Annotated in this window: 56 protein-coding genes (2 of these 56 running past the window's edge); 17 read left to right on the forward strand and 39 right to left on the reverse strand. The window is 60.5% G+C overall.

Annotated features, from left to right (window positions below):
* Positions 1-880 carry the end of an aconitate hydratase gene (can, locus tag HW450_RS00805; protein ID WP_182386158.1) on the forward strand. 1,931 nt of this gene lie to the left of the window's left edge, so only the last 880 of its 2,811 coding nucleotides appear in the window; the start codon falls outside the window, past its left edge; it ends in the stop codon at positions 878-880.
* Positions 881-975: 95 nt separating this feature from the next.
* Positions 976-1,539 (forward strand): TetR/AcrR family transcriptional regulator, encoded by a 564-nt coding sequence (locus HW450_RS00810; protein WP_182386159.1) that lies wholly within the window; start codon positions 976-978, stop codon positions 1,537-1,539.
* Here the strand turns inward: HW450_RS00810 and HW450_RS00815 are convergent.
* Complete coding sequence (locus HW450_RS00815) at positions 1,522-2,013, reverse strand: DUF1990 domain-containing protein (RefSeq protein ID WP_182386160.1); 492 nt, start codon at positions 2,011-2,013, stop codon at positions 1,522-1,524. The two genes, HW450_RS00810 and HW450_RS00815, sit on opposite strands and share 18 nt — an antisense overlap.
* A 24-nt stretch (positions 2,014-2,037) precedes the next feature.
* On the opposite strand from HW450_RS00815, the gene HW450_RS00820 reads away from it, so the two are divergent.
* The gene (locus HW450_RS00820) at positions 2,038-2,793 is read left to right on the forward strand and encodes a glutamine amidotransferase (protein WP_182386161.1); all 756 of its coding nucleotides are present in this window, start codon (positions 2,038-2,040) and stop codon (positions 2,791-2,793) included.
* Here HW450_RS00820 and HW450_RS00825 read toward each other — a convergent pair.
* On the reverse strand, positions 2,744-2,968 hold the full coding sequence (locus HW450_RS00825) for a PLDc N-terminal domain-containing protein (RefSeq protein ID WP_182386162.1): 225 nt from the start codon (positions 2,966-2,968) through the stop codon (positions 2,744-2,746). The two genes, HW450_RS00820 and HW450_RS00825, sit on opposite strands and share 50 nt — an antisense overlap.
* Positions 2,969-3,001: 33 nt before the next feature.
* Between HW450_RS00825 and HW450_RS00830 the strand changes: the two genes are divergently transcribed.
* The 3 genes from HW450_RS00830 (at position 3,002) to HW450_RS00840 (ending at position 5,285) form a co-directional block, all read left to right on the forward strand.
* The gene (locus tag HW450_RS00830) at positions 3,002-3,271 is read left to right on the forward strand and encodes an ACT domain-containing protein (RefSeq protein WP_182386163.1); all 270 of its coding nucleotides are present in this window, start codon (positions 3,002-3,004) and stop codon (positions 3,269-3,271) included.
* Positions 3,272-3,279: 8 nt separating this feature from the next.
* Positions 3,280-4,647, forward strand: a complete 1,368-nt coding sequence (locus tag HW450_RS00835) for a PFL family protein (protein ID WP_182386164.1) — start codon at positions 3,280-3,282, stop codon at positions 4,645-4,647.
* Between the two features lie 278 nt (positions 4,648-4,925).
* A complete protein-coding gene (locus HW450_RS00840) occupies positions 4,926-5,285 on the forward strand; it encodes a hypothetical protein (RefSeq protein ID WP_182386165.1) in 360 nt (119 codons plus the stop codon).
* Positions 5,286-5,334: 49 nt separating this feature from the next.
* On the opposite strand, the gene HW450_RS00845 is transcribed toward HW450_RS00840, so the two are convergent.
* Positions 5,335-6,963, reverse strand: a complete 1,629-nt coding sequence (locus tag HW450_RS00845; RefSeq protein ID WP_182386166.1) for an ABC-F family ATP-binding cassette domain-containing protein — start codon at positions 6,961-6,963, stop codon at positions 5,335-5,337.
* Positions 6,964-7,412: 449 nt separating this feature from the next.
* On the opposite strand from HW450_RS00845, the gene HW450_RS00850 reads away from it, so the two are divergent.
* Together HW450_RS00850 and HW450_RS00855 are read left to right on the forward strand one after the other, a co-directional pair.
* A complete protein-coding gene (locus tag HW450_RS00850) occupies positions 7,413-8,261 on the forward strand; it encodes a hypothetical protein (protein ID WP_182386167.1) in 849 nt (282 codons plus the stop codon).
* A 53-nt stretch (positions 8,262-8,314) separates the two neighbouring features.
* On the forward strand, positions 8,315-9,286 hold the full coding sequence (locus tag HW450_RS00855) for a lycopene cyclase family protein (protein ID WP_182386168.1): 972 nt from the start codon (positions 8,315-8,317) through the stop codon (positions 9,284-9,286).
* On the opposite strand, the gene HW450_RS00860 is transcribed toward HW450_RS00855, so the two are convergent.
* The 7 genes from HW450_RS00860 to HW450_RS00890 are packed head-to-tail and all read right to left on the reverse strand — an operon-like array spanning position 9,283 to position 15,474.
* On the reverse strand, positions 9,283-9,666 hold the full coding sequence (locus HW450_RS00860; protein WP_182386169.1) for a metal-sulfur cluster assembly factor: 384 nt from the start codon (positions 9,664-9,666) through the stop codon (positions 9,283-9,285). The two genes, HW450_RS00855 and HW450_RS00860, sit on opposite strands and share 4 nt — an antisense overlap.
* On the reverse strand, positions 9,667-10,119 hold the full coding sequence (gene sufU / locus HW450_RS00865) for a Fe-S cluster assembly sulfur transfer protein SufU (protein WP_182386170.1): 453 nt from the start codon (positions 10,117-10,119) through the stop codon (positions 9,667-9,669).
* Positions 10,120-11,385, reverse strand: a complete 1,266-nt coding sequence (locus tag HW450_RS00870; RefSeq protein ID WP_182386171.1) for a cysteine desulfurase — start codon at positions 11,383-11,385, stop codon at positions 10,120-10,122.
* Positions 11,385-12,140, reverse strand: a complete 756-nt coding sequence (gene sufC, locus HW450_RS00875) for a Fe-S cluster assembly ATPase SufC (RefSeq protein WP_182386172.1) — start codon at positions 12,138-12,140, stop codon at positions 11,385-11,387. The genes HW450_RS00870 and sufC overlap by 1 nt, the downstream gene beginning before the upstream one ends.
* Before the next feature lie 19 nt (positions 12,141-12,159).
* Entirely contained in the window at positions 12,160-13,332 is a 1,173-nt protein-coding gene (gene sufD / locus HW450_RS00880) for a Fe-S cluster assembly protein SufD (RefSeq protein WP_182386173.1), read from the reverse strand.
* The gene (sufB, locus tag HW450_RS00885; RefSeq protein ID WP_182386174.1) at positions 13,332-14,777 is read right to left on the reverse strand and encodes a Fe-S cluster assembly protein SufB; all 1,446 of its coding nucleotides are present in this window, start codon (positions 14,775-14,777) and stop codon (positions 13,332-13,334) included. The genes sufD and sufB overlap by 1 nt, the downstream gene beginning before the upstream one ends.
* Positions 14,758-15,474, reverse strand: coding sequence for a helix-turn-helix transcriptional regulator (locus HW450_RS00890; protein WP_182386175.1), 717 nt, complete (start codon positions 15,472-15,474; stop codon positions 14,758-14,760). Before HW450_RS00890 ends, sufB begins: the two co-directional genes overlap by 20 nt.
* Before the next feature lie 158 nt (positions 15,475-15,632).
* Here HW450_RS00890 and mptB point away from each other — a divergent pair, with 158 nt between their 5' ends.
* From mptB to HW450_RS00910, 4 genes are all read left to right on the forward strand, one after another.
* A complete protein-coding gene (gene mptB, locus HW450_RS00895; protein ID WP_232843285.1) occupies positions 15,633-17,291 on the forward strand; it encodes a polyprenol phosphomannose-dependent alpha 1,6 mannosyltransferase MptB in 1,659 nt (552 codons plus the stop codon).
* A gap of 6 nt (positions 17,292-17,297) precedes the next feature.
* Entirely contained in the window at positions 17,298-18,236 is a 939-nt protein-coding gene (locus HW450_RS00900; RefSeq protein WP_232843286.1) for an ABC transporter ATP-binding protein, read from the forward strand.
* A gap of 6 nt (positions 18,237-18,242) precedes the next feature.
* Positions 18,243-19,013 carry an ABC transporter permease gene (locus tag HW450_RS00905; protein ID WP_182386176.1) on the forward strand — a complete coding sequence of 257 codons (771 nt, stop codon included), beginning with the start codon at positions 18,243-18,245 and terminating at the stop codon, positions 19,011-19,013.
* A gap of 113 nt (positions 19,014-19,126) precedes the next feature.
* Complete coding sequence (locus tag HW450_RS00910) at positions 19,127-20,002, forward strand: COX15/CtaA family protein (protein ID WP_182386177.1); 876 nt, start codon at positions 19,127-19,129, stop codon at positions 20,000-20,002.
* Between the two features lie 370 nt (positions 20,003-20,372).
* On the opposite strand, the gene HW450_RS00915 is transcribed toward HW450_RS00910, so the two are convergent.
* The 3 genes from HW450_RS00915 to HW450_RS00925 all read right to left on the reverse strand — a co-directional run bounded on the left by HW450_RS00915 (position 20,373) and on the right by HW450_RS00925 (position 23,244).
* A complete protein-coding gene (locus tag HW450_RS00915) occupies positions 20,373-21,425 on the reverse strand; it encodes a DDE-type integrase/transposase/recombinase (RefSeq protein ID WP_182386178.1) in 1,053 nt (350 codons plus the stop codon).
* A gap of 158 nt (positions 21,426-21,583) precedes the next feature.
* Positions 21,584-22,039: a hypothetical protein gene (locus HW450_RS00920; protein ID WP_182386179.1), complete on the reverse strand. Its 456-nt coding sequence runs from the start codon at positions 22,037-22,039 to the stop codon at positions 21,584-21,586.
* Positions 22,040-22,332: 293 nt separating this feature from the next.
* Positions 22,333-23,244 carry a heme o synthase gene (locus tag HW450_RS00925; RefSeq protein WP_182386180.1) on the reverse strand — a complete coding sequence of 304 codons (912 nt, stop codon included), beginning with the start codon at positions 23,242-23,244 and terminating at the stop codon, positions 22,333-22,335.
* A 280-nt stretch (positions 23,245-23,524) separates the two neighbouring features.
* On the opposite strand from HW450_RS00925, the gene tkt reads away from it, so the two are divergent.
* The 5 genes from tkt to pgl are packed head-to-tail and all read left to right on the forward strand — an operon-like array spanning position 23,525 to position 29,989.
* The gene (gene tkt / locus HW450_RS00930; RefSeq protein ID WP_182386181.1) at positions 23,525-25,615 is read left to right on the forward strand and encodes a transketolase; all 2,091 of its coding nucleotides are present in this window, start codon (positions 23,525-23,527) and stop codon (positions 25,613-25,615) included.
* A 3-nt stretch (positions 25,616-25,618) separates the two neighbouring features.
* Complete coding sequence (tal, locus tag HW450_RS00935) at positions 25,619-26,701, forward strand: transaldolase (RefSeq protein WP_182386182.1); 1,083 nt, start codon at positions 25,619-25,621, stop codon at positions 26,699-26,701.
* 52 nt (positions 26,702-26,753) lie between these two features.
* A complete protein-coding gene (gene zwf, locus HW450_RS00940; protein WP_182386183.1) occupies positions 26,754-28,283 on the forward strand; it encodes a glucose-6-phosphate dehydrogenase in 1,530 nt (509 codons plus the stop codon).
* An 18-nt stretch (positions 28,284-28,301) separates the two neighbouring features.
* A complete protein-coding gene (locus tag HW450_RS00945; RefSeq protein WP_182386184.1) occupies positions 28,302-29,252 on the forward strand; it encodes a glucose-6-phosphate dehydrogenase assembly protein OpcA in 951 nt (316 codons plus the stop codon).
* A complete protein-coding gene (gene pgl, locus HW450_RS00950) occupies positions 29,249-29,989 on the forward strand; it encodes a 6-phosphogluconolactonase (RefSeq protein WP_182386185.1) in 741 nt (246 codons plus the stop codon). The genes HW450_RS00945 and pgl overlap by 4 nt, the downstream gene beginning before the upstream one ends.
* Before the next feature lie 119 nt (positions 29,990-30,108).
* On the opposite strand, the gene secG is transcribed toward pgl, so the two are convergent.
* The 26 genes from secG to carA all read right to left on the reverse strand — a co-directional run.
* Positions 30,109-30,342: a preprotein translocase subunit SecG gene (gene secG / locus HW450_RS00955; RefSeq protein ID WP_182386186.1), complete on the reverse strand. Its 234-nt coding sequence runs from the start codon at positions 30,340-30,342 to the stop codon at positions 30,109-30,111.
* An 88-nt stretch (positions 30,343-30,430) separates the two neighbouring features.
* Positions 30,431-31,204 (reverse strand): triose-phosphate isomerase, encoded by a 774-nt coding sequence (gene tpiA / locus HW450_RS00960; RefSeq protein ID WP_182386187.1) that lies wholly within the window; start codon positions 31,202-31,204, stop codon positions 30,431-30,433.
* 15 nt (positions 31,205-31,219) lie between these two features.
* Positions 31,220-32,425, reverse strand: a complete 1,206-nt coding sequence (locus HW450_RS00965) for a phosphoglycerate kinase (RefSeq protein WP_182386188.1) — start codon at positions 32,423-32,425, stop codon at positions 31,220-31,222.
* Between the two features lie 91 nt (positions 32,426-32,516).
* The gene (gap, locus tag HW450_RS00970) at positions 32,517-33,521 is read right to left on the reverse strand and encodes a type I glyceraldehyde-3-phosphate dehydrogenase (protein WP_182386189.1); all 1,005 of its coding nucleotides are present in this window, start codon (positions 33,519-33,521) and stop codon (positions 32,517-32,519) included.
* 332 nt (positions 33,522-33,853) lie between these two features.
* Positions 33,854-34,837 (reverse strand): DNA-binding protein WhiA, encoded by a 984-nt coding sequence (gene whiA, locus HW450_RS00975; protein WP_182386190.1) that lies wholly within the window; start codon positions 34,835-34,837, stop codon positions 33,854-33,856.
* Positions 34,838-34,876: 39 nt separating this feature from the next.
* Complete coding sequence (locus tag HW450_RS00980) at positions 34,877-35,869, reverse strand: gluconeogenesis factor YvcK family protein (RefSeq protein WP_407926254.1); 993 nt, start codon at positions 35,867-35,869, stop codon at positions 34,877-34,879.
* 35 nt (positions 35,870-35,904) lie between these two features.
* Positions 35,905-36,855, reverse strand: a complete 951-nt coding sequence (gene rapZ, locus HW450_RS00985; RefSeq protein WP_182386191.1) for an RNase adapter RapZ — start codon at positions 36,853-36,855, stop codon at positions 35,905-35,907.
* Positions 36,856-36,883: 28 nt separating this feature from the next.
* Positions 36,884-38,830: an excinuclease ABC subunit UvrC gene (gene uvrC / locus HW450_RS00990; protein WP_182386192.1), complete on the reverse strand. Its 1,947-nt coding sequence runs from the start codon at positions 38,828-38,830 to the stop codon at positions 36,884-36,886.
* A 3-nt stretch (positions 38,831-38,833) separates the two neighbouring features.
* Positions 38,834-39,343 carry a PH domain-containing protein gene (locus HW450_RS00995; RefSeq protein WP_331251775.1) on the reverse strand — a complete coding sequence of 170 codons (510 nt, stop codon included), beginning with the start codon at positions 39,341-39,343 and terminating at the stop codon, positions 38,834-38,836.
* Positions 39,344-39,378: 35 nt separating this feature from the next.
* Positions 39,379-39,858, reverse strand: coding sequence for a 6,7-dimethyl-8-ribityllumazine synthase (ribH, locus tag HW450_RS01000; protein ID WP_182386194.1), 480 nt, complete (start codon positions 39,856-39,858; stop codon positions 39,379-39,381).
* On the reverse strand, positions 39,851-41,128 hold the full coding sequence (locus HW450_RS01005; RefSeq protein ID WP_182386195.1) for a bifunctional 3,4-dihydroxy-2-butanone-4-phosphate synthase/GTP cyclohydrolase II: 1,278 nt from the start codon (positions 41,126-41,128) through the stop codon (positions 39,851-39,853). The genes ribH and HW450_RS01005 overlap by 8 nt, the downstream gene beginning before the upstream one ends.
* Positions 41,129-41,187: 59 nt before the next feature.
* Positions 41,188-41,781 (reverse strand): riboflavin synthase, encoded by a 594-nt coding sequence (locus HW450_RS01010; RefSeq protein WP_182386196.1) that lies wholly within the window; start codon positions 41,779-41,781, stop codon positions 41,188-41,190.
* A 12-nt stretch (positions 41,782-41,793) separates the two neighbouring features.
* A complete protein-coding gene (gene ribD, locus HW450_RS01015; protein WP_182386197.1) occupies positions 41,794-42,804 on the reverse strand; it encodes a bifunctional diaminohydroxyphosphoribosylaminopyrimidine deaminase/5-amino-6-(5-phosphoribosylamino)uracil reductase RibD in 1,011 nt (336 codons plus the stop codon).
* Positions 42,804-43,472, reverse strand: a complete 669-nt coding sequence (gene rpe / locus HW450_RS01020) for a ribulose-phosphate 3-epimerase (RefSeq protein WP_182386198.1) — start codon at positions 43,470-43,472, stop codon at positions 42,804-42,806. The genes ribD and rpe overlap by 1 nt, the downstream gene beginning before the upstream one ends.
* A gap of 4 nt (positions 43,473-43,476) precedes the next feature.
* Positions 43,477-44,937 (reverse strand): RsmB/NOP family class I SAM-dependent RNA methyltransferase, encoded by a 1,461-nt coding sequence (locus HW450_RS01025; RefSeq protein WP_182386199.1) that lies wholly within the window; start codon positions 44,935-44,937, stop codon positions 43,477-43,479.
* Positions 44,934-45,872, reverse strand: a complete 939-nt coding sequence (gene fmt, locus HW450_RS01030) for a methionyl-tRNA formyltransferase (RefSeq protein ID WP_182386200.1) — start codon at positions 45,870-45,872, stop codon at positions 44,934-44,936. Before fmt ends, HW450_RS01025 begins: the two co-directional genes overlap by 4 nt.
* Positions 45,869-46,378, reverse strand: coding sequence for a peptide deformylase (def, locus tag HW450_RS01035; protein WP_182386201.1), 510 nt, complete (start codon positions 46,376-46,378; stop codon positions 45,869-45,871). Before def ends, fmt begins: the two co-directional genes overlap by 4 nt.
* Before the next feature lie 51 nt (positions 46,379-46,429).
* Positions 46,430-48,436: a primosomal protein N' gene (locus HW450_RS01040; RefSeq protein WP_182386202.1), complete on the reverse strand. Its 2,007-nt coding sequence runs from the start codon at positions 48,434-48,436 to the stop codon at positions 46,430-46,432.
* 11 nt (positions 48,437-48,447) lie between these two features.
* The gene (gene metK / locus HW450_RS01045; protein WP_232843287.1) at positions 48,448-49,671 is read right to left on the reverse strand and encodes a methionine adenosyltransferase; all 1,224 of its coding nucleotides are present in this window, start codon (positions 49,669-49,671) and stop codon (positions 48,448-48,450) included.
* A 58-nt stretch (positions 49,672-49,729) separates the two neighbouring features.
* Positions 49,730-50,971: a bifunctional phosphopantothenoylcysteine decarboxylase/phosphopantothenate--cysteine ligase CoaBC gene (coaBC, locus tag HW450_RS01050; RefSeq protein ID WP_182386203.1), complete on the reverse strand. Its 1,242-nt coding sequence runs from the start codon at positions 50,969-50,971 to the stop codon at positions 49,730-49,732.
* Positions 50,972-51,650: 679 nt separating this feature from the next.
* The gene (gene rpoZ / locus HW450_RS01055) at positions 51,651-51,938 is read right to left on the reverse strand and encodes a DNA-directed RNA polymerase subunit omega (RefSeq protein ID WP_182386204.1); all 288 of its coding nucleotides are present in this window, start codon (positions 51,936-51,938) and stop codon (positions 51,651-51,653) included.
* 90 nt (positions 51,939-52,028) lie between these two features.
* Positions 52,029-52,604, reverse strand: coding sequence for a guanylate kinase (gene gmk / locus HW450_RS01060; protein WP_182386205.1), 576 nt, complete (start codon positions 52,602-52,604; stop codon positions 52,029-52,031).
* A gap of 5 nt (positions 52,605-52,609) precedes the next feature.
* Positions 52,610-52,936: an integration host factor, actinobacterial type gene (gene mihF, locus HW450_RS01065; RefSeq protein ID WP_182386206.1), complete on the reverse strand. Its 327-nt coding sequence runs from the start codon at positions 52,934-52,936 to the stop codon at positions 52,610-52,612.
* Between the two features lie 226 nt (positions 52,937-53,162).
* Entirely contained in the window at positions 53,163-54,002 is an 840-nt protein-coding gene (gene pyrF, locus HW450_RS01070) for an orotidine-5'-phosphate decarboxylase (protein ID WP_182386207.1), read from the reverse strand.
* Positions 54,003-57,344 (reverse strand): carbamoyl-phosphate synthase large subunit, encoded by a 3,342-nt coding sequence (gene carB / locus HW450_RS01075; protein WP_182386208.1) that lies wholly within the window; start codon positions 57,342-57,344, stop codon positions 54,003-54,005.
* A 27-nt stretch (positions 57,345-57,371) separates the two neighbouring features.
* Positions 57,372-57,671, reverse strand: the 3' end of a protein-coding gene (carA, locus tag HW450_RS01080) for a glutamine-hydrolyzing carbamoyl-phosphate synthase small subunit (RefSeq protein WP_182386209.1). 828 nt of this gene lie beyond the right edge of the window; only the last 300 of its 1,128 coding nucleotides appear in the window; its start codon lies off the right edge, out of view; its stop codon occupies positions 57,372-57,374.

The raw sequence follows: 57,671 nt of genomic DNA on the forward strand, positions 1-57,671 counted from the left end.
TGAGCTGTACGAAGCTGATTACGCCGACGTATTCAAGGGAGACGAGCAGTGGCAGAACCTCCCAACCCCAGAGGGCAAGACCTTCGAGTGGGATGAGAACTCCACCTACATCCGCAAGGCTCCGTACTTCGACGGCATGGAGCTTGAGCCAGCTCCTGTCAAGGACATTAAGGGCGCACGCGTCCTGGCTAAGCTGGGCGACTCGGTCACCACTGACCACATCTCCCCTGCTTCCTCCATCAAGCCGGGCACCCCAGCTGCTCAGTACCTGGATGCCAATGGCGTTGAGCGCAAGGACTACAACTCCCTCGGTTCCCGTCGTGGTAACCACGAGGTCATGATGCGTGGTACCTTCGCCAACATCCGCCTCCAGAACCAGCTGGTGGACATCGCTGGTGGCTACACCCGCGACTTCACCAAGGGCGGCGAGCAGGCCTTCATCTTCGACGCCTGCGAGAACTACAAGGCTGCTGGCATCCCACTGGTCGTTCTGGCTGGTAAGGAATACGGCACCGGTTCTTCCCGTGACTGGGCTGCTAAGGGCACCAACCTGCTAGGCGTGAAGGCCGTCATCACCGAGTCCTTCGAGCGTATTCACCGCTCCAACCTGATCGGCATGGGCGTTATCCCACTGCAGTTCCCAGCTGGTGAATCCCACGCTTCCCTGGGCCTGGACGGCACCGAGACCTTCGACATCGAGGGCATCGAGGAGCTGAACAACGGTGTGACCCCTAAGACCGTGAAGGTCACCGCAACCAAGGAGTCCGGCGACAAGGTCGAATTCGATGCAGTTGTGCGCATCGACACCCCGGGTGAAGCCGATTACTACCGTAACGGTGGCATCCTGCAGTTCGTGCTGCGCAACATGATCAAGGGCTAATTGCCACTGTGATCATCTCGACTGGGGCTGACTAGTTCCCGCTAGCGGCGGGCGGTCAGCCCCAGTTGTCTTTCACACCTCTACAAGGAGAACCCATGCCTAGAGTGAGTGACGCGGACCTCAATGAGCGGCGCCGTGAGATCCTCGTGGGGGCCCGCAAATGTTTTGCCGAGCATGGCTACGAAGGAGCCACTGTCCGGTTGCTGGAGGAAGCGACGGGGAAATCCCGCGGCGCGATCTTCCACCACTTTGCGGATAAGGAAACCTTATTCCTCGAAATCGGCCGCCAGGATGCGCTCCAGATGGCTGAGACCGTAGCGGAGGAAGGCTTGGTGCAGGTAATGCGGGATATGCTCGCAGACCCGGACCGTTTCGAATGGCTCTCCACCCGCTTGGAGATCACTCGCCTTCTGCGTACCGACGCCGCGTTCCGTGATCGCTGGCAGCAACAGCAAGCCGTGCTTGACGACGCCGTCCGCCGACGCTTGAAAGCTAACGCCGACGCGGGAACGATGCGAACCGACGTGGACCCGGAAGTGCTGTACCTGTTCCTGGAGACGATGTTCGATGGTCTCACAGCGAAATTAGCCTCTGGCGCAGAAACAGCCCAGTTCAGCCCAGTGCTGGACTTAGTGGAGGCTTCAGTCCGACGTGACTAGCGCGCCTAAGTAGCGGCGGGCCATGATCCGCTGTCCTAGGCGCGCCACTGGGCCACCTATTTTGGTGACCCAGGACTGTGGCCGGGAAAAGGCTGCGCATTCTGCCCACACGGCATCTGCTTCCATCCAGACGCGGAAGGACTCTTCCCCACTTTCCCAGTGGCCCGGCATGGTGCCATAGGAAGCGCACGCAGATTCGGCCGTTTGCTCGGCGTGGACTATAAAACAGCGATGTTTGATGGGGCCGAGATGGAGGGTGACGGTGTGGTCGTCGATAAGCGGCCTCAGCCCTGCGTGGCGTTGCATCTCCCACGCCATGAGGCGCCCGCACGCCGTTTCGAAAGCGGCTTTTCCTGTACCAATGCGGCTCCTGATACGGAAGCAGTGCCAACCCGCAGCCTCTAATAGACCCTGATGGGTGGAGAGGTTTCGAGAAATTCCGATGTATTTCTGCGGATATGTGACAGGAGCCATAGCAACCATACTAGACTAAGTGGTATGTCTAAGTTTTTGTTGGTGTCCATCCGCCATGGTGCAGAGGTTCTTGCTGCGGAATATCGCGATTTCCTGGTAAGTTCCGGTTTGCGGCCGACTGAACTGGACCAAGTTGTCCTGGATTCAGAAACCGCTCGCATCGGTGATGTGAGCCAGTACGCCGGGGTGTTCCTAGGCGGCAGCCCTTTCAATGTCACCGACGCTCAGCCCACGGCTGAGCAGCTGTGGGTGCAGCAGGAAGCCCTCACGATGGTCGATGCCGACATTCCAGCGTTCTACGCGTGCTTCGGATCCAGCCTCCTCGCCCACTTCCGTGGCGGCGTTGTTGGCGACCGTTACTCCGAGACCGCTGGATCGTCGGTGGTTGAGCTCACCCAGGAAGGAACAATGGATCCGCTCCTGCAGGGCGTGCCATCACGTTTTAATGCGCTGACCGGTCATGCGGAAAGCGTGGAAGAGCTGGTAACCGGGGCAACGTTGCTGGCAACGGGGCCAACGTGCCCCGTGCAGATGTTCCGGATCAACGACACCACCTGGGCGACCCAATTCCACCCGGAGCTGGATGCACAAGGGCTAGCCACCCGGATGCAGGAATACCTCCACAATGGGTATTTCGCGCCGGAAGAATACGACGAGATCGTCGCGCATATTTCTTCGGTGGACGTTGCGCCGGTGCGACAGATCATGCGAAACTTCGTGTCCTACGCCACTATTTTTTCCGACCCCACACTGCGTATGCCAGCGGCCCAAAGAAGTTAATAAAACTCAGCCCGAACCACAGCCACTTTGAGCCCCGGGTCTTGCTGCGGGGAGTGTGGTAGATGAAGTGCCAGACGATGAGTTTTTCGAGGATTTCGTAGGCCCCGAGCCCGATAATCCAGCCTTTAGCCGAAGGATCGAGATCAGACCACTGTAGTTTGTCGTTTCTGCTCATGAGGACAATCTTAGTCGCGCTAAAGTGAGAGTCATGTACGCAATTATCTCTGTTACCGGCCCTGACCACTCGGGCATCATCGCAGCAGTCGCCACCGAACTGGCTGCCCTGGACGTCAACATCCAGAACGTCTCCCAAACGATTATGGAAGGCTACTTCACCATGATCCTGCACGTTGCTTTCGATGAGTCGAAACTCGACATCGTTACCGTGCAGGACCGGATGTCTGCTGTGGGTGAGAAGGAAAACCTCGCTATTCGGGTCCAATCCGAAGCGCTGTTTACCGCCACCAACGAGATTTAGGGGCTGTCATGAGTTTTGCGCAGCGAAGCCAAGCCATTTGGGACACCATCGAGATGATCCAGGAATACCGCCTGGACATTCGTACCGTGACAATGGGCATTAGCCTCCTCGACTGTGTCCGCGGGTCCATGGCGGAAACCTGTGATGCTGTTTATGATCGTCTCACCACTCAGGCTAAGGACCTGGTCAGCACGTGCGAGGGCATCGAACGTGAGCTGGGTATCCCGATTGTGAACCGGCGCATCTCGGTCACCCCGATTGCCTTGCTGGCCGCTTCTGTTCAGGGCAACCCGGTTGAGCTGGCCCAGGCACTGGATCGCGCGGCGAAGGAAACCGGCGTGAACTTCGTCGGCGGTTATTCTGCACTGGTGGAAAAGGGGATGTCCTCCGGCGATCGCCGTCTGATCGAATCTATCCCGGAGGCCCTCACCATCACCGAGGCCGTGTGCTCCTCCGTGAACGTGGGCACCTCCCGGGCGGGCCTGAATATGGATGCAGTCGCCCAGATGGGGCAGGTGATCAAGGACGCCGCGACGTTGACCAAGGATCGCAGCGCCATCGCCTGCGCCAAGCTGGTGGTCTTCGCTAATTCCGTGGGTGACAACCCGTTCATGGCGGGTGCCTTCCACGGCATCGAAGAGCCGGACTGCGTCGTGTCCGTCGGCGTGTCCGGTCCTGGCGTGGTGGCCCGCGCGCTGGAGCGCATGCCTCACGACGCCTCCCTCAACGCGATCGCAGAAGAGATTAAGAAGGCGGCGTTTAAGATCACCCGTGCCGGTCAGTTGGTCGGCAACATGGCGAGCGAGCGCCTAGGCGTCCCGTTCGGCATCGTCGACCTCTCGCTGGCACCGACCGCCGAAATTGGCGACTCTGTGGCGAACATCCTGGAGGCGATGGGGCTGGATCAGGTTGGCACGCATGGCACCACCGCTGCGCTCGCGCTGCTTAACGACGCCGTAAAGAAGGGTGGCATGATGGCCTGCTCTCGCGTCGGTGGCTTGTCCGGTTCCTTCATCCCGGTCTCCGAGGACAAGGGCATGATTGACGCTGTACGCGCTGGTTCGATCTCCATCGACAAGCTCGAAGCGATGACCGCTATCTGCTCCGTCGGCCTCGACATGGTCGCCATCCCAGGCGACACCTCCGCCGAGCTCATTGCCGGCATGATCGCGGACGAGGCCGCCATCGGCATCATGAACCATAAGACCACCGCAGTCCGCGTCATCCCAGTTCCGGGCACCGAACCTGGCGACGAAGTCAACTTCGGTGGTCTGCTCGGCTATGCACCGGTGATCCCGGTCAACAAGGTGGGCAACTCTTCCTTTATCGCCCGTGGCGGATTCATTCCGGCGCCGGTGCATGGGTTTAGGAACTAGCGGTTCTGATGTAACTAGCTAGGCTTGTCGCCGGCTTCATGTTCTAGGCCACACTGTTTGGGTATTTACTGCGGTGTGGCCAATGTTAACTTTCGAAACAAAGTACCCCCGTATGGAAAGCAATCTGTGCAGGTGGAATGGTTAGAACTAGCCCTCCCCCCACAATTCTATTCTCCAAAAAACACTACAGTCAGCTGCTAGGCTAGCTCAATATTATTCATCCAGCAGTGAAAAAGAAGATTCCTTGGTAATTGGTTTTTGGAGAAAAAGGATTTCATATGGAAGTGCTCATTTTGGTGCATATTTCATTAATCGTGATGGCGTTTTACCTGCTGCACATCACGAATAAGGCAGCAAATGGAGAGTCGCTGCCTGGGAGTCCTGGGTTGCGAACGTCTGCTACCACCGCGGGTATTGATCAGTGGAAAACCGGGCATTCTGCAGCGAAACCTGTGGTTAAGTTGAATGTTTTTCTTCAGGTGGTAACAAACATAATCGCCGTTATTCTCGAACTAATTCATGTTAACCCGATATTAGCGCTCAACATCCCCGTGATTTGTCTCGTCGCCGTTTGTGGCTATGCGGTTTTCGTAGCTGATAAAGCTGTGTGCAGCCGTCGAAATACTGGCTCGATCTAGCCAAAAGCTACCCCCGCCATCACCAATCAGAACCCCAAATTCGACACCCCTAAGCTAGCTCCACCAGCTCCATATAGTCCTCCGACCACAGATCCTCGGTGCCATCAGGCAAGACAATCACGCGCTCCGGCTCCAAAGCCTTGACGGCGCCGGGGTCGTGAGTGACGAGGACGACGGCGCCGGTGTACGTGCGCAGGGCATCGAGCACTTGTTCTCGGGATTGTGGGTCGAGGTTGTTGGTCGGCTCGTCGAGAAGCAGAACGTTGGCGCGGGAGGACACCAGCGACGCAAGCGCGAGGCGGGTCTTCTCACCACCTGACAAGGTTCCTGCTGGCTGGTCGAGCTGTTCGCCGCTGAACATAAAGGCGCCCAGCAGGGACCGCAGGTCCTGCTCCCCTGCATCCGGGCAGGCTTCGATGGTATTTTGCCAAACGCTTTTGGAAGGGTCGATGGTGTCGTGTTCCTGGGCGAAGTAGCCGATCTTGAGGCCGTGGCCAGTGACGATGCCGCCTTCGCCGTCGGTACGTTCCACTCCGGCGAGTAACTTGAGCAGGGTGGTCTTACCTGCACCATTGAAGCCGAGCACGACCACACGCGAGCCCTTGTCAATTGCGAGGTTCACCCCGGCAAAGACTTCCAAGGATCCGTACATCTTGGTAAGTCCCTTGGCGTTCAAAGGGGTTTTGCCACATGGCGCCGGTTCCGGGAACTGAATGTGCGCTACCCGATCCGCGACGCGCAGTTCGTCCGTGGTGGCCACCATCTTTTCCGCACGCGCCAGCATCTGCTTCGCCGCGGCGGCCTTCGTGGCCTTGGCGCCGAGCTTGGCGGCCTGCTGCTTGAGCGCCGCAGCCTTCTTTTCTGCATTGGCGCGTTCGCGTCGGCGGCGCTGTTCATCGGTGGCGCGGGCGTCCAGGTATTTCTTCCAGCCCATGTTGTACACATCAGCTTCCCCTCGGACGGCGTCGAGGAACCAAATCTTGTTGCAGACGGCTTCCAGCAGTTTGACGTCGTGAGAGATCATGATGAGGCCGCCCTCGTGCTTTTTCAGGAACTCACGCAGCCAGGTAATGGAGTCGGCGTCGAGATGGTTGGTTGGTTCGTCGAGAAGCAGCGTGACCTTCGAGCGGCCGGAACCGGCTGTGGCTGCGAACAGGATCTGAGCGAGTTCTACGCGCCGACGCTGACCGCCGGAGAGCGTTTTCAGCGGCTGGTCCAAGATTCGTGCGGGCAAGCCGAGGGCGTCGCAAATGCGGGCGGCCTCGGAGTCGGCTTCGTAGCCCCCGAGCGAATAGTACTGCTCTTCCAGGCGGGAGTACTTGTTTACGGCGCGGTTGCGTTCCGCGTCGGTACCGCTTTCGATGATTTCCTGCTGGCGTTCCATTGACACCTTAATCCGGTCGAGGCCCCGGGCTGAGAGCACCCGGTCGCGGGCGGTTTGCTCGATGTTTCCTTCGCGGGAGTCCTGTGGCAGATAGCCAATTTCACCGGAGCGGATCACTTTGCCACCGTACGGTTCGCTCTCGCCTGCGAGGATGCGCATGGTTGTGGTTTTGCCGGCACCGTTGCGGCCAACGAGGCCGATGCGGTCCCCCGGTTGGACACGGAGGTGTTGGCCAGGGGCGTTGAGGAGGGTGCGGGCGCCGACGTGCACTTCGAAATCTTCGGTGACAATCACAGCAGGACAGTATAGCCGGGTGCCCATTGTCCTTAGTCGTCAGCGGGGCTCAGCTATGTGTTGCATCAGAAAATAGCTGTGCTGGGAACTCTTGCTGTCCCCCAGATGACTGTACCCGGCGGGCGGAAACTTTCGGTGGAGTCCTGCAGTGATAGCTAGCTCAGCAGTGGACTGCGATGTTAGTGCAACTGCTTTCGGAAAACACCTGGTACATAGGTGCTTTGACAGGTTATATCGGATCTTTTTATGTCCTCGAGGTAGGAATTTACTTAGAAAAGTTCCCAAGAAGATAAAGAAGTTTTGCGTTTGAAAGCTGTTTAATTTAACCGCTATCGTCCTGTGTCAGGTTGGTCACAAGGCCAGCCATTCGCACGATCGTGCCAGCACCTGGCGTGATCGATCTGTCTTAAGAAACTGGAGCAAAAGTGAAGACGGCATCTTCTCGGAACATGGTACGCGTTACCCGGACTACCTGCGTCGCTCTGGCAGGAGTCTTGTTTGGCAGCAGCACACTTGCAGGTGCGGCTGAAACCGCACCCGGCACTGCTGTAGCGCCCATGCACTGCTACCTCACCACCACACCTAAGGATGATGCTCACCCAGCAGCTGGTGTGTACCGCGGTGACAATGGGGTCTCGGTTCAGGCCCGCTCGTGGGGACCGGATTGGGTGGAGCTTGGTGACTCCGCTTCGCACCAGATCCGAATTGATGACATCGTCATTCCAAAGTCGCTGCGTAACGGTGCCAACCAGTTGCAAGTGACCGAGCTGAGCAATCTGCGACTCGATATCAGCGTTCCACTGACCTTGAAAGTAGACTCGGCTGAATTCAGCGAACAAACCAAGGCGAAAATCTCGCTCACCGAGGTTCACGGCATGGAAGCCGTCACCATCGATACCAGTGATCTTGCGCTGCAGGAGACGGCGGATAGCTTCGTGGCATCAGTGCCGGATGTGGTGGTGAAGTCTCACGCGGTGCGCAAAGGCACCTCCCACTTCTTCATCCGTCCTGGGATGCTCAACTTTGACACCCGCATGATGGACTACTCCGTCAGCTACCCACTGCAGTTCAACATTGTTGCTACCGGGGAAACCGGCGACAGCGTTGCAGCAAAACTGGCCTGTGCGGGAATGGAAGATACCGTGGCTGCCGATGGTCCAACGGCAACTCAGCCGGATATGCCGGCGCCGCGTCAGATTGACAGTATGCCCGGCTCCCCCGAGCCACGCGCCCCGCACGAGCCAGCCGAAACGCCGGCAGCAAAGCAGGATCTCCTCTCCGGTGGCCTGAGCTCCTAACCACGGTTTCGCCCCTGGTGACATCCGCCGTAGGCCGGTATAGCGTGTGAGGTATGAGCACCTTCGACATGATCATCCTTGGCCTCGGCCCGGCAGGCGCCTACCTGGGGCATCGGGCTACCGCGCGGGGACTGAAAGTGCTCGGCATCGATCCGGCCGCGCAGTGGACCGCCACGTATGGCGGTTGGGTGGACGAACTTGCCGACGCTCCCCTGTTTTGGCGCGGATTTCCCAGCGTGCGCTTTGGCGGCCTGGGCTACCAGCTGGACCGGGAGTACGGGATCATTGATAACTCGTGGCGGGAGCGTCTCCTGAACTTCGAGGTGCTGCAGGAGTCCGCGGAGATCACCTCGGCGTACTCGGTGCGGGTGGCCGGGGTGGAATATCAGACGCAGATGCTTATCGACGCCCGTGGCGCCACGCCACAACCGCCCTACCAACAAGCATTCGGTGTGTTCCTGGACAGCGGCCCCGTGACCTGGATGGACTTCCATGGCGAGACTTTCCAGTACAGCTTCCCCACTCCCCGCGGACACTTGGTGGAGGAAACCCTCCTGGTCACTGCCACCGAGCGGCCGTGGGAGCAACTGGCAAGCACACTGCCTCAGCAGCAGAATACGGGGGAAGAAAAAGTGCTCATCCCGATGGGACCGCAGCACTATGATAGTCCCGCTCTGCCCTATGGTGCGAGGGCCGGGTTTATTAATCCTGTCTGTGGCTTCAGCCTGGGGACGTCGATAAGCCTGGCGGACGCCACCTTGGACGCCCTGTGGCGCGGCGGGCCGCTACCGTGGCGCACTCGGACATTCCGCGCTGACGTGGCGCTCGCGCGCCGCCTACAGCGGGTTCTTCTCAAACTTGAGCCCGCGCAGGTGCAGCACCTGCTGAAAGCGCTGCTGCTATCGCCGTTTCACGCCCGCTTTCTAAAGTTGGGTGACCTGCCCGGCACACTCACCGGGATGGCCTGGGTGTTCGCCCGCGTGCCGCTGTCTACGAAAGCAGCGATCCTGCGGGCGCTGATTTAAACCGAAAATCCCAGGGCGCGTAGCTGGTCGCGGCCGTCTTCGGTGATCATGTGTGGTCCCCACGCGGGCATCCATACCCAGTTCAAGGTCAGCTTTTCGGCGGTGCCGGAACCGACCACGGCCTGCTCGGCCTGCTCTTCAATCACGTCGGTGAGCGGGCAGGCCGGTGAGGTGAGCGTCATGTTCACCACGGCGTGCGTGCCGTCGACCATGTAAATGTCGTACACCAAACCCAGGTCAACGACGTTGATACCCAGCTCGGGGTCGATCACGTCGCGCATGTACTCTTCAACATCGGACGCCTTGGCCAGGTCTGCCTCGGTTTGCTCCGGTTTTGGTGGTACCGGATCCTTTTCCTCAGTTACGTTCTCTTCCGACATCTAGTCTTTCTTTCCTTCCAAAGCTTCAGCGGTCGCTGCCTGGAACGCTTTCCAGCCCAGCAGGGCGCATTTCACGCGGGCCGGATATTTCGCAACGCCAGCAAAGGCGACGCCGTCACCGATGACCTCTGGGTCGCCCTCAATATGGCCTCGGGACGTGACCATCTCTTCAAAAGCAGCCAGGGTCTCCATTGCCTCTGCCACAGGACGACCGACGATCTCCTCAGCCATCACGGACGTGGAAGCCTGGCTGATGGAACAGCCTTCCGCTTCGTAAGAGATGTCCTCCACCGTGGTGCCGTCGGCTGACAAATGGACGCGGAGCGTCAGCTCATCGCCGCAGGAGGTATTCACGTGGTGAACCTCGGCCTCGTATGGCTCCCGGAGTCCGGCGTGCTGCGGGTTCTTGTAGTGGTCGAGAATGACCTCTTGGTACATCTGTTCCAGTTTCATCTATGCCACTCCAAAGAACTCTTGGGCGTGCTTGATCGCAGCCACGAGGCGGTCAACTTCCTCACGCGTGTTGTACAGGTAGAACGAGGCACGTGCCGACGCCTGAACCGACTTCGCCCGGTGGATCGGCCACGCACAGTGGTGGCCCACACGGATGCACACGCCTTGGTCGTCGAGGACCTGACCCAAATCGTGCGGGTGAATACCCTCCACAGCGAAGGAAATCGCGCTGCCACGATTCTCCGCCGTCGCGGGACCCAGCAGCGACAACCCAGGGATGCGCTGCAGCTGTTCCAGGGCGTATTCCACCAGGTCATGCTCGTGCGCGGCGATGTTTTCCATGCCGATCTCATTGAGAAAATCGACGGCAGCACCCAGCCCGACCACCTGAGAGGTCATCTGGGTACCGGCCTCGAAGCGCTGCGGCGGCGGCGCGTAGGTGGACCCTTCCATCTTCACCAGCTCGATCATGGAGCCACCGGTGAGGAATGGCGGCAGCTGCTGCAGCAGCTCCAGTCGCCCATAGAGCGCACCGACTCCGGACGGACCACACATCTTATGCCCGGAAAACGCGGCGAAATCCACGCCCAGCTCACGGAAATTCACTGGCATGTGTGGCACCGACTGGCACGCATCCAACACCGTCAGCGCCCCAACGGCCTGGGCACGAAGCACCATCTCCGGCACATCAGCGATCGCACCGGTCACGTTGGATTGGTGGGTGAAGGCAACCACTTTCACCGTCTCATCCAGCTCCAGAGAGTCCAGGTCAATCCGGCCGTCGTCCGTGGTGCCGTACCACTTGAGCGTGGCGCCGGTCCGACGGCACAGCTCCTGCCACGGCACCAGGTTCGCGTGATGCTCTAGCTCCGTGACGACAACCGTGTCGCCCGCCTTGACCTGCAGCTCGCCTGCGCGATCATCGCCTAGAACATAGGCCACCAGGTTCAGGGCCTCGGTGGCGTTCTTGGTGAACTCCAGCTCATCCGGGTGCGCACCAACAAACGCGGCGATAGCGTTACGGGCACCTTCGTAGGCGTCGGTTGCCTCCTCTGCCAGAGAGTAGGCGCCACGGTGCACGGGGGCATTGGTGTGCAGCACGAACTGCTCTTCTACTCGCCACACCCGCTCGGGCCGTTGCGAGGTGGCCCCGGAGTCAAGGTACGTCAGTGGCTGATCACCGCGTACCTTTCGGTGGAGAATAGGAAACTCCGACCGGATCGCGTCAACATTGAGCGATCCGTCGGAATGAACGAGACAAGCCATTACAGGTACTGGTCGTAGCCGTTTGCCTCGAGCTCATCAGCAAGCTCAGGGCCACCAGTGGTGATGATCTGGCCGTTGGCAAACACGTGAACGTAGTCAGGCTTGACGTAATTCAGAATGCGCTTGTAGTGGGTAATCATCAGCACGCCACCGTTTTCGCGCTCCTGGTAACGGTTGATGCCTTCGGAGACCACGCGCAGGGCGTCGACGTCCAGACCGGAGTCAGTCTCGTCCAGCACAGCAAACTTTGGCTTCAGCAGACCCAGCTGCAGCACCTCGTGGCGCTTCTTCTCGCCTCCGGAGAAGCCCTCGTTCACGCTCCGCTCGGAGAACTCTTTGGAAATAGATAGCTCTTCCTGAGCCGTCTTTACTTCCTTCACCCAGTCACGCAGCTTTGGGGCTTCGCCACGCACTGCGGTTGCTGCGGTGCGCAGGAAGTTGGCCATGGACACGCCAGGAACCTCAACTGGGTACTGCATAGCCAGGAACAGGCCGGCGCGGGCGCGCTCGTCTACCTCAAGGTCGAGGATGTTTACGCCATCGAGGAGGACTTCACCGCCGGTGACCTCGTAGCGAGGGTGCCCGGAGAGGGTGTACGCCAAGGTGGACTTACCGGAACCGTTCGGACCCATAATCGCGTGGGTTTCGCCGGACTTGATGGTCAGGTTCACCCCGTTAAGGATCTGCTTTGGCTCGCCAGAGTCATCGGTAGGGAGAACTTGCGCGGTGAGGTTGCGGATTTCGAGAGTGCTCAATGTAGTTTTCCTTCGTTATTTAAAGTTCGGTGCCGTCAAGTTCTTCGGTGATCTTGGACTCAAGGAGTTCGCGGGTGGTAGCCCCCGGAATACGGTTGATTACTTCCGAGAAAAAGCCCCGCACAATGAGGCGGCGGGCATCTTCGGCGTTGATGCCGCGAGAGAGCAGGTAGAACAGCTGCTCGTCGTCGAAGCGTCCGACGGTGGCTGCATGGCCAGCGCCGGCAATCTCGCCGGTTTCGATTTCCAGGTTCGGAACAGCGTCCGCACGAGCACCCTCAGTGAGAACCAGGTTGCGGTTTGCCTCGTAGGTTTCCGTGCCTTGTGCATTTGCACGGATGAGCACGTCGCCCACCCAGGCGGTGCGGGCCTCGGTGCGTTCGGAGCTTGCGTCGCCCTGAAGCGCGCCCTTGTAGAGCACGTTTGACCGGCAGTTTGGCTGTGCATGGTCTACGAGGAGGCGCTGTTCGAAGAACTGGCCGTCATCGGCGAAGTACACGCCGAGCATTTCTGCGTCACCACCCGGAGCGGTGAACTTCACCTGTGGCACCAGGCGGACCAAGGATCCACCGAACACGGCTGCGGCGTGGCGGAAGGTGGCATCGCGCCCGAGAGCTGCGCGTTCGTGCGCCAGGTGGACGGCGTCATCGTTCCAGTCCTCGTGAACAACCACAGACAGGCGAGCGTTGTCGCCAACGATGAACTCGTGGTTGTCGCTGTGGGTTCCGGAACCAACGAAGTGCAGGTTCACCAGCGCTTCCGCGCCACTTTCGGCGATGATGGTGATCGCGCCAAATGAGGTGACATCGTCGCCCCGGCCGGTGACGGTGATCTCCACCGCGTCGGAGTTCACGCTGTCCTGGGCAAAGGTGACGATGGTGGCTTCAGCCATTGCGGACCATGCTTGAGCCGAGGTGCGGTCTACCGGTGCGCCAGCTTGGCCGAGCCGCGGATCATCCTTGGAAACAGTCTCGACGGTGACCCCAGTGGCGGTGTCCGGTACGGTCACCTGGATGTCTGGGGTGGTGGCCGTCGTAAAGCTGCCGTCGTGCAGACCCCGAAGGCGACGCAGTGGTACGAAGCGCCACACTTCGTCACGGCCGTGGGGAACCTCGAAATCCTCAACGTTGAAGGAGGTAAACAGGTCGCCCTTGTTGTTGTGGTAAGTAGCGTTCTTCACAGGGGCGGTCATTAACCCACAGATCCTTCCATTTGCAGTTCAATCAGGCGGTTGAGCTCCAGCGCGTACTCCATTGGGAGCTCCTTGGCGATCGGCTCCACGAAGCCACGGACGATCATCGCCATCGCCTCGTCCTCGCCAATACCACGGGACATCAGGTAGAACAGCTGGTCCTCAGACACCTGTGACACCTTCGCCTCATGTCCGAGAGAGACGTGGTCATTGCGGATGTCGTTGTAAGGATAGGTGTCCGAACGAGAGATATTGTCCACCAGCAACGCATCACATTCGACGTTCGACGTGGAGTGGTGGGCGTCCTTGTTGACCTGCACCAGGCCACGGTAAGCGGCGCGGCCACCGCCGCGGGCGACAGACTTGGACACGATGTTGGAGGACGTGTACGGCGCCATGTGCACCATCTTTGCGCCGGTGTCCTGGAACTGGCCTTCGCCCGCCATAGCGACGGAGAGCACCTCACCCTTAGCGTATGGTCCGGTCATCCACACTGCCGGGTACTTCATGGTTACCTTGGAACCGATGTTGCCATCGACCCACTCCATAGTGGCGCCCTCTTCACACTTGGTGCGCTTGGTCACCAGGTTGTAGACGTTGTTGGACCAGTTCTGGATGGTGGTGTAGCGGCAGCGGCCACCCTTCTTCACGATGATCTCCACCACCGCGGAGTGCAGGGAATCGGACTTGTAAATCGGCGCGGTACAGCCCTCCACGTAGTGGACGTAAGCATCCTCGTCCACGATGATCAGGGTGCGCTCGAACTGGCCCATGTTTTCCGTGTTGATACGGAAGTAAGCCTGCAACGGGATGTCCACGTGGACGCCCTTCGGCACGTAGATGAAGGAACCACCAGACCACACGGCGGTGTTGAGTGCGGAGAACTTGTTGTCACCGGCAGGGATGACGGTGCCGAAGTACTCCTTGAACAGCTCCTCGTGCTCGCGCAGTGCGGTGTCGGTGTCGACGAAGATGACACCCTTTTCTTCCAGGTCCTGACGGATCTGGTGGTAGACCACCTCGGACTCGTACTGCGCAGCCACACCGGCGACCAGGCGCTGCTTCTCGGCCTCTGGAATACCCAGCTTGTCGTAGGTGTTCTTGATGTCTTCCGGCAGGTCGTCCCAGGTGGTGGCCTGCTGTTCGGTGGAGCGGACGAAGTATTTGATGTTGTCGAAGTCGATGCCGGAAAGGTCGGCACCCCAGGTTGGCATGGGCTTCTTTTCGAAGATGTCCAGGGACTTCAGTCGGCGTTCGAGCATCCATTCGGGTTCGCTCTTCATGCGGGAAATGTCTGCCACGACCTCGCGGGACAGACCGCGCTTGGCGGAAGCGCCGGCTACGTCTGGGTCATGCCAGCCGAATTGGTATGCACCGATGGAATCGATGATCTCTTCGTCAGTGAGCTGGGGTTTGACGTCGCGGTCATGAGTTGCCTGCGTCATTAGCCGCTCCTTCCTTTGTTACACGTGGTGCCTTAGGTGAGTTGTTAATAGGTGTCAGTGGAATGTTAGTAGTACAGATGCCGTGGCCATCCACAATGGTCGCCAATGGCTGCACGTGCTGCCCGAGCAGTTCCGCGATCGCGCGGTGTTCGGCCTCGCATAGTTCAGGAAATTCCGAGGCCACGTGCGATATTGGGCAGTGGTGCTGGCACAGTTGCACTCCGCCACCGGCCTCGCTGGTCGACGCGGCGTAGCCACTTTTGGCGAACGCAGCGACGATCTGCTCGGTGGTTTGTTTGACGGAATCCTCCGATGCGTCCGCGGGGGTGATGCCGGCGACGATCTTTTCGATGCGTTTGCGGGCAAAGGCCCGGACGGCTTCTTCCCCACCGGTCTCCCGGAGTGCTTCGAGCGCCGAGGCTGCGAGAGTGTCGTAGTCGTGACCGAACTGGCTTCGTCCCCGATCTGTGAGAACGAAGGACTTTGCCGGACGGCCTCGGCCCCGCTGTGCACTGCTGCGAGCGGGAGCGACTTCCGCGAGGCCCTCGGCTTCCAGAATGTCCAGGTGCCGGCGGACTCCGGCGGCTGAAATTCCGAGGTGCTGGCCGAGGAACGAGGCGCTGCACGGGCCGCTGCGCAGCAGCGTGACCATGATTTCGCTCCTGGTGCGCCCATCGGCGTTATCTGAATGCGTCATCGTAGGTTGTCACCTCCGCTCGTGTACTGTACTGGCGCTAACGTCCAACATTGCTATTAGACAACATAAGTGTTCCGTAATTCGTGCGCTTTGTCCAGCTCTACACCAGCGACACGCCGAACCCGTGCTTAGCAAGCCCTCTAGTAGGATGTGGGAACGTGACCGTATCCAGCAACACCCGCCCTCTGACCTGGCTAAAGGATGCCCTGCCACGGCTTGGGGCACCCGGTTCGCGCTCTGCTGAGCTTCACGACGACCACAGCCTGGAAGCCCGGGACCTCAACTATTTCGAGCTGCGCCGCTTCGTCGCGCTGCGCTGGATTGGCACTCTCGGCGCCTTCATGATGGGAATTGGCGCGCTCGGGGCTGGGGCATTTCCGGTGGTGGGCAACCCATATCCACAGTTCCCGGCTGGCGCTGTCATGGCCAGGATGCTCACGACCTCGTCGATCGTCACGTTGCTGGGCGTCGGGTGCTTGGTGCTCGCGTGGGTGCTCATGGCTCCCTTCGTCAGTACTACCTTGGCGAATCCGTTTTCCTTGCGGCCAGGAAACGCCGCTCGCGTGTCCCTGCCGATGTTGCGCCGCACTTTTATTGCTTGGGTTTTCCCGATCGCGCTCACCGCTCCGCTATTTACCCAGGACATTTACTCCTACCTCGCCCAAGGCGCCATAGTGGCCAGCGGGATGGATCCGTATTCCGGCGGGCCCGTTGATCTGTTGGGGCCGGATCACGTGCTTGCGCGGAGCGTGCCATTCATTTGGGCGCACTCCCCGTCCCCGTATGGCCCGGTGGCTCTTGCGATAGCCTCCGCAATTAGCACTGTCACGAACAACAGCATCTTATTCGGGGTGCTCGGGCACCGACTCGTGTCCGTAATCGGTCTGGTGTGCGCAGCGTGGGCCTTGGTCAAGCTCGCACAGCGCTGCCAGGTGTCCAAACAAACCGCGCTCTGGTTGGGCGCGCTCAACCCGCTTTCCTTGTTGCACCTGATCGGTGGCATCCATAACGAGGCTATTTTGCTCGGGTTCTTGCTGGCGGGCCTTGAGTTCGGGCTGCGGGGCGTCGATAAGCGTGGCGTACCCGGCTGGGCCCTGTTCGCCTTCGGTAGCGCTCTCATTACCTGCGCGGGTCTGGTGAAAGTCACTGGGTTTATCGCGTTGGGTTTCCTGGGGATGGCGTTGGCGCGCGCTCTGCAGCAGCGGGGCAGTCGGCCGTTCGTTGCTTTGGGCGTTGCTGTCGTGGCGCCAGCTACCGTCCTGGTGGCGGTCACCGCGCTTGTCACCGCCATTTCCGGGATCGGCCTGGGGTGGATCACCGGGCAAGGCGGTGCGGCCACGATCCGCAGCTGGATGTCGGTGACCACCGACGTCGGCATTATCGCTGGGGTGATCGGCAACTGGCTCCAGATCGGTGACCACACGGAACGGATGCTCTCCGTGACCCGCGCGGTAGGGCTCGCGGTGGCCGGCGCGTTTATGCTTCGTATGCTGCTCGCCACCTGGTGGGGGCGCATCCACCCTGTCGGCGGTCTGGGGGTGTCCTTGTTCGTGATGGTGGTGCTCTTCCCCGTCGTGCACCCCTGGTACCTGCTGTGGGCGATCCTGCCTCTCGCCGCGTGGGCGAACCGCCCGCTGTTTCGTGTGCTGGCGGCCGGATATTCTGCGATCATGAGCTTTTTCGTCCTTCCTCGTGGACTGAGGCTCCCAGCTGATACCGTGCTCAGCATCTACGTGGGAGCTGCGCTGCTGTTCATCGTGTTGCTCCTCGCTTTTGGGTGGCTTTTCCAAAAACGCGGAATCATTGGCCTAAACTGAGTGCTTGTGACTGCCCAAGAATCTGCGCTTTCGCTGCGCAACGTGACCAAAAAGTTCGGCACGCACACCGCCGTCAATGATCTTTCCTTCGAGGTTCCCGCGGCCTCCGTCGTTGCCCTCCTCGGTCCCAATGGTGCGGGCAAAACCACGACGATTGAAATGTGCGAGGGTTTCCAACGTCCGGACAGCGGGACTATTTCGGTGCTGGGCCTAAACCCGGTGACGCAGGCCGGCCAGGTCCGCCGCCGAATCGGGATCATGCTGCAAGGTGGGGGCGCGTATCCAGGAATCCGGGTGGGCGAAATGATGCGGCTGGTGGCGTCGTATAGCGCGCGCCCCCTCGACTCCGATTGGCTGCTGGACCTTGTTGGGCTGGCCGAGCACCGTCGCACCGCCTATCGACGTCTCTCCGGCGGGCAGCAGCAGCGACTCTCGCTGGCGCTTGCCCTGGTCGGCCGTCCGGAGCTGGTGTTCTTGGACGAACCGACCGCCGGGATGGACGCCCAATCGCGACTACTGGTGTGGGATCTGATCAACCAGCTGCGGGCCGACGGCGTGACCACCGTCCTCACTACTCACCTGATGGACGAGGCGGAGGCACTAGCCGACAACGTGGTCATCATTGACCAAGGCAGCGTGGTTGCCAGTGGCACTCCCGCGCAGCTGATGAAGGCGCGCGACGCGGAGATTATGCGGATCCACGTGGATACCGTGGACGCGCTGGACGTCGATGTACTGCAGCGAGAGCTCGTTTCCTTCGGCGCGCAGGTAGAGGCCGTGAAACCGCACTCTTATCGTCTCCTCGGCGAGGTAACCCCTGCGCTGCTCGCTGCGCTGACCGCCGAGGCCGCGCGGCAGGGCGTGCTGATTCGATCAATCGGGGTCGATGCCGGATCCCTAGAAGAAGTCTTTTTGGACCTCACCGGACGGGACATGCGGAGGTAAATTGACATGACCAAGAACCACACCTTTAGCGATGGCACCTTCACCCCGGACCCGCGCCACGCCAGCGTGCCGGTGATGATCGCGGCGCAGGCTCGCATCGAGGCCACACTATTCCTTCGCCACGGCGAGCAGCAGCTGCTGTCTCTGATCATCCCCGCTGCCTTGCTCATTGGGCTGTCGCTTACCGACGTCCTGGGCCTGGACTCCCCCGTCCACACCGTGTTCCCGTTCACGCTCGCCATTGCGGGCATGAGCGTCGGATTCACTGGCCAAGCCATCGCGGTAGCTTTCGACCGGCGCTACGGTGCCCTAAAACGGATCGGGGCCTCAGGGGTGCCTTCGTGGACTATCATCCTCGGAAAAGTGGTGGCCGTGGTGGGCGTATCGATCGTCCAAACACTTATTCTGGGTGCCATTGCGCTGGCTATCGGCTGGACGATGCCCCTGAGCGGGATCCTTCCGGCCGCGGTTGTGATGTTGTTCGGTGTGGGCACGTTCACCGCTGTCGGCCTGCTGCTCGGTGGTACCTGCAGCTCTGAGGTGGTTCTCGCTGTGGCCAACACCCTGTGGTTCCTGCTGCTCGGTTCAGCCGCCTACTTCGTGTTGCGGGCCAGCGGGCCGATTCCGACCGCCGCGCTTATCATCCCTTCAGTGTCCTTCGCCGATGCGCTGCAGCAGGCGCTAACCGGCAGCATCGCGTGGCTGAATCTGCTGTTGTTAAGTTTCTGGGCGATCGCGGGTATGGCGGCTGCCACCAAGCTGTTCCGATTCAGCTAACCCAAATGTGGTGAGAGTTACGCGGTGGCTCCCTGATCCGATGGGCGGTTTTCCAGCCACACCAGATAAGATAAGCAAGCGTGTATACTCCCTTGCCAAAAGATAACAAGCCGATGAAAACCCAGCTCGCACTGGCACTTGCGGTTCTCATCGGACAGATCTCTATCACCGTCACTGGCGCAATTGTCCGCGTGACCGGTTCCGGCCTCGGCTGCGATACCTGGCCGAACTGCCACCCCGGCTCACTGGTTCCAGTGCAAGGTGCAGCTCCAGCGCTCCACCAGGCTATCGAATTTGGTAACCGTGGCTTGGCCATCATCCTGGGCCTCATCACCGTCGCCCTCCTGGTCGCTGTCTACGCCGGCAAACGCCACTCACTGATCAAACTTCACGCCTGGTACCAGGTAATCGGTGTGGTCATCCAGGGCGTGATCGGGGGTATTTCTGTGCACCTCGACCTGAAGTGGTGGGCAGTTGCCCTGCACTTCCTGCCATCGATGATCCTCATCTGGCTGGCCGTGCTCCTGTACGAGCACGTTAAGGCACCAGACGAGGGGGTGGACGAGTGGCACTACCCACGCCCACTGCGCCTCCTCGCCGTCGGCTCCGCCGTCGCTCTAGCTGGCGTTCTCACCACTGGAACCATGGTCACCGGCGCTGGCGTCCACTCCGGTGATGCCGGGGACGGCATGGAAGGTCGCCTCGAAGTGGACATCGCTGAAATGGCGCACATTCACGCCCACTTCATGTACCTCTACCTCGGTCTCACTATCGGCCTGGTGGTCGCTCTTCTCACTGTGAAGGCTTCCCAGAAGGCTATGAAGTTCGGCTACCTCCTCATCGCGTTTATCGTGGTGCAAGCAGCCGTGGGAATCATCCAGTACTGGTTCGGTATCCCGCGGTGGACCGTTCCACTCCACGTCGGTCTTTCTGGTGTTGTGACCGCGTACACTGCCCTGCTCTACGCAGCGGGACGCGTTCGTTCCTAAGCGAGGGGGAAATCGAGCGTACCGATGGGATTTTTCGGCCGTGAAACGTCCCATCCGTACGCTCGATTTGTTACTTAACCTGTTTTCAGAGTCAAGTGTGTCTCTGATTCGTGTTTTCCAGAGCGTAGGAGCCCTAAAACCTGTGTTTATTCCAGTCGGTGTCCTTCGATACCGCTTTTTGCGCTTGTGGTGGGGTGTGGCGGTGAACAAAACCGACCCTCCTGCCCAGAGGGTGCTGGGCCAGAACCAGGATTCAACGCTGCACCGTCCATGCCCAGTGGCGGGTTAGAGAGCTGATGTTGGCATGGCTGGAAGCAATCGAGAATAAAGCAAGCTGGGAAACAGGCCGACCAGTCCTGTTGTGACAACGCTAGCCCAGCCGAGTGCCAACACAGCATCGGATTCGATCGTTGTCAACTAGTTGTGAATCATTGAGGGTAAATGGGGGGTAGGTAGTAGTGGCTGTTAGGTCATCACTGTGTCGAATATTGTTTGGGTTGTGTGACTTTCGGGGGTATTGGTGATGTTGAACCTCACTTCTGTTGGTGGGGTGGGTGTGATCGGTGGCTTGTGCCTGTAGCGGGCGGGGTTGTTGTTGAAAAGTTTTTCTTTGGTGGCTTTCCGGTTTCTGCCAGACTGGTGCCCATGTACCGGTCAACACGTCATGCGGGGTGAAATACGCCAACCCGGAATGGACACGGGCAGTGTTATAGAACTTCACCCAGTCAGTCACCCATGCGGCTGCTTGGTCGATATCGTCGAAGACGTCTGGGTAGGTCAGATCGTTTTTCATCGTGGAAAACGATGATTCCATGTGAGCATTGTCATCGCTGACCCGTGGACGGGTAAAGGATTGAGTAATCCCGTGGGAGGCAAACAACTCTTTCAACACGTGTGATTTCATGGTCCGCCCGTTATCAGAATGGACGGATTCTACTGTGTGCCCGTGCTCATGGGCGAGGGTGATCACATCGTTAAACAGTGCTTTGGCTGTGGTAGCGCACGGGGATTCAGCCAGGATAAACCCAACAATGGCTCTGGAGTACAAATCCAGTGCCATATGCAACGCCACTGACTGCCCACGGTAAAGCAACGGCAGAATCGTAATATCCCACACGATGACTTGGAAGGGGCGGGTAGCATGCAGCTGCGGTGGGCGGGATGTGCTCTGGCCACGACGGACACGTCGTGACGGTTGTTGCGGTGCCCCTGCCAGACGGCCAGGACAAGCAAACGGGTCTCTAGCGATCCGGTAATACGATGACAACGATGCCACCACCTGACCTGTATCTAACGCTTCGTGATACGCCTGGAGTACTGTTTTACTGCAACCATCAGACAGTTGGGTGACAATCGTCGCTTTTTCTTCAGGTATCAAGGCCACGTCACCACGGCGTTGATCATAAGGGGTGGGGTTATCCACCGTTCGGTATCCAGGGTGAAGGCGTTGATACCGACTCGAAGACGCCAACCCCGTCAACCGGGAGACCTCCCGGTGACTAAAACCAGCATCTACTAGTTCCTGATACAGGCGTAGCTCATTGTCAACGAAAGAATCGAACTCTTCCTGCTGGTCGTCGGTTAGTTGTTTCCCGCCTCGCCGCGTGCCCCGCCAAGGTCGTGCAAGACGGTGATAGCTTTTCCCAACGCATCAGCCGCCTTGTCCAATTTGATGATCTCTGCGTCTTTATCAGCTAATTTCGCCTCGTATGCTGCGACAAGTTCTGCGTGTTTCTGCTCCTGTTGAGCTAACGCTTCAGCGTGTTGGGCATGTTGGTCATCTAGAAGCTTTTTCAGCCGTGTGATCTCAGCGACATCATCAGTAGTCATCTTTCCAGTCTTGCGTGGAATCAACCCGTTGTCGAGATCACCATCAGCACACGCAGCTACCCACGACCGGAGCGTATCTCCTGAAATACCGAGACGCTGAGCAAACGGGCCTTTCTGACCCCACGGCAAACCGGCATACTTCAACGCAATCTCACGCCGCTGCTCGGGGGTAAACCGGCTAGCCGAGTAATGAACTTTCGTACTCATGAATCCTCCTTAAAAGGCGTTTCACAAGTAGTCTGACAATTAACGTAGCCACAAAACCCGGGAAGCGTTCCCCGGGTTTCGGTGATTTTTTAGGCTGCACATCTGCTATCTCACTATTCTGGGGCCGAGATCCGGGGAATGCTTCCCGGGTTTTAGTAAGAAACTTCAGGGGCCGTGGCCGAAGCCCCAGCGGGTGAAGTAGCAACGCAAAATGCTGACCAGACACGCTTTTGTCCCCTAACCCCAAAAGCCGGACCTGGTTCAACGCCAGGCCCGGCTTTTTATTTGTTGAGCTAGAACAAGCTGCCGATCGTCTGCAGGCCCAGGAGGGCGTCGACGGACAGCGCCACGAACAGTGCGGCCAGGTAGTTGTTGGAGAGGATGAACAGTGCTAGCGGCTTGGTCTCCTCACCTCGGGATACCTTGCCGTGCAGGCGGGTAGCCATGACGATGAACCACAGGCCAGCAAGCAGCGCGGCAGCGGCGTAGAGCCAGCCGGCTGCGGGAACCAGCAGCAACGATACGATCACAGTGCCCCAGGTGTACCAGAGGATTTGGCGGGTTACCTCATGGGCAGGCTTGACGACGGGCAACATCGGGACCCCGGCGGCCTTGTAGTCTTCTCGGTACTTCATCGCCAGCGCCCAGGTGTGCGGTGGCGTCCAGAAGAAGATGACGAGGAAGAGCACGAGTGGTTGCCACCACTCATAGGCGGTGCCAGCAGGGAGATTGTCCTTGATCACTGCCCAGCCGACCATCACGGGCATACAGCCGGCGGCGCCACCCCAGACGATGTTCATCGGAGTGGAGCGCTTGAGCCACTTGGTATAGACGAAGATGTAGAAAGCGATGGTGGCCATCACAAAGACCGCGGCCAGCAGTGAATGGCAAAGCAGCCACAGCCACAGGAAGCTCACGACGGTGAGCGTCCACGCAAAGATGGTGGCGGCGCGGTTGGAAACCGTCGCCTTCGCGAGTGGTCGTTTCCGGGTGCGGCCCATCAGCTTGTCAATGTCCGAGTCCGCAACCATGTTGAAGGTGTTGGCTGCCGCGGCACCCATCCAGCCACCGACGACCGTCAGCAGGATGAGCAGGGCGTGGTTTTCACCTCGGTCAGCCTGCAGCATTGCAGGAATAGTGGCAACCAAAAGGAGTTCAATCACTTTGGGCTTTGTCAGAGCGATATAAGCCTTGATTGTCTCCAAGGGACTTCCTCCAGCAGTGTATTTGTTTAAGTATGTGTAGTCGCATGTCGACGCTACGCCAGTTGTGGACATGAACGCCACTAGAATTAGTCGTGTCGCAACTATAAAAAGTTCCCGGGGGTAGAAATGTCAACTGGAACATGGTAGCCCCATCCCACCAGTTCTGACGAATCGTCTTACCCCTCCGGCACTTTTCACTAAACTAGTCCTCGTTATCTGTACGCGACACGTAACAGTCGTCGTGCACCCTTGTCACCGACCCGAAAGTCGAGGAAAAACCGTGGCACTGTCGCCTGAACTCCAAGCTCTCACCGCGCGAAACTACCCATCTGACTGGACTGATCTGGATACCAAGGCGATTGATACCACCCGCATCCTCGCTGCCGACGCCGTGCAGAAGGTGGGCTCCGGTCACCCAGGTACCGCCATGAGTCTGGCCCCACTGGCGTACACCCTCTACCAGCGTGTGCTCAACCACAACCCTAATGACGCCGAGTGGGTGGGCCGAGACCGCTTCGTGCTTTCCTGCGGTCACACCTCACTCACCCAATACATCCAGCTGTACCTGGCAGGGTTCGGCCTGGAAATGGATGACTTAAAGGCCCTGCGCACTTGGGACGCCCTTACCCCAGGCCACCCGGAGTACGGCCACACCAAGGGCGTGGAGATCACCACCGGTCCACTCGGACAGGGCCTGGCCTCCGCCGTCGGCATGGCGATGGCAGCCCGCCGCGAACGTGGCCTGCTCGAACCTGAGGCTGCCCCTGGTGAGTCCATCTGGGATCACTTCATTTACGTCATCGCCTCCGACGGCGATGTTCAGGAAGGCGTCACCTCGGAAGCCTGCTCCCTCGCCGGCACCCAGCAGCTGGGTAACCTGATCGTGTTCTGGGATGACAATCGCATCTCCATCGAGGACGACACCAACATCGCGTTCACCGAAGATGTGTGCGCCCGCTACCGCGCCTACGGCTGGCAGGTGCTGGAGATCGAGGGTGGCGAAGACGTTTCGGCGATCCTCGATGCCGTCGAGAAGGCTAAGGCAGAGACGCAGCGCCCGACCTTCATCCGGGTGCGCACCATCATCGGCTACCCTGCCCCCACCATGATGAATACCGGTGCGGTCCACGGCGCAGCTCTCGGTGCGGAGGAGGTCGCCGCGACCAAGCGCGAACTGGGCTTTAACCCGGAGCAGGACTTCTTCATCGAAGACGAGGTCCTCGCCCACACCCGCAAGGCCGCCGACCACGGTGCCAAGCTGCAGGCCGAGTGGCAAGAGCGTTTCGACGCCTGGGCTGCCCAGTACCCGGAGCGCAAGGCTTACTTCGACCGTACCCAGGATCGCGAACTGCCCGCAGGCTGGGCCGATGAGCTCCCCACCTGGGACGCTGATGCCAAGGGCCTTGCAACGCGTAAGGCATCCGAGGCCACCCTCCAGGCACTTGGCGCTACCCTGCCGGAGCTGTGGGGCGGTTCCGCCGATCTGGCTGGTTCCAACAACACCGTGATCAAGGGAGAGAAGTCCTTCGGTCCGGGAGAAATTTCCACCGATATGTGGTCCACTTCCCCGTATGGCCGTAACCTGCACTTCGGCATCCGTGAGCACGCTATGGGAGCGATCCTGAACGGCATGACGCTGCATGGCCGTAATCTGCCATACGGGGGCACGTTCCTGATTTTCTCTGAGTACATGCGTCCAGCCGTGCGCCAAGCCGCCCTCATGGGCATCGACACCTATTATGTGTGGACCCACGACTCCATCGGCCTTGGTGAGGACGGTCCTACCCACCAGCCTGTCGAACAGCTCGCTGCGCTGCGTGCCATCCCACAGATGACCGTGTTGCGCCCAGCCGACGCCAATGAGACCGCAGCGGCATGGAAGTGCGCGATCGAAGCGCCAGCAGGACCTAAGGGACTGGCGCTCACCCGCCAGAATGTTCCCGTTCTTGAGGGGACCAAGGAGAAGGCGCTGGAGGGCGTCGCTAAGGGCGCTTATGTGCTCGTCGACACCGACGGCACTCCTGACGTCATCATCATCGCCACCGGCTCCGAAGTGCAGCTCGCCGTCGCCGCTGCGGCCGAGCTCGCCGCCGAGGGCACCAAGGCGCGCGTCGTGTCCATGCCGTGTATGGAGTGGTTCCTGGCGCAAGACGCGGATTACCGCGAGCAGGTGCTGCCTGCTGCGGTCACCGCTCGGGTATCTGTCGAAGCTGGCATCGCTATGCCATGGCACCGCTTCCTCGGTTCTCAAGGCAAGGCCGTCTCCCTGGAGCACTTCGGTGCCTCTGCGGACTTTGCCACCCTGTACCGCGAATTCGGTATCACCACCGAGGCCGTCGTCGCCGCTGCCCGCGAAACCTTGAAGGGATAACCCATGACTCAAGTAGATAAGCTCGCTCAGATTGGTACCTCCGTGTGGCTGGACGATCTGTCCCGCGACCGACTCACCTCCGGCAACCTGCGCGACATGATCGCCACCACCGGGATCGTGGGAGTGACCACCAACCCGGCAATTTTCGCCTCCGCCATGACTGCCGGCACTGCCTACGACGCCCAGATCGCCGAGCTGAAAAGCAACGGTGCCACGGTGGATACCGCGGTGTACGACATGGCTATCGACGACGTCCGCGCAGCCTGCGACGAGTTCGCCGAAATCTACGAGCGCACTGGCGGTGTAGACGGCCGGGTCTCCATCGAAGTAGACCCGCGCCTGCACGCGGACCGCGACGCCACCCTCGCCCAAGCCCGCGAACTCTATGAGCGGGTCGGTCGCGAAAACGTCATGATCAAGATTCCGGCCACCCCGGAATCCCTGCCAGCAATCTCCGACGCGCTGGCCGAAGGGATCAGCGTCAACGTCACGCTGATTTTCTCGGTCGCGCGCTACCGAGAGGTCATCGCCGCGTTTATCGACGGCATTACCCGCGCACACGAAGCAGGCCACGATGTGTCCCGCATCCACTCGGTGGCTAGCTTCTTTGTCTCCCGCGTGGATTCCGAGATCGATGCGCGCCTGGATGCGATTGGCACGGAGGAAGCACTCGCGCTGAAGGGCAAGGCCGGCATTGCGAATGCCCACCTGGCTTACGCGGCATTCGAGGAGTTGTTTGCGGATGCCGAATTGCCGGCAGGGGCACATGTGCAACGGCCACTGTGGGCGTCGACAAGCGTGAAAAACCCCGATTACCCCGCCACGATGTACGTCACGCAGCTCGCCGGACCGAACACGGTGAACACCATGCCGGAGCCGACGCTACGCGCTGTGCTCGACGGCACCGACGTCACCTCCGACACCCTGACCGGTCAGGGTGAGGCCGCATCTGAGCTGTTCACCCAGCTGCTGGCGGTGGGCATCGACACCGAAGACGTGTTTACGGTGCTGGAACGCGAGGGCGTGGAGAAATTTATTAGCAGCTGGAATGACCTGCTAACTTCGATGGAAGGTCAACTAGCCTAAGATAGCTGGTTGGCATTGTCACCACCACCGGAAAGGCTAAGGCGTACCCTACATGAGCAAGCACTGGGTGAATCCCCTCAAGGATCCACAAGATAAACGTTTGCCAAGAATCGCTGGGCCTTCCGGCATGGTGATCTTCGGAGTGACGGGCGACTTAGCCCGCAGAAAATTGCTCCCCGCTATCTACGACCTCGCCAATCGCGGACTGCTGCCTGCCGGTTTCGCTCTCGTCGGCTTCGGACGGCGCGACTGGTCCAAAGCAGACTTCGAAGACTACGTCCACGAGGCCGTCCGCGCCGGTGCGCGCACCGAATACCGCGCCAACGTGTGGGAACGCCTAGCCGAGGGCATGCATTTTGTCTCCGGAAACTTTGACGACGACGCAGCCTTCGACGCCCTAGCCCAACAACTCGCAGACCTGGATGCCTCACGCGGCACCGCAGGTAACTGGGCGTTCTACCTGTCCGTGCCCCCTAACTTCTTCGACGACGTCGTTCACCAACTGGACCGCTCCGAAATGGCACGAGGCAGCGACGGGTCCTGGCGCCGCGTCATCATTGAAAAGCCCTTCGGCCACGATCAAGCCACGGCCCGTGACCTCAACCGGGTGGTCAACTCCGTGTTCCCGGAGGACTCGGTGTTCCGCATCGACCACTACCTGGGCAAAGAAACGGTGCAGAACATCATGGCGCTGCGCTTTGCCAACCAGCTTTTTGATCCGCTGTGGAACGCGAACTTTGTGGACCACGTGCAGATCACCATGGCTGAAGACATTGGCCTTGGCGGGCGCGCTGGCTACTACGACGGCATCGGCGCCGCCCGGGACGTCATCCAGAATCACCTGCTGCAGCTCCTCGCCCTCGTGGCGATGGAAGAGCCGATTATCTACAACCCGCGGGAGCTGCGCGCCGAAAAAATCAAGGTGCTGCGCGCCACCGCCCCGGTGTACCCACTGTCCAAGTCCACGGCCCGAGGCCAGTACACTGCGGGCTGGCAAGGCTCGGAGCGCGTGGTGGGCTTGCGCGACGAGGATGGCTTTGATCCGGAATCGAACACCGAGACGTTTGCCGCCTGCACGCTCCAGATCAATTCTCGTCGCTGGGCCGGCGTGCCCTTCTACCTGCGCACCGGCAAGCGCCTCGGCCGTCGCGTCACGGAGATCGCAGTGGTGTTCAAACAAGCGCCACACTTGACTTTCGATGAGCAGATGACCTCCGCGCAGGGACCAAACGCGCTGGTGATCCGGGTGCAGCCTGATGAAGGCGTGCTCATGCGCTTCGGTTCGAAGGTTCCAGGCTCCACCATGGAGGTTCGTGATGTGAACATGGACTTCGCCTACTCCGAGGCGTTTACCGAGGAATCCCCGGAGGCCTACGAACGCCTCATCCTGGACGCACTGCTGGATGAAAACTCCCTCTTTCCCACCAACGAGGAAGTCGAGCTCAGCTGGGCGATCCTCGATCCGATCCTGGAGTATTGGGAGAACCGTGGCAAGCCCGAAGATTACCCGGCAGGTACGTGGGGGCCGGAAAGCGCTGACCGCATGATGGCCCGCGACGGTCGCACCTGGCGTCGTCCCTAGCAGGCCCAAGGAGCAACGATGATTTTTGAACTGCAAAACACCAGCACCCGGGACATCGCCAAGCAACTAGTGGCGATCCGTGAGATGGGCAACCAGGTCACCACCGGTCGTGTCCTGACGTTGATTGTGGTCACCGACGGTGCCACCGATTTGGAGGACATCCTCCATTCGATCAACGACTCTTCCGGGGAACACCCAGCCCGTGTGCTGGTGTTGGTCACCGGCGACGCTACGGCCCCAACCCAGCTTGACGCTCAGATTCGGATCGGTGGCGACGCCGGTGCGTCCGAAGTGATCATCATGCAGGTTACCGGCGAGATCGTGGAACACCTCGCTTCCGTGGTCACTCCCCTGTTGCTGCCGGACACCCCGATCGTCGCGTGGTGGCCGACGAGCGCGCCGAAGCAGCTGGCCCATGATCCAATCGGTCAGATCGCGCAGCGCCGCATCACCGATGTCGCGCACGATCCGAGCCCCACGGCAGCTTTGGCCCGCCGTAACCACTACGCTCCCGGTGATTCGGACTTGAGCTGGTCCCGCCTGACCCCATGGCGTGGGGTGCTTGCTTCCGCTCTGGATCAACCGCCACACGAGCAGGTGACCTCCGTGGACATCTATGGGCCGAAAGACCCGGCGGTTAACATCGCAGCTGGCTGGTTGGCGGACCGGCTGGCATGCCCAATCAGGCTGCACCGCACCTCTGACGCCTGCGAAAGCGTGGATTCCAACGGCGAGCTGTGCCACCCGATTTCCAAGATCGAGCTGCACCGGGAGTCGGGGCCGGTCGTCGTCGAGGTGGCGGACGCGCACACTATGTCGGTACAGTTGCCGCACTGTCCGCCGTCGCTCGTGGCTATCGGGCGGCGTGCGCTTTCTGACAGCCTCGCTGAAGAGCTGCGCCACCTCGACCCCGACAATGCCTATGCCAAGGCCCTGCGTGGCCTCTACCGTGTACAGGAGATGTCATGAGCGTGAACGTTGTCCCCGTCTCCGATCTGGACGCTCTCGTCGCCCGCGCAGCGTCCGACGTCATCGACGTTGTCACTCGGGCGCAGGCCGGTGCAGGACTTTACGACGACGGTGTGGCCCGAATCGTCCTCACCGGCGGTGGCGCCGGTATTGGGCTGCTCAGCCGCCTGCGGGAACTTGACTGGGCTGCCCAGCAGCAACCCGACTTCCCAGCGCTGCGGATCGACTGGTCCCGCGTCCACATCTTTTTTGGCGATGAGCGCGCAGTCCCAGTCGACCACCCTGACTCCAACGAAGGCCAGGCCCGGGCAGCGCTGCTGGACCACGTTGCTGTCACCGACGACTTCGTGCACTCCTACCAGCTTGGTGAACTGTCCCTAGCCGAATCCGCAAAGTGGTACAGCCAAGAGATCGAAACCTGGGCACCGCAAGGATTTGACCTGCACTTACTTGGCATGGGCGGAGAAGGCCATATCAATTCCCTCTTCCCCCACACCTCCGCCGTGAATGAGAACGAGGCGTTGGTCGTGCCAGTCACTGACTCCCCGAAGCCACCCGCCGAGCGCGTGTCCTTGACGATGCCAGCAATCCGGCAGGCAGACGCCGTGTGGCTGCTTGTTGCCGGTGCGGAAAAAGCCGAGGCAGCCCGCCACGTGATCGAAGGGGCGGACTACCGCGAGTGGCCGGCCGCTGGCGCTATCGGTCGCCGTGATACGCGCCTGTATTTGGCGAAATAGCGGTAGCACCCCGGATTTAGCGTGCGGTTGGGACGATTTCAGCATCAGAAATCCCATCGGTACGCTAGATTCCGATGGAAAAGCCCCTCGGTATCCGAGGGGCTCGATGTCTTTTTAGGCTAGCTGTACGCCTGCAGCAAGTTCAGGCCTACGATGCAGACAATCCAGATCATCGCGGTAATGATGGTGAAACGATCCAAGTTCTTTTCCACCACGGTGGAACCAGCGAGGTTGGATTGCATACCGCCACCGAACAGGCTGGACAAGCCGCCACCCTTGCCTTTATGCAGCAGGACCAAGATAGTCATGATGATGCTGGCTGCAACAAGAATGATCTGAAGTGCGAGGGCCATGAACGGTTCCTTCTAAATGTAAAAAGCAATTAACTTCAGCCATTGTACACGAGGCACTTTGGCTGAAGTTAACTAACGCGCGGAGAGTTTAGACAGCTGCTGCCGCTGCGGCACACAGTTCACCGAACTGCTCGCCGTCCAGCGAAGCGCCACCAACCAGACCACCGTCAACGTCCGGCTGGGAAACCAGCTCACCGACGGAATCAGTCTTGACGGAGCCACCGTAGAGGATACGGATTCCTTCCGCGACCTCAGCGCCAGCGAGCTCTTCGATGGCACCTCGGATGGCGGCGCATACTTCCTGAGCGTCCGCTGCCGAGGCGACCTTGCCGGTGCCGATCGCCCACACAGGCTCGTAGGCAATAACGACCTTGGACAGGTCTGCAATGCCAGCCAGGGATGCCTTGGTTTGCTCCACCACGAAGGAGACGTGGTTGCCCGCTTCACGGACATCCAGCTTCTCACCCACGCACACGATTGGGGTTATCTCGTGCTTGATGGCGATCGCGGCCTTGGCTGCGACGAGTTCGTCGGACTCGCCGTGGTACTCACGGCGCTCGGAGTGGCCGACGACCACCCAGGTGCAGCCCAGGGCCTTGAGCATCTCGGCAGAGACCTCGCCGGTGTAGGCGCCGGACTCGTGCACGGAGACGTCCTGAGCACCGTAGGTGAACTCCAGTTTGTCGCCGTCGACGAGGGTCTGGATGCTGCGAATGTCGGTGAACGGAACCATAAGGGCAACGTCAACCTTTTCGTAGCGGTCTTTAGGCAGTTTGAAGGCGAGTTTCTGCGCGCTTCCTACTGCCTGCAGGTGGGTCAGATTCATCTTCCAGTTGCCAGCGATCAGTGGCTTACGGGACATGTGTTTCTTACCTTTCTATGCCAGCGCCGCGACGCCTGGCAGTTCCTTGCCCTCAAGGTATTCGAGGGAAGCGCCACCGCCGGTGGAAATGTGGGAGAAGCCGTCCTCGTCGAGGCCGAGAACGCGGACAGATGCAGCAGAATCGCCACCGCCGACAACGGAGAACGCGCCGTTAGCGGTGGCATCGATGATTGCCTGTGCGACGCCACGGGTGCCGTCAGAGAATGCTTCGAACTCGAACACGCCCATTGGGCCGTTCCAGAAAATGGTCTTAGCAGAACCCAGAACAGCTGCGAACTTCTCCACGGACTTTGGTCCGATGTCCAGAGACAGCTGACCCTCAGGGGTGTCTTCCAGACCGGTGATGGTCTTAGGAGCGTCAGCGGAGAACTCAGGAGCCCAGGCAAGGTCGATTGGCAGGTTGATCTTGTCGCCGTAGCGTGCCAGCAGATCCTTACAGGTCTCGAGCATTTCTTCCTGCAGCATCGACTTTTGGACGTTGTAGCCCTGAGCTGCGAGGAAGGTGTAGCACATCCCGCCACCGATGATCAGGGCGTCAGTCTTTGGTGCGAGTGCTTCGATTACGCCGAGCTTGTCGGAGACCTTAGAACCGCCCAGCACCACCACGTATGGCGCCTGTGGCTCGTCGGCGATCTTCTTCAGCACGTCGATCTCGGTTTCCACGAGGCCACCGGCGTAGTGCGGCAGGCGCTTGGCTACGTCGAAGACGGATGCCTGAGCGCGGTGGACCACGCCGAAGCCGTCGGACACGAATGCGCCGTTATCACCGGTCAGGGCAACCAGTTGGTCTGCGAACTCACCACGCTCTGCCTCATCCTTGGAGGTTTCCCGGGCATCGAAGCGGACGTTCTCCAGGAGGAGCACGTCGCCGTCGTTAAGGCCGTTCGCACGCTCATGAGCGTCCTCGCCCACCACATCGCCAGCCAGGGCCACGTACTGGCCGAGAGCCTCGGACAGTGCCTCGGCACAAGGAGCCAGGGAGAACTTAGGGTTCACCTCGCCCTTTGGGCGACCCAGGTGAGCCATGACGATGACGCGGGCGCCCGCCTCTGCGAGAGCCTTGATGGTGGGCAATGAGGCGTTGATACGGCCTGGGTCGGTAATCTCGCCGGCGTCGTTGAGAGGAACGTTGAGGTCGGAGCGGACGAGGACGTTGCGGCCTTCAACGCCTTCGGCAAGCAGGTCTTTGAGGTTCTTCATGTGTTAAATTCTCCTGAAATTGGGCTAAACAGGCAGCTGGCCCGCAGCCTGTCGAAGGCGCGGGCCACTACTGATCAAGTCTAGCGAAAGATTAGAGGCGTTCGCCGACGTATTCGGTCATCTTGATGAGCTGGTTGGTGTAACCCCACTCGTTGTCGTACCAGGACACAACCTTCACCTGGTTGCCCATGACCTTGGTCAGGCCAGAGTCGAAGATGGAAGCGTGTGGATCGGTGACGATGTCAGAGGACACCAGTGGATCCTCGGAGTACAGCAGGACGCCCTTGAGCTCGCCCTCAGCAGCTTCCTTCATAGCTGCGTTAACCTCCTCGACGGTGACGTCACGGGAAGCCTCGAAGGTGAGGTCCGTTGCAGAACCGGTGATCACTGGGACACGCATTGCGAAGCCATCCAGCTTGCCCTCGAGCTCTGGGAGAACCAGGGAAACTGCCTTAGCAGCACCAGTGGAGGTTGGGACGATGTTGACAGCGGCGGCGCGGGCACGACGCAGGTCGCGGTGCGGAGCGTCGTGGAGGCGCTGGTCACCGGTGTAGGCGTGGATGGTGGTCATCAGGCCCTTGACGATGCCGAACTTATCGTTCAGGACCTTCGCCATTGGTGCCAGGCAGTTGGTGGTGCAGGATGCGTTGGAGATGATGGTCATGGACTCTGGGTCGTAGTCGGTGTGGTTCACACCAACAACGAAGGTGCCGTCCACGCCCTTACCCGGGGCGGAGATGATGACCTTCTTAGCACCAGCGTCGATGTGTGCCTGAGCGTCTTCCTTCTTGGTGAAGAAGCCGGTGGACTCGATTACGATGTCCACACCGAGCTCGCCCCACTTGAGGTTCTTTGGCTCGCGCTCTGCGGAGACGGTGATCTTCTTGCCGTCGACGGTGATGGACTCGTCGTCGAACTCAACGGACTTGCCCAGGCGACCCAGGATCGAGTCGTACTTGAGCAGCTGTGCCAGAGTGCCATTGTCCGTCAGGTCGTTGATGGCGACGATGTCAATGTCAGATCCGTTTTCCAGAACAGCACGGAAGAAGTTACGTCCGATGCGGCCAAAGCCATTGATTCCCACACGAATGGTCACGAGTTTTCTCCTCAAAGTAGACGTTATATGCACCGAGGATGCTGCAAGCTCTCTAGTCCAGTCATTGAGCTGGCGTTGATGCATCCGCGTATGCCTCTTAGCGTACCTACGGTTTGTGGACTGTGCAGGAGGAGATGTTGCGCTACCGCTACCCCTACCCTCAAAAAGCAACATAATCAGACATTAAACAACATGTGGATGTGGTGTGTTTTTGGTTTTCGGCATGCGTCGTCGCAAAGAGCTGCATACGCGCTAACACCTGGGTGAACAGCACCCCCACATGGCACAGTGCGCTGTGCTTAAAGCACCGGGCCATGTGAGAAAAACCATATTTACACGTCGTCGAGAAGATCCTCAGTAACGGCCGCGTTGGTATCCGGAATGCCCAGTTCGGCAGCTCGAGTGTCCGCCATCGATAGCAACCTGCGGATGCGCCCGGCCACCGCGTCCTTTGTCATCTGTGGGTCAGCGAGCCGACCCAACTCCTCGAGCGACGCCTGCCGGTGCACGATACGCAGATTGCCGGCTTCGGCAAGATGTGGCGGAATGTCATCACCCAAGATTTCCAGGGCACGCTCGACGCGGGCAGCAGCGGCAATGGCGGCGCGCGCGGAACGACGCAAATTAGCGTCATCAAAATTGGCTAGGCGGTGCCCGCCTTGTTGTTGCTGCTTACGCTCCCTGTGCTTTTCCCACTCGATCCGGGTGCTCATCGCCCCCATCCGGGTCAGTAACGCACCGATGGTGTCCCCGTCCCGAACGAGAACCCGCTCCACGCCGCGGGTTTCCTTGGTTTTGGTAGCAATACCCATGCGACGGGCGCATCCCACCAGCGCCAATGCGGCTTCCTGGCAGGGACATTCAATCTCCAAGGTGCAGGTGCGGCCCGGTTCCGTTAACGTGCCGGCCGCGAGGAACGCACCCCGCCACGCCGCCTCAGCATCGGACACGGTACCGGACACGATCGCCGGGGGAAGGCCACGGACAGCGTGCCCGGAACGAGTGACGAGGCCGAGCCTGCGGATGATGTCGGGGACGCCGTCGGTAAGCCGCAGCACATACCTGGTGTTTTTGCTCATCCCCCCTGGCCCAATGACGTTGAGCTGGACTTTCTTGTGGAACAGCTCATCGATGGCCTCACAGAAGCGATGTGCAGCTGCATGCGAGTCCAGCTCAATCTCCAGCACCGGGCGGCCCGCCACCGTATCTAGCTGGCCGGCAAAGCGGACAATAGCGGCGACCTCGGCAGTACGAGCAGTGGCACGCGTCATCGTCGTTTCCGCGAGTTCCGTTTTGGCCTGTGCAGTGAGAGACACGAATGTCCTTTTCTTCTTGAGGAGCAAATTGCGACTATATTAGCGGGTTTGGCATAGCTGTACCAACGACCGGGCGAGCTTATCGGGGCTGTGACGTTCCGTCATCGTGCCGTCTTCGGCGAACAACCGCACGTCATCAACCACAACCATAGCCCCCATCGCTGCGGCCGCCCGCTCCAGGTGGGTGAGATCAGTGCTATCGATCGGCGAGGACCGATCCACCAAGAAGCGATCCACCCGAAGCGTCGGGGCGTGCTGCTGCAACATGTGGACGTGCCGCTCCATGGAAAACCCAGTGGTCTCCAGCTGCGTGTTCGAGAGATTGAGGATCACCACGCGCAACGCGTTAGATTCATTGATCGCGTCCACCACCTCCGGAACCAGCAGGTGCGGGATCACGCTGCTGAACCACGAACCGGGGCCAAGCGTGAGCAGGTCCGCTCCACGAATAGCTTCCACCGCTTCCGGTGCAGCGGGAGGATGCTCCGGCATGAGTCGTACCCGCCGAACCTCACCCGGCGTAGTAGCAATCGCGACCTGGCCGCGGATCATGCGCATGATGCGGGGGTCGTCGGCAAGCCCAGCGACTTCCGCCTCAATATTGAGTGGTTGCGCGCACACAGGAAGCACCCGTCCGTAGGAACGCGTCAGCTTTGCGACAACATCCAGCGCCGCCACCTCATGCCCCAAAACGTCCGTGAGCCCCGCGAGCAGCAGGTTGCCCACCGCGTGGCCCGCCAACGCCCCCGTGCCACCGAACCTGTGTTGTAGCAGCGTCTCCCACATTTCGCCTTCGGCATCGTCGCGCGCAAGAGCGCTGAGAGCCATGCGCAGGTCGCCAGGAGGAATCTGCCCTAGTTCGCGCCGAATCCGGCCGGAGGAACCACCATCGTCAGCGACAGTAACAATGGCATTGATATCGGGAATGCGAAGGGCACGGGCCGCGCGGAGAGTCTGAAACAGGCCGTGGCCGCCACCCAAACACACCATCGACTTGATATGTTCAGGCACGGTCCAGAGATCGGAAGTCATGTGAAAACCTTAAAGTGACGGGGAGCGAAAATGGGTTAGCTGCGCTTGATGTCGCGGTGAATCACCGCCACTTCCAGCTCACCGTTTTCTTGCAAGATCCGCCCAATCTCTTCGGCAATTGCCACGGAGCGATGGTGGCCCCCGGTGCAGCCGACGCTCACCGTGATAAACCGCTTGCCTTCCCGACGGTATCCCTTGATCATGGTGCGGAACATCGCAACGAAGCTATCAATAAACTCCCGCGCGCCTTTCTGCGCGAGAACGTAGTCAGACACCGGTGCGTCAGTGCCACGGAATTTGCGCAGGTCCCCAACCCAATATGGGTTCGGTAAGAACCGGACATCCAACAGCAGGTCAGTATCGTGCGGTGCGCCTCGCTTGAACCCGAAGGACTGCACCGTGACGTGCTCCTTGTTTTCCGCGACGCTTTCAAAGCTGGATTCAATCGCACGCCGTAGGTCATGGATCGACAGCTCCGAGGTGTCGATCACGATATCCGCTTGTTCCTTGACCTCGAACAGCGCGCGCCGCTCCCGGGTAATGCCATGCTGCAAGGTATCAGGGCCCTGCATCGGGTGTGTGCGGCGCACGGAGTCAAATCGACGAATCAGGATGTCGTCCCGGGCTTCCATGAACAGGATGACTGGACGGTGCCCGCGAGCATCGAGCTCGTCAATGACCTGGACGAGGTCATGGTTAAACGGCAAGGAACGCACGTCAGACACCAGCGCGAGACGAGCAATAGGAGAATCTGGGGCGGTCGCCATCTCCACCATCTGCAACAACAACGCGGAGGGCAGGTTCTGAGCCACATACCAGCCCATATCTTCCAGCACGCGGGCGGCGGAATTCAGGCCGGCCCCAGACATGCCAGTGATCAAAACGGGAGCGTCGGTAGTGCTCCCGGAGCGTGCAGTGGATACCACGGCACCGCGGATCAGCTCGTCATCGGACTCAGGTGTAACCACAATGTCGTTGCGCGTCATGCACCTCAGTCTAACGCGCCCTGACCAGTTATGTCTCCGAGCGATGAAGGTGGTCGTAAACTTTCCCCGCTAACGAAGGCCCAAAGCCCTTGACCGCCTGAATCTCTTCCAAGGATGCTGCCCGAAGCTTTTTCACGGAGCCGAAGTGCTTGACCAGCTCTGCCCGCCGCTGATCTCCCAGGCCGGGAACACCATCAAGTTCAGATACCCGCAACCGTTTGGAACGCTGTTGCCGATGGTAGGTGATAGCAAAACGGTGTGCTTCGTCGCGAATATGCTGCAGCAGGTACAGCGCCTGGGAGTTGCGCGGCAGGATAAGAGGATCTTCTTCTCCTGGTAGCCAGACTTCTTCCAGACGCTTCGCCAAGCCAATGAGCGCGACATCATGGACACCCAACTCATCAAATACCGCCTGAGCTGCGTTGACCTGAGGAAGACCACCATCAACGATGAACAGTTGCGGTGGATACGCAAAGCGCTTGCCGCCAGCTGACTCTTCCACCACTGCTTCATCGGCAAACCTAGTGCCGTCGAACTCGGAGTCATCCGGTACGGCCGTGCTGTTTTGGGTATGACGAAGAAACCGCCGGTAGGTGACTTCCGCGATGGAGGCGACGTCGTTAGAGTGCCCATCCCCCGCGGCTTCCTTAATGCGGTAGCGCCGATAGTCCGACTTCTTGGGTAAACCATCCTCAAAGACCACCAGTGATGCCACCACATCTGTGCCCTGAATGTGCGAAATATCCGTGCATTCGATGCGCAGGGGCGCGGTGTCCAAAAACAAGGCTTCTTGCAGTTCTTGGAGTGCAGCCGAGCGCGTCGTTAAGTCGCCTTGGCGCTTTAACTTGTGCTGCCGCAGCGCTTCGGTGGCGTTGCCGGTGACGGTCTCCATGAGCTCACGTTTCTCTCCGCGCTGCGGGACGCGAATGTGCACGGGGCCGTGGCGCATCTCCGCAAGTAGTTCGGACACCAGCTCAGCGTCCTGCGGCTGATCGGACACCAGGATGTCCCGTGGGATGGCGGTGGGATCGTCGTGATAGAACTGCATGAGGAAATCCGCGATGATCGCACTGTCGCCGTCCTCCTCGCTCGCACGAGCAGGCTTTTCGACGACAAATCCCCGCTGTCCCCGCACCCTACCGTCGCGGATGTGGAACAGCTGAATCGCCGCTTCCAGCTCGTCGGTCACGGTGGCGACGACATCCGCGTCGGTGCCATCAGTGAAAACGATTGATTGGCGCTCCATCACTTTGTTGACGGCAGCGAGGTCATCACGCAATCGGGCGGCTCGTTCGAAATCGAGTTCTTCCGCGGCCGCCATCATGTCCTGCTCTAGTTTCTTGGTCACCGCGCTGGTGTTGCCGGAGAGAAACGAGATGAGCTCGCGCACGATGGCGAGGTGCTCGGGTGCCGTGACCTTGTCCACGCATGGCGCGGCGCATTTGTCGATGTACCCGAGCAGGCAGGGGCGCCCGAGCTGCGCATGCCGATTAAACACCCCTTTAGAGCAGGTCCGCATCGGAAACACCCGCGTGAGCAGGTCCAATGTTTCGCGGATTGCCCATGCGTGAGAATACGGGCCGAAATAGCGCACGCCCTTACGCTGCGGGCCACGGTAAACGTAGGCGCGTGGAAAGGGCTCGTTCATCGTGATCGCTAGATACGGGTAGGACTTATCGTCCCGGTACTTCACGTTAAACCGCGGATCGTACTTTTTGATCCACGTGTATTCCAGCTGCAGCGCTTCCACTTCGCTGCCCACTACGGTCCATTCCACACTGGACGCGGTTTGCACCATCTGGCGGGTGCGCGGGTGCAGCTGGGTGAGATCCTGGAAGTAGTTTGATAGCCGAGCCCGCAGGTTCTTCGCTTTCCCTACATAGATGACCTGCGAGGATGGGTCCCGAAAGCGGTAGACGCCCGGCTGGGTCGGAATGGTTCCGGCAGCCGGGCGGTACGTGGTTGGATCAGCCACAACTTAATCTTCCGGCATGTACTTATCTTCAAGCTTGCGGAAGTCCGCGACCGCAGCGACGACTCGGGCTGAATCCCCAGACTGAAACGCCCACATCGGAACGTACTCGAATTCGGGAAGCTCCAGGCGAGCCATCCGCTCATTCTTTGGAAAGGACAGGCCGTACACCACGGACCATGGGTAAAAGCGGGTACCGATGAAGTTGCGGACCTCTACCCCATCCTCGTTGGCACGCACCCGCGGGCGACGCAGGTGGAACGCGAAGAAGGAGATCACCAGGCCGATGCCGACGAACGCAAGCTTGTCAATCAAGGTCACAGCAGCGCCGGTAAAGTCAATGCCCACCACAGCAGCCATGAAGATGTGAACCGCCATGACCACTGCGATCGCCACCCAGGACATGCGGGCCAGGTACTTTGAGCGAAGCTCAAACTCCCACGGTTTGGTGGTAGTTGTTACTGAATTAAGCGCCGCGAGGTGCTCGCGCTCCCGTTCCAGGTCCGTCACGTTCACATCATCCTTTGTGCTAGCAGAATCAACTTCCAAGTCTAACCCTGCTCCTGCCGAATCCGAGAAAGCAGCACCGCCGTATTCAGCGCCGCCACCATGGACTCGCCGCCTTTGTCTTCCATTGCGCCTGGTACGCCACTGCGATCTACTGCCTGCTCATGCGTGAGCGTGGTGAGTACCCCATTACCAATGGGGGTGCGAGTGGCCAAGGAAATCTGGGTCAGCGCCTGCGTAACCGAGTCACACACGTAGTCAAAGTGCGGGGTGCCGCCCTTGATTACGCAGCCGAGTGCCACGACGGCGTCGAAATGCTCCGCAAGTTCTTGGACTACGACGCCCAGTTCCAGTGCCCCCACTACGCGGTATTCGGACACCTGCGCGCCGCATTCTTTGCCCACGGATACCGCGCGGGCGTGCAGCTGATCGCAGATGTCCGCGTTCCACGTTGCGGTGACCACGGCGACGCGGAGGCCGGTGGCGTCGACAAGCTGCAGTGCGGGGCGGCCGTCGCTACTCATGGGTTGCTCCTAACGCTTCGTCCAGACCTGGGACGGTGTGCCCCATGCGGTCTCGTTTGGTCTGCAGGTATTTGATGTTGTCCTCATGGATGTCCACGTTGATGGCGGTGCGTCCCACGATCCGAAGGTCATGCCCCGTGAGTCCCGCGCGCTTATCAGGGTTGTTGGAGATCAAATTCATCGTCTTTACACCCAGGTCGTGCAGGATTTGGGCGCCGGTGCCAAACTCCCGGGCATCGGCAGGAAGCCCGAGCGCCAGGTTGGCGTCCACCGTATCCGCCCCGGAATCCTGCAGCTGGTAGGCCTTGAGCTTGGCGAGCAACCCAATACCACGACCCTCATGTCCACGCATGTACAAAATCACGCCGCGGCCAGCTTCCTGCACCATCCTCATCGAGGCGTGCAGCTGTTGGCCGCAATCACAGCGACGAGAACCGAACACGTCGCCGGTCAAGCACTCCGAGTGCACGCGGACTAGCACGTTTTCTCCCCCATCGTCCTCGGGGTGGCCGACCACCAAGGCGACATGCTCCACGCCGTTGATCGTGCTCTGGTAGCCGACAGCACGGAACTCGCCGAAGTCGGTGGGCAGCCGCGTTTCGACGACCCGTTCTACCTGAACCTCGTTGAGGCGACGCCACGCGATGAGCTGCTCGATGGAGATCATCTTCAAGCCGTGTTTGTCAGCGAAATCGCGCAGCTCGGGGCCACGCGCCATGTCCGTGGGATCAATCTCACTGACCACCTCACACAGCACGCCTGCGGGGCGCAGGCCCGCCATCCGGGCCAAGTCCACCGCCGCTTCCGTGTGCCCAGCCCGCACCAGGACGCCGCCTTCACGTGCACGCAACGGAACCACGTGGCCTGGCCTGGTGAAATCGCCCGGTCCGAATTCTGGGAATGCCAGTCGCTTCAGGGTTTCCGCGCGGGCGGTGGCGGAAATACCAGTTGTGCCGGTGTTGGCATCCACGGTCACGGTGTACGCGGTGCCGCGGGCATCCTCGTTGTGAGAGATCATCGGTGGCAGCTGCAGCCGGTCCGCGTCTGCTTCCGTCAGCGACGCGCACACATAACCGGAGGAATACCGCACCATGAATGCCACCAGCTCGGGGGTGGCTTTCTCAGCAGCGAAGATAAGATCCCCTTCGTTTTCTCGATCTTCGTCATCCACCACCACTACCGCTTTGCCGGCAGCGATATCGAGAATTGCGTCTTCGACGCTGTCCAGGCGAACCTGAACGCCCTGCTTGTCAGAATCTGTTTGAGCCACGCTGTCCTAGCCTAATCTTGCATTGTTGGTGATTGAGTCATTGCCCCCTTTGCGGGAGGCTACGTCCGTTGACCTAACATCCGTTCGACATATTTCGCGATCACATCTACCTCGAGGTTTACCACGCCCCCCACGGGTAGTTCACCAAAGACCGTCTCCCGCAATGTGACCGGTATGAGGGACACTTCAAAATAGTCCGGGCCCAGCGCAGACACTGTCAGCGAGGTGCCGTTGATACAGATGGAGCCTTTCTCTACCACATATCGGGCCAGATGCGCGGGCAGCGCGAAGCGAAGCACGTCCCAGTTTTGGGAATGTTCCCGGGAGAGCAACGTAGTGGTCGCATCCACATGTCCTTGCACGATGTGCCCATCGAGTCGGGAATCCACCCGAGCAGCGCGCTCCAAGTTCACCGCGTCGCCTACGGACAAGGTCCCCAAGCTTGACCGATCCAGGGTCTCCTGCATGCAGTCTGCGACGAAGCTGTCCTCGGTACGTTCCGCTACGGTGAGGCACACTCCGTTGACGGCAATGGAATCGCCGAGCTGCGCGTCGCTGAGCACCAGCTTCGCCGAGATGCGCAACCGGATGGAATCGTCCAATGCGGTGATGTCGCTCACCGAGCCCAATTCTTCAATAATTCCGGTAAACACCCGTTAACTCCTTTAGCTCAGTCGTGATTCTATAAAGATATCGTTTCCCAGCTGTCTTAACTGGTGAATGTGAAAACGTCTAATGTCCTTCATACTCGTCGGTTCATCAAGCACGAGTCGGGCCGGATTCAGTCCCGCCCCGAGCAGGGAGGGGTTAATGTAACTGTGGATGGCGTCGGCAAGCCCGGCGGACACAAACGCTCCGACCAGACCAGGTCCACCTTCCACCAAAATGTCCCGGTAGCCGCGGGCAAACAGGTCAGACAGGGCCTCCGAAATACTCGAGTAGCGCAGCTCCCCGCCCTGTCCTAGGTGCAGCTTAGCGGGGATCGGGCGCGAACCAATGATGACCGGTTGCGGCTGGTGCGGGTACAGCGACCCGTCCAGCCTGCGCGCGGTGAGGCGCGGATTATCGGCGAGCACCGTGCCCGTGCCGACGATGATCGCATCCCGGCTCGCCCGGATCTCGTGCGCATGCGCTCGGGCCTGCTCCCCCGTTATCCACTGGGAAGAGCTGTCCTGCGCTGCGGAAAACCCATCCAAGGTGTGCGCCATCTTCACCGTGACAAACGGACGCCTATGGCGTACACCGTGCAGCCACGGTTCCAAGGCCGAAACCTCCCGCGGCTCATGGGTGGCGGGTATCCCGTGCTGGCGCAAAAAGTCTGCGCCTCCGGAGGCGGTGGGGTTGGGATCCGGGGTGGCGTAGTGGACTGCTGCAATACCGGCGTCGTAAAGCGCGTGCGAGCAGGGTCCGGTGCGCCCGGTGTGGTTGCACGGTTCGAGGGTGACAAAGGCTGTCGCGCCGCGCGCGAGCTCACCGGCCTGACGCAGCGCCATCACTTCAGCGTGCTCGCCTGTCCCGCCGGGGGGCTGAGTCGCGCCCACCCCCACAATCCGCCCGTCAGGTGCGACGATCGCGCACCCCACTGAAGGGTTGGGCCAGGTCGTGCCGCGAACGCTGTCACCGGCAGCGATGGCGGCATTCCACGCGGCCGAGCGGACGGCTTCCGAACACTCCATTAATTTAGCGTCGCGAGTGCTCGCAGCTCGTCGACCGCGGCTGCCGGATCAGTGGCGCCGTAAACGGCCGAACCGGCGACGAACGCGTCGCACCCGGCCTCCGCTGCCTGCCGAATGGTCGTTGCGTTGATACCGCCGTCGATCTCGATGAAGCATTCCAGCTGCTTCTCATCAATCAACGCGCGAAGCGTGCGGACCTTCTCCAGTTGCTCTGGCATGAAGCTTTGACCACCAAAACCAGGCTCCACGCTCATCACCAATACGAGGTCGAACTCAGGGACGATGTCCAGGTAATCCTCAATCGGGGTGCCCGGGCGGAGCGAGAAACCAGCCCTCACCCCCTTGCCCTTGAGGTAACGAGCCAGCGACACCGGATCGTTGGTGGCCTCGACGTGGAAGACGACGCACGCGGCACCAGCGTCGATGTAGTTATCTACCCACTTCTCAGGGTGCTCAATCATCAAGTGCACATCCAATTCCTTGTCAGTGCACCGGCCGGCGGCCTTGGTGATGTCCGCGCCGAAGGAGAGGTTAGGCACGAAATGCCCATCCATAATGTCCACGTGGATCCAGTCTGCGTTGCTGGTGGCGGCGATGTCCTCCCCCAGCTTGGAAAAGTCGGCAGCCAGGATGGACGGGGCGATGATCGGGCGAGTGTAAGAAGTCATGGTCTTATCCTAGGTCAGCTGGTCGCTTCAAAACGGCGAAAAACATAGCGTCCGTGCCGTGGCGGTGTGGCCACATCTGGACGGATTTGTCGGTGCCTACGTTATCCATTCCGCAGGCTAGATCGTGGGCATCGAGCTCTTCCAACCCGAGGTGAGCGACGGCGTGGTTAACGATTTCACGCGTCTCCCGCAGGTCTGGTGAACACGTGGAATACACGATCACGCCACCCGGACGCACGAGCTTCGCCGCCGAGGCGAGGAGCTGTCGCTGCAATTGGCTGAGCTCAGCGATGTCGGATTCTGATTTACGCCACCGCGCCTCCGGGCGTCGGCGCAGCGCACCCAACCCGGAACATGGCGCGTCCACGAGGACCCGGTCAAAACCCGGTTCCAGGCCAGGTTCGCGACCATCCGCAACATGCACAGTAACGGGCAGGTCTCCGGTCACTTTCTGAATCAGTTTGGCCCGGTGCGGGGCTACTTCGACGGCGTCGACGTGTGCGCCGTCGATACGCGCGAGTGCCCCTAGCAGCGCTGCTTTTCCACCCGGCCCGGCGCAAAGGTCAAGCCATTTTCCTTGATCCTGACCGTCGATGGGGGCGATGGTCACCGCCCGCGCGATGAGCTGACTGCCTTCATCCTGCACCGCTGCCAGGCCCTGCTTCACAGGTTCCACGTCACGGGGGTCACCGCTGGATAGGTACACCGCATATGGCGAATAAGCACCCTCCTCGCCCCCGGAGATGAGGGCGAGCTCCTCCGCGGAAATCTCCCCCGGACGGGCAACGAGGTGCACAATCGGACGCGCGGAATCTTCCTCGAGCGCCCTGGCAAGTTCCTCGGTGGGCATGTGCCGCGCGAAGCTTTCCGCGATCCACTGTGGGTGCGCGGTCCGAAACGCCATGGCCGCCACTTCACCGGCAGGAGTGAGCTGGTCCAGCCACTGCTCGGGCGTTTTGCGCGTGATGGTGCGCATGACTGCGTTGGCGAAGCCTTTCGCCCGCGGTTGCCCGGCAGCGCCCACGATCCGCACGGTAGTATCTACGGCCGCATGGGGCTCCACGCGGGTGTACAGCACCTGGTATGCCCCGAGGCGCAGCGCAGTGAGGACATCGACGTGGACGTCGCTCAACGCCCTGGAGGACGCCGCAGCAATGACCTCGTCGAGCACCCCTTGAGTTCGCAGACTGCCGTAGGTTAGCTCAGTAGCGAAGGCCGCGTCACGTCCAGACAAGCGCGCCTCGCGGAGGGTTTTAGGCAGCACGAGGTTGGCGTAGGCATCCTGCGTAGCGACGGCGGTGAGCACCTCAAACGCCACCGCACGTGGCTTATCGACGCCCTCCAGTCGCAGCTTCGCCTGGCGCTGCCGCGGTTGCTGTTGCTTTTTCGGGGGCTGAGCTGGGCGTTTCGGGGCGTTGCCCCGCTTGCTACGGGACCGGAATCCACCACTTTCGTTGAGGCTCATGACGTAAACTCCGCACCTTCGGCTAGGTTCGCGCCCCGTGACCAATCAGCTGCTGCCATCATTTTCTTTCCCGGCGGTTGCAGCTGGACGATTTCCAGGTCATTACTGCCGGTGCCGACCAGCACCTGGTTCTTGCCGATGGCCAAGGCGCCGGGTGCAAGAGTGTCTTGGTCAGTGAGCGCTACCTTGCCGATCTTGAATCGCTGACCGCCGAGCTCGGTCCAGGGGCCGGGCGCTGGAGTGTAGGCGCGGATCAGACGGTCGATGGCAAAGTCGGGCTGGGACCAGATAATTTTCGCATCTTCTTTGGTGATCTTCGCAGCGTAGCTCGGCTCACCCCGCTGTGGCTCGGCGACGAGCGCGCCGGTTTCAAGACCATCCATCGTGGCCACGAGCAACTCTGCGCCCGCATGCGCCAGCGAGGTCAGCAGGGTGTCCGCGGTATCGGTGGGCGCAATGGCGTGGGTCAGGGTGCCCAGGATTGGGCCGGTGTCCAGGCCTTCTTCAATGCGGAAGGTGGTAGCGCCGGTGATGTCATCGCCTGCGAACAAGGCCGCCTGCACCGGGGCTGCGCCACGCCAAGCAGGCAGCAGGGAAAAGTGCAGGTTCACCCAGCCGTGGGGCGCGATGTCCAGCAGGTCCTTTGGTACCAGGTTGCCGTATGCGACGACGGGTATGCAGTCCGGGGCCAGTTCCTTTAGCCGCGCCCTCGTTGCTTGGCCGTCCTCTGTGTCAAGTTTCAGCGACTGTGGCTTCAGCACCTCAATTCCGTGCTCCTGCGCCAACGCTGCAACGGGTGATGGGTGCAATGTCCGACCGCGCCCTTTCCGCGCATCTGGACGGGTGAGCACCGCGACGACCTCATGGTCGGATTCCAGCAGGCGCTGCAGCGCGACGACGGCGGGTTCTGGTGTACCAGCAAAAATGATTCTCATGCGTTAAACCACTCCGAGTTGCGGATTTCTGCCATGGCTTCCTTCCGGAGCGCTGGGGCGAGGCGCTGCAGGAACAGCACGCCATCCAGGTGATCGGTCTCGTGTTGTACGCACCGTGCGAGCAGGCCATCGCACTCGAACTCGATAGGCTCGCCCTGTTTATCGACGCCCCGAACCACTACCTTCTGGTACCGCTCAGTATCTTTAGAGATCTCCGGGATAGACAGGCATCCCTCCGGCCCAACCTGCTTTTCCTCGCCTACTGGCTCCCATACTGGGTTAATGATGTGTCCGCGGGCGCCTGGTACTTCATGGGAGCAGTCGTAGACGAAGACTCGGCGGGTGACGCCTATTTGGTTCGCAGCCAGTCCGACGCCGTCGGCGTCGTCCATGGTGTCCAGCATGTCGTCGACGAGCGTCGCGAGGGTCTCATCAAACTCGGTAACCTCCTCGGCGCGGGTGCGCAGGACGGGGTCGCCGAAGATGCGGACGGCGCGAATAGTCATGAAACCTCACTTCTTTTCAACCGGTTGCATTAATACTGGCTATCTTAGCCACTACCCAATATTCACCGGATCTACCTGTACCCTAAGTGGCGCGGAGTCCTTGATCGCGGCGCGCCGAATCAACCCGGTGCGCAGTGCGGTACCTAGTTCGTCGCGTGGGCCGAGCGGGACACGAACCAAGAAACGTTGTGGAGGCCCCAAGGCGTCCGTATCGTATTCGCCGGGCAAAGTCACGCCGCTCGGCAACGGTACCGGGCCTAACACCTCAGCCTGCTCGGGAAGTTCTAGCAGCTCCAGGTACTTCTCCACGGCGCGGACGGGTCCGTCGATAACGGCCATGTGCACCGTCGGAGGTAGCGAGACTTCCTTGCGTTGATACAGCTCCCCTCGGGCCGCCCACACGGGGTCCCACCGCACCAAGGCTTGGACCGCGGGCACGCGCGATTCTGCTGTGACGACAACTTCCCCACCCGCCCGATGCGACTGCACCAGCGAGGCTGCGTGGAACCACTTCGCTAACGTATCCTCCGTGGCCCGCAGATCTGCCCTGGTGAGCAGCGCCCAGGGGTCCAGCAGCAGTGCCGCTCCATACTCGCCGACCGGCTCTGCGCCGGGCGTTGCGACGACTATTGCCGGCTCACTCGGCACTTCATCGATCACAGTGGACCCTCCGGAGATGATAATGCGTACTCCCGGGAACGCCCGACCAAGCTCCTCAGCGGTCCTACCGCTACCAAAGACCACCGCGCGGAGCTTCGGTGATCCGCACGACGAACAGCGAAAATGCGTTTCCGGCCGGCCACACCACTGGCAACTCACCACGCCAGGGGCGTTGCCCTCATCAGCCGGAATCCCCAGCGGACCATTGCACGCGCGACAGCGGGCTGGGGTGCGACAGGTGCCACAACTCAGCGTCGGCAGATACCCTTTTCGGGGTGATTGCACCAACACCGGGGTGCCCCGCTCCAACGCAGCGCGCGCCGCGGTGAACGCGACGTGGGGAATGCGCGCCTGGTGTGCCAGCGGGTCCCGGGACAACTCGTGGTCACCGATACCGGTCACGCGTGGCATTGCCTGCCGAATTGTCTCCCGTGGTGCCACGATGTCATGCGCCCATCCCGTCTCCACCAGCAACTGGGCTTCCGCGCTGCGAGAATGGCCGCCAATGAGGAAGGCGCACCCCTGCTGCTGACTCTTCGTGGTGAGCACCTCCCGGGCATGCACGTACGGAGCGCGGGGGTCAACCAGGTTATCATCCTGATCGAACATCACTACCGCGAGGCGGAGGTCTGCCACTGGGGCAAATGCCGCGCTACGGGTGCCAACCACAATGCGGGCCTGGCCATGCACCACAGAAAGGAACCGCCGGTACCGGGCCTGCGGTCCCAACGCCGCGGTAAGCGTAGTGACCTGCTTTGCCGCGACGTGCTCCCGCAGCGCCCGCTCCAACCGGTCCACGTCACGCTGATCCGGCACCACAATCAGGACACCGCCCCCATCGATGGCGGTCTTGGCCGCTAGCGCTGCCAGCGAGCGCCACCACGGTATTCCGGGACACACCTGCCACACGCCACGTGCGGTCGCGCCACCCAGCACGGCATCAACAAAGGACTGGCCGTGGGTATAACAGGCCCAATCCGACAAGTCAGGTTCCTGGGTAGACCCCAGCTCTTCCCATGCCAGGGACGTGTCGGCTGACTCCGCACCCCCATGTCGCGCAGGGATCGCGGAACGGATCAAATCCGAGCGGGTGCCAGCATAACGACGACACAGCGCCTCCACCAGCTCGGCGGTTTCCTTCGGGTAGACCACGTCGGGAGAAATAATCCGTTCCAGCCAGCTGAGCTGGCCCTCGTGATCGCTGCTGGGAAGGCGTTCCAGGAGGATGGCGTCGATAAGCCTGCCCGCAAACCGGATGCGCAGGCGAACCCCCGGCTGCGCCACCTCATCCAGCTCGGTGTCTACCAAGTAGTCGAAGGTGCGATCCAGGTGAGCTAGCCCCAGCAACGGCAAAACCCGCGCCACAGGCAAATGCGGTGCTGCGGTGCGGGTCTTCATGCCCAAGGATTTTACCCCAGAGCTGTGGCGCGCAGCTCCTCGACGCGATTCAGTTGCTCCCACGGCAAATCAAGATCCGTACGCCCAAAGTGACCGTACGCCGCGGTTTGCGCGTAAATCGGGCGCAACAGGTCCAGCGCACGGATGATCGCAGCCGGTCGGAGGTCAAACACCTTTGCCACCGCTGCCTGGATCTGCTCGTCAGTGAGGCCTTCGCGCGCAGTGCCGAACGTCTCTACGTATAGGCCCACTGGCTTCGCGCGGCCAATGGCGTACGCCACCTGCACCTCGGCGCGATCAGCGAGCCCCGCGCCCACAATGTTCTTAGCTACCCATCGCATGGCATAAGCCGCGGAACGGTCGACCTTGCTTGGATCCTTACCGGAGAACGCGCCGCCACCGTGACGGGCCATGCCGCCGTAGGTATCCACAATGATTTTCCGGCCGGTCAAACCGGCGTCGCCCATTGGTCCACCGAGGATGAACGACCCGGAAGGGTTCACCAGCAAAGTGAGTTCGTCAGTCACCAAGTGAGACAACCCGGTATCAGCAATCACCCAGTCCAACACGTGCTCACGCAGCTGCTCTGCCAGCCACTCCTGAGTGCACGTCGGGTCATGCTGAGTTGAAATAACCACGGTATCCAGGAATTTTGGCTTGTCATCCTGGTCATAAGCGAACGTGACCTGGGTCTTGCCGTCGGGGCGCAGATGTGGGACAATGCCTTCCTTGCGCACTTGAGTCAACCGCCGAGCCAGGCGGTGCGCCAACGCGATCGGCAACGGCATATATTCCTCGGTTTCGTTGGAGGCGTAGCCGAACATCAAGCCCTGGTCACCGGCACCGGCACGGTCATCATCATCAACATCCGTGCGCTCCCGGGCCTCCTGGGAATTGTCCACACCGGCGCCAATCTCCTGAGACTGCTCACCGATCGCTACCGTCACGCCACACGTCGTGCCATCGAAACCCACCTCGGAGCTCGTGAAACCAATCTCCTTCAACTTGGTGCGCACCAAGTTCGGGATCTCTACATAACCGCTGGTGCGAACCTCGCCGACGATGTGGACGAGGCCCGTGGTCACCACGGTCTCCACGGCCACGCGGGAGTGCGGGTCCTCGGTCAGCAGCGCATCGAGGATGGTGTCAGAAATGGCGTCGCAGATTTTATCCGGGTGGCCCTCGGTCACCGATTCGCTGGTAAACAGTCGCACTGCGGAGTTCGCGTTAGTCAAGATGCTTCTTTCACTAAAAGAGTGGTCATCGAATATTCACCACAATAGACCAAGCTGTCTAAGATGGCAAAACCGTGAGATCTACAATGGCGTCGATGATTGCGTCTGCCACCTCAAACTTGCTGCCACTGGGTACCTCACGCGGCGCGCGATCGGGAGCGAGCAACCAGCCGGAATTATCCAACTGACCGAACACCTTTCCGTGTCCCACGTGGTTGAACATCAAAAGGTCACAGCCCTTGCGCTGCAGCTTCGCCTTCGCCAGCTCCAGCGGATCCTGATCTGCTGACCCCGTCTCCGCAGCAAAACCTACGATCACACGTGCGCCAATCTCGCCCGCAGCGCGACGCTGTACTGTCGTCGCCAAAATATCCGGATTCTCCACCAGTGAGATCGTGGTGAGATCAGAGTCGTTTACGCCCTTCTTGAGCTTCGCCGAGGCCTCGCTCGCAGGTCGGAAATCAGCCACTGCAGCAGCCATGATGATCACGTCAGCGCCCCCTGCGCGCTGCGCCACGGCCTCCGCCATCTCACGAGCAGAAACAACGCGCACTACCTCAGCGCCACACGGTGTTTCCAGGAAATCAGTATGCCCAGCAATCACTGTCACGTGGGCGCCCCGCTGCGCAGCCACCTCAGCTAACGCAAACCCCTGACGGCCACTCGACCGGTTCCCCAAGAACCGAACTGGATCGACATTTTCCTGCGTGCCACCAGCGGTAATCAACACCCGCTTGCCCGCCAGCTCCCGGTTAAACCCACCGCGGGCAGCCACGGTCAGCGCTAAATTGCCAATCTGTACTGGCTCCGGCAACCGCCCCGGCCCACTATCCTTGCCCGTCAGTCGGCCGTGGGCCGGGTCGAGTACCGTTATCCCCCGCTCGCGCAGGACCGACACATTGTGCTGCGTGGCGGGATTCCACCACATTTCGGTATGCATAGCGGGTGCGACTACGATGGGGCATGTTGCTACGAGGCACGTCGCCGTCAACAAATCGTCGGCACGGCCAGCCACGAGGCGCGCCATGAGATCTGCCGTCGCCGGGGCGATCACCACCAGGTCAGCTTCCTGCCCGACGCGGACATGCTGAACCTCATCGACGGCCTCAAATACCGTGGTGGAGACGCGGTTTCCGGACAACGCCTCAAAGGTCGCAGCGCCCACGAATTGCAGCGCGGATGGCGTGGGAACCACGGTCACCTCGTGCCCCAGCTCTTTAAAAAAGCGGACTAGCCCGCACGCTTTATAGACAGCAATCCCGCCTGCAACACCAACGACAATGTTCAAAGGTTTATTCACACCATCACGATACCTAACGCTGAAATGCTTCGGACGAAACGCTGGTTAAGGGACAAAATGTGTGTCCGGTCGGTGTGTTGTCAGTTGGTACCTCACCCCTGGGGGCTCTGATCACGGCCCCTGAAGTTTCTTACTAAAACCCGGGAAGCATTTCCCGGATCTTGGGCCCAAAACAGTGAAATACCTGGTGTGAAGCCTAAAAAATCACCGAGACCCGGGGAATGCTTCCCGGGTTTTGCAGGGTTATGTAACACAAGGGTGCGAACCTGCGGTCGAGACTCCATCGGGAGACACTTCACGAGCCGGCAGCATCGGTCATTGCGGTTGAGCCGACAGCATAAGCATGGAAGACCCGAAAAGATCGCCGCGTATGTGATCAGCTCTGGGTTTGGTGGCGCCGTTGTTGTTGCTTTTGTCCCAGGCAGACGGGGACATCGGGTCGGGTTTTGGTCACCGGAGTAAGGCAGCCGCACCTGCAAGCACAGGTGCGTTACCACTGGTGGTATGGAACAAGATTTGTGGGTTTATCAGGCCCGAAACAATATATAGCACCTGTTTACATGCCTCGACCTGGCTTTACTGTGGAATTCAGACACACATTTTGTCCCTTAACCCGCGAAAGCCCCGTCCGATTCGCCAGCAGCGAACCAGACAGGGCCAGGCGGTATATGTTGGAAGTTTAACCTTCCTCGTGATCCAGCATGCCACGGTTGATTTCCCGCAGCGCAATCGACAGAGGCTTCTCCTGAGGCTCAGGGGTTACCAGCGGACCAACGAACTCGAATACACCTTCGTCGGCTTGCTGGTAGTAGCTGTTGATCTGGCGTGCGCGCTTGGCAGCAAAGATGACCAGAGCGTACTTGGAAGAAACCTTGTCCAACAGCTCATCGATCGGTGGATCGGTAATACCCACTGGCTGGTCAAATACGGCAGCAGTGGTGGCGTTGTCGTTGCTCACTTGGGTCACTTACACCTTTTCCAGGTTTGAGGTTGTACATAAAAGCAGTGCGGTCGTCTATTCTAGCGACCGCACCGGGTGTTTCGCTAATCCCTTGCGTTAACGCGGGTTTTGCAGGATAGCAGAAATCGCATTCACAGCTTCATCGACATTGTCGTTGACCACGATATGGTCGAATTCTTCCTGAGCGGCCAGCTCAGCACGTGCGGTTTCCAGCCGACGTGCGATCACATCTTCGGCTTCCGTCCCACGGCCGGTCAGACGTTCCACCAGCACTTCCCATGAAGGGGGTGCAAGGAACACCGTTTGGGTTTCTGGGAGGGCTGCGACGACGTTGCGGGCACCAACCAGGTCGACTTCGACGAGAACTGGTCTGCCGGCCTCCAGTGCTTCCAGCACCGGACCGGCGGGGGTGCCGGAACGTTGCAACCCACCGTGGATATCTGCCCATTCGAGCATTTCGCCACGGTCAATGTGCTCTTGAAACTGTTCGGGAGTGACATAGAAGTAGTCCTGTCCGTGGACTTCACCTGGTCGTGGCGCACGAGTCGTCATTGAGACCGAGAAGTAAAGTCCGGGAACTTCTTCCCGAAGGCGATGAACCACCGTGGATTTGCCCACGGCGGATGGCCCCGCCAGTACGACGAGATTTCCCCGCTGGTTATCGCCGGCCATCTGACTTAGTCGTCCTCAGAGAAACCGAAGCGTTCGAGCAGGGCGCGACGCTGACGGTCGCCCAGGCCACGCAGGCGACGGGTCTGAGCAATCTCCAGCTCTTCCATGATCTCCTTAGCCTTTACCTTGCCAACCTTTGGCATAGCTTCGAGAAGAGCGGAAACCTTGGTCTTGCCGATGATCTCGTCAGACTGAGCCTTGTCGAGAACTTCCTTCAGGTTCGTGCCACCGCGCTTGAGCTGTTCCTTCAGCTCTGCACGTGCCTTGCGGGCTTCAGCTGCCTTGGCGAGGGCTTCTTTACGCTGCTCGTCGGTCAACTTTGGAAGGGCCACGGGTTCCTCCGATTCTAATAAGTGTCCATTGTCTGGGCGATAATCGCCCTTTTCATCTTGCCGCCCCACCAGGGAAGATTTGAGAATCTCCAGCTGGTTTTCGGGCAAGCTTCGATCAGTCTAGCACTACTTCCGTAAAAGCCGTGGTGACACCACCATAACTGCATGTCACAAAGGAGGCAGCAGACAAAAATGACCTGGGATAATCCCAGGTCATCGCTATGCTTTAGGGCGCCGATAGTCCAGGAAATTCCTGGGCGGCCGCCCGCGCGGCGTGACGCAGATCCGCCTCATCAGGTCCTGCTTGCAGGACTGCGCGCGAGATATTCGGGATGGCCAGGTGCTCAACGCCCGCTGCTAATCGGGCCACATCGGCCGCGGAGCCACCCTGCGCACCGACGCCCGGCATCAACACTGACCCATTCAACCGCGAGAGGTCTGGGGCCTGGCTGAGCGTTGCGCCAACGACGACACCAAAGTTGCCGGGTTTGCCACTGGGAGCAGTAGTGCGGTTTAGCGCCGCCACTTTGTCCACCACCTGCTGTGCGAGGGTTACGTCGGCGTCGGAGCGATTGCCCTGCACGGATTGCCCCTCGGGGTTTGAGGTCGCAGCCAGCACGTACACGCCTTTGCCGTGCTGGTTCGCAAGTTCAAACGCCGGTTGCAGGGCGCCGACCCCCAGGTAGGGAGACACCGTGACGGCGTCGCAGACGAGGGCTGACTCGGGGTGGAGCCAAGCCATTGCGTATGCCGCCATGGTGGACCCGATATCGCCGCGTTTGGCGTCGGCAAGCACCAGCGTGCCTTTCTCCTTGAGCGCGCCGATGGTTTCCTCCAGGATGGCGAATCCTTTCGCGCCGTAAGCTTCGTAAAACGCTACTTGCGGCTTGACGACGGCCACCGTGTCCCCAAATGCGGCGACGCAGATACGGGAGAACTCTGCCACACCTTCGGCAGAAACCGGGAGGTTCCACGCGGTGAGCAGCGACGGGTGCGGGTCAATTCCGACGCAGAGCCTGCCGCGCTCAGCGGTCGCGGCCAGGAGTTTACTGCCGAAGGTTTCCATTTACTTCTCCCCTGCCGAGTGATCCAGCTCCTGCAGCGCACGTACACCGAGCTCACCGGCGCGCAGCGCCTCAATGCCCTGGACAGCAGCGGTAACGCCCTGGACCGTGGTGACGAGGGGGACACCGGCGTTGACAGCGGCTGCGCGGATGTCGTAGCCGTCGTTGCGGGCACCGGCGGACCCTGCTGGAGTATTCAGGATCAGGTCAATCTGACCGGAATTGATCATGTCCACCACCGACTCGCGACCGGTGCCGCGGGCCTCAGACTGCTTCAGCACAATCTCACACGGCACGCCATTACGACGCAGCATGCCCGCTGTACCAGAGGTGGCCAGGATCTTGAAGCCGAGGGTCGCCAGGCGCTGGATTGGGAAGATCAGGGTGCGCTTGTCGCGGTTAGCTACGGATACGAACACGGTTCCCTCGGTGGGCAGCTCGCCGAATGCGGCAGCCTCGGCCTTGTTGTAGGCGGCGCCGAAGTTATCAGCCAGACCCATGACCTCACCAGTGGACTTCATTTCTGGGCTCAGCAGGGAGTCCAGCATGGTGCCATCCGGGCGACGGAAGCGGTTGAACGGCAGCACAGCTTCCTTCACTGCGATTGGGGTATCCAGTGGCAGGGAGCCACCGTCGTGATCGGATGGGATCATGCCTTCAGCGCGGAGCTCAGCGATGGTAGCACCCAGGGAAATGCGGGAGGCAGCCTTAGCCAGTGGCACGCCCGTAGCCTTGGAGACGAATGGAACCGTGCGGGATGCACGTGGGTTCGCCTCGATGACGTAGAGGATGTCGTCCTTGAGCGCGAACTGCACGTTCATCAGGCCCTTCACACCGATGCCGTGGGCGAGAGCCTTGGTGGATTCCCTCACCTTGTTGATGTCCTCGGCACCGAGGGTCATTGGAGGTAGTGCGCACGCGGAGTCACCGGAGTGGATGCCGGCTTCCTCGATGTGCTCCATCACGCCAGCCAGGTACACCTCTTCCCCATCGCACAGCGCGTCGACGTCGATCTCGATCGCGTTGTCCAGGAAACGGTCAACCAGAACTGGGTGGTCAGAGGTGATCTCCGTAGCGCGCTCAATGTAGTCCTTCAGGGAGGCTTCGTCGTAGACGATCTCCATGCCGCGGCCGCCGAGCACATAGGACGGACGGACCAGGACCGGGTAACCGATGGAGGTAGCCACAGAGCGTGCTTCCTCGAAGGAGGTAGCGGTGCCGAAGGCTGGGGCTGGCAGCTGAGCTGCGCGGAGCACCTCGCCGAACTCGCCACGGTCCTCGGCCAGGTTGATGGCCTCCGGACTGGTGCCCACGACTGGCACTCCAGCGTCGCGGAGCTTTTCTGCCAGGCCCAGTGGAGTCTGACCACCCAACTGAACGATGACGCCGGCGACGTTTCCGGACTGGCACTCCGCGTGGTAGACCTCCATGACATCTTCGAAGGTCAGCGGCTCAAAGTAGAGGCGGTCTGCGGTGTCGTAGTCAGTAGACACAGTCTCCGGGTTGCAGTTGACCATCACGGTCTCATATCCGACGCGGGAGAGCTCCAGGGCGGCGTGGACACAGGAGTAGTCGAACTCGATGCCCTGGCCGATGCGGTTCGGTCCGGAGCCCAAGATGATGACCTTGTCCTTTTCGGTCTGTGGCGAGACCTCGGACTCGGCTGCCGGATCCAGCTCGTAGGCCGAGTAGTGATATGGAGTCTGTGCCTCGAATTCCGCGGCGCAGGTGTCCACGGTCTTGAACACTGGGCGGATGCCGAGGGACCAGCGCAGGCGACGGATGCCATCTTCACCTGCGAACTCTGGGCGCAGGGCTGCGATCTGGCGGTCGGACAGGCCGAGGAACTTCGCCTTGCGCAGCAGCTGTTCGTTGAGGACGGGGGCGTCGATAAGCTGCTGGCGGAAGTCCACCAGCACCTGCAGCTCGCCAAGGAACCACGGGTCGATGCCGGAGGCGGCGTAGACCTGGTCGATGGTGGCGCCGAGGCGGAGGGCCAGTTCGGCGTCGTACAGGCGGCCTTCGGTGGGGCGCTTGAGGTCTTCCAGGACGGCGTCGACGTCGGTGGCGCGGTCGCCGGCGAAGTATTCGTCAGGCATGGTCCAGAAACCGGCCTGCTTGTTCTCCAACGAACGCATGACCTTGCCCAGCGCACCGATGTAGTTACGGCCCAGGGCCATGGCCTCACCCACGGACTTCATGGTGGTGGTGAGGGTGTCGTCTGCGCCGACGAACTTCTCGAAGGCAAAGCGCGGCGCCTTAACGACGACGTAATCCAGCGTTGGCTCAAATGCCGCAGGCGTAACACCCGTGATGTCGTTCGTGATTTCATCCAGAGTGTATCCGATGGCTAGCTTCGCGGCGATCTTCGCGATTGGGAAGCCGGTGGCCTTCGAAGCAAGCGCCGAGGAGCGGGACACGCGCGGGTTCATCTCAATGGTGATGATGCGGCCGTCGCGCGGGTTGATGGCGAACTGGATGTTGCAGCCGCCGGTGTCCACGCCCACTTCGCGGATGATCGCGATGCCTTGGTCGCGCATGACTTGGAACTCGCGGTCCGTCAGGGTCATGGATGGGGCGACGGTGACGGAGTCGCCGGTGTGGACGCCGAGAGCGTCAACGTTCTCGATTGAGCAGACGACCACGACGTTGTCGTTGCCGTCACGCATTAGCTCGAGCTCGAATTCCTTCCAGCCGAGGATGGACTCCTCGATCAGGACGTTGGCTTCTGGGGAGGCTGCGAGGCCACCACCGGCGATGCGCTCGAGGTCTTCGTCGTTAAAAGCCAGGCCGGAGCCGAGGCCACCCATGGTGAAGGATGGGCGGACCACTACCGGCAAGCCCAGTTCGGCCACGGTTTCGTGGACTTCCTCCATGTTGTGGCAGACGCGGGAGCGGGCAGACTCGCCGCCAATCTTGGCTACGATGTCCTTGAACATCTGGCGGTCTTCACCACGCTGAATAGCCGGGATGTCCGCGCCGATCAGCTCTACGTTGTACTTCTTCAGTGAGCCACGTCGATCCAACTGGATGGCCGCGTTCAATGCGGTCTGGCCACCGAGGGTGGCGAGGACGGCGTCGATAGGGTGCCCCTGAGCGATCTCCTTTTCAAAGATCTTCTCGATGTATTCCGGCTGAATCGGCTCCACGTAGGTGTGGTCGGCGAACTCAGGGTCCGTCATGATGGTGGCTGGGTTCGAATTAATGAGGGTAACCCGCAGGCCCTCTTCCTTGAGCACGCGGCATGCCTGGGTGCCGGAGTAGTCGAACTCACAGGCCTGGCCGATGACAATCGGGCCGGAACCGATGACCAGAACGTGCTTAATGTCGGTGCGCTTTGGCATTGTTTTTCCTTTCGTGGTCGATCGGTGTTACTTGGAGCCGAGCAGCTCGAGGAACTGGTCGAATAGAGGGTTGGCGTCGTGTGGGCCGGCGGCGGACTCTGGGTGGTACTGGACCGAGAATGCGCGACCGGATTTCAGCGCCACGCCCTCCACGGTGCCGTCGTTGAGGCAGGTGTGGGTGACGTGTGCCGGGCCGAATGGTGATTCAAACTCCATCCCGGCCTCACCTTCCAGGGCAAAGCCGTGGTTCTGGGAGGTGATGTAGATCTTGTTCGTGACGTGGTCGAGCACCGGGATGTTCACGCCACGGTGGCCGAACTTCATCTT

The sequence above is a fragment of the Corynebacterium hindlerae genome (assembly GCF_014117265.1).
In the GTDB taxonomy this organism is placed as follows: domain Bacteria; phylum Actinomycetota; class Actinomycetes; order Mycobacteriales; family Mycobacteriaceae; genus Corynebacterium; species Corynebacterium hindlerae.

What these genes read in the sequence shown, in the direction of transcription:
- HW450_RS00810 (WP_182386159.1), top strand. Translation starts at nt 976, where the DNA reads ATGCCTAGAGTGAGTGACGCGGACCTCAATGAGCGGCGCCGTGAGATC.
- HW450_RS00815 (WP_182386160.1), bottom strand. Translation starts at nt 2,013, where the DNA reads ATGGCTCCTGTCACATATCCGCAGAAATACATCGGAATTTCTCGAAAC.
- HW450_RS00820 (WP_182386161.1), top strand. Translation starts at nt 2,038, where the DNA reads ATGTCTAAGTTTTTGTTGGTGTCCATCCGCCATGGTGCAGAGGTTCTT.
- HW450_RS00825 (WP_182386162.1), bottom strand. Translation starts at nt 2,968, where the DNA reads ATGAGCAGAAACGACAAACTACAGTGGTCTGATCTCGATCCTTCGGCT.
- HW450_RS00830 (WP_182386163.1), top strand. Translation starts at nt 3,002, where the DNA reads ATGTACGCAATTATCTCTGTTACCGGCCCTGACCACTCGGGCATCATC.
- HW450_RS00835 (WP_182386164.1), top strand. Translation starts at nt 3,280, where the DNA reads ATGAGTTTTGCGCAGCGAAGCCAAGCCATTTGGGACACCATCGAGATG.
- HW450_RS00840 (WP_182386165.1), top strand. Translation starts at nt 4,926, where the DNA reads ATGGAAGTGCTCATTTTGGTGCATATTTCATTAATCGTGATGGCGTTT.
- HW450_RS00850 (WP_182386167.1), top strand. Translation starts at nt 7,413, where the DNA reads ATGGTACGCGTTACCCGGACTACCTGCGTCGCTCTGGCAGGAGTCTTG.
- HW450_RS00855 (WP_182386168.1), top strand. Translation starts at nt 8,315, where the DNA reads ATGAGCACCTTCGACATGATCATCCTTGGCCTCGGCCCGGCAGGCGCC.
- HW450_RS00860 (WP_182386169.1), bottom strand. Translation starts at nt 9,666, where the DNA reads ATGTCGGAAGAGAACGTAACTGAGGAAAAGGATCCGGTACCACCAAAA.
- sufU (WP_182386170.1), bottom strand. Translation starts at nt 10,119, where the DNA reads ATGAAACTGGAACAGATGTACCAAGAGGTCATTCTCGACCACTACAAG.
- HW450_RS00870 (WP_182386171.1), bottom strand. Translation starts at nt 11,385, where the DNA reads ATGGCTTGTCTCGTTCATTCCGACGGATCGCTCAATGTTGACGCGATC.
- sufD (WP_182386173.1), bottom strand. Translation starts at nt 13,332, where the DNA reads ATGACCGCCCCTGTGAAGAACGCTACTTACCACAACAACAAGGGCGAC.
- sufB (WP_182386174.1), bottom strand. Translation starts at nt 14,777, where the DNA reads ATGACGCAGGCAACTCATGACCGCGACGTCAAACCCCAGCTCACTGAC.
- HW450_RS00890 (WP_182386175.1), bottom strand. Translation starts at nt 15,474, where the DNA reads ATGACGCATTCAGATAACGCCGATGGGCGCACCAGGAGCGAAATCATG.
- HW450_RS00905 (WP_182386176.1), top strand. Translation starts at nt 18,243, where the DNA reads ATGACCAAGAACCACACCTTTAGCGATGGCACCTTCACCCCGGACCCG.
- HW450_RS00910 (WP_182386177.1), top strand. Translation starts at nt 19,127, where the DNA reads ATGAAAACCCAGCTCGCACTGGCACTTGCGGTTCTCATCGGACAGATC.
- HW450_RS00920 (WP_182386179.1), bottom strand. Translation starts at nt 22,039, where the DNA reads ATGAGTACGAAAGTTCATTACTCGGCTAGCCGGTTTACCCCCGAGCAG.
- tal (WP_182386182.1), top strand. Translation starts at nt 25,619, where the DNA reads ATGACTCAAGTAGATAAGCTCGCTCAGATTGGTACCTCCGTGTGGCTG.
- zwf (WP_182386183.1), top strand. Translation starts at nt 26,754, where the DNA reads ATGAGCAAGCACTGGGTGAATCCCCTCAAGGATCCACAAGATAAACGT.
- HW450_RS00945 (WP_182386184.1), top strand. Translation starts at nt 28,302, where the DNA reads ATGATTTTTGAACTGCAAAACACCAGCACCCGGGACATCGCCAAGCAA.
- pgl (WP_182386185.1), top strand. Translation starts at nt 29,249, where the DNA reads ATGAGCGTGAACGTTGTCCCCGTCTCCGATCTGGACGCTCTCGTCGCC.
- secG (WP_182386186.1), bottom strand. Translation starts at nt 30,342, where the DNA reads ATGGCCCTCGCACTTCAGATCATTCTTGTTGCAGCCAGCATCATCATG.
- tpiA (WP_182386187.1), bottom strand. Translation starts at nt 31,204, where the DNA reads ATGTCCCGTAAGCCACTGATCGCTGGCAACTGGAAGATGAATCTGACC.
- HW450_RS00965 (WP_182386188.1), bottom strand. Translation starts at nt 32,425, where the DNA reads ATGAAGAACCTCAAAGACCTGCTTGCCGAAGGCGTTGAAGGCCGCAAC.
- HW450_RS00980 (WP_407926254.1), bottom strand. Translation starts at nt 35,869, where the DNA reads ATGACTTCCGATCTCTGGACCGTGCCTGAACATATCAAGTCGATGGTG.
- rapZ (WP_182386191.1), bottom strand. Translation starts at nt 36,855, where the DNA reads ATGACGCGCAACGACATTGTGGTTACACCTGAGTCCGATGACGAGCTG.
- ribH (WP_182386194.1), bottom strand. Translation starts at nt 39,858, where the DNA reads ATGAGTAGCGACGGCCGCCCCGCACTGCAGCTTGTCGACGCCACCGGC.
- ribD (WP_182386197.1), bottom strand. Translation starts at nt 42,804, where the DNA reads ATGGAGTGTTCGGAAGCCGTCCGCTCGGCCGCGTGGAATGCCGCCATC.
- rpe (WP_182386198.1), bottom strand. Translation starts at nt 43,472, where the DNA reads ATGACTTCTTACACTCGCCCGATCATCGCCCCGTCCATCCTGGCTGCC.
- HW450_RS01025 (WP_182386199.1), bottom strand. Translation starts at nt 44,937, where the DNA reads ATGAGCCTCAACGAAAGTGGTGGATTCCGGTCCCGTAGCAAGCGGGGC.
- fmt (WP_182386200.1), bottom strand. Translation starts at nt 45,872, where the DNA reads ATGAGAATCATTTTTGCTGGTACACCAGAACCCGCCGTCGTCGCGCTG.
- def (WP_182386201.1), bottom strand. Translation starts at nt 46,378, where the DNA reads ATGACTATTCGCGCCGTCCGCATCTTCGGCGACCCCGTCCTGCGCACC.
- HW450_RS01040 (WP_182386202.1), bottom strand. Translation starts at nt 48,436, where the DNA reads ATGAAGACCCGCACCGCAGCACCGCATTTGCCTGTGGCGCGGGTTTTG.
- gmk (WP_182386205.1), bottom strand. Translation starts at nt 52,604, where the DNA reads ATGGCCGGCGATAACCAGCGGGGAAATCTCGTCGTACTGGCGGGGCCA.
- pyrF (WP_182386207.1), bottom strand. Translation starts at nt 54,002, where the DNA reads ATGGAAACCTTCGGCAGTAAACTCCTGGCCGCGACCGCTGAGCGCGGC.
- carB (WP_182386208.1), bottom strand. Translation starts at nt 57,344, where the DNA reads ATGCCAAAGCGCACCGACATTAAGCACGTTCTGGTCATCGGTTCCGGC.